This window comes from Phenylobacterium ferrooxidans (assembly GCF_042714595.1).
GTDB lineage: Bacteria > Pseudomonadota > Alphaproteobacteria > Caulobacterales > Caulobacteraceae > Phenylobacterium > Phenylobacterium ferrooxidans.
On the sequence record NZ_JAOTJD010000001.1, the window covers coordinates 223,987 to 277,909 of the forward strand.

At 67.9% G+C, this 53,923-nt stretch carries 57 protein-coding genes and 4 tRNA genes (2 of these 61 running past the window's edge); 17 read left to right on the top strand and 44 right to left on the bottom strand.

The window, feature by feature from the left end; translation table 11 throughout:
- On the bottom strand, window positions 1–47 hold the 5' end (the start) of the coding sequence (locus tag OCL97_RS01095; protein ID WP_377366933.1) for a YihY/virulence factor BrkB family protein. 916 nt of this gene lie to the left of the window's left edge; the window shows 47 of its 963 coding nt (coding positions 1–47); the start codon lies at window positions 45–47; the stop codon falls past the left edge of the window.
- 346 nt (window positions 48–393) lie between these two features.
- Between OCL97_RS01095 and OCL97_RS01100 the strand changes: the two genes are divergently transcribed.
- Complete coding sequence (locus OCL97_RS01100) at window positions 394–1,473, top strand: substrate-binding domain-containing protein (RefSeq protein ID WP_377366827.1); 1,080 nt, start codon at window positions 394–396, stop codon at window positions 1,471–1,473.
- 120 nt (window positions 1,474–1,593) lie between these two features.
- On the opposite strand, the gene OCL97_RS01105 is transcribed toward OCL97_RS01100, so the two are convergent.
- Window positions 1,594–2,727 carry a CaiB/BaiF CoA transferase family protein gene (locus OCL97_RS01105; RefSeq protein WP_377366829.1) on the bottom strand — a complete coding sequence of 378 codons (1,134 nt, stop codon included), beginning with the start codon at window positions 2,725–2,727 and terminating at the stop codon, window positions 1,594–1,596.
- 59 nt (window positions 2,728–2,786) lie between these two features.
- Window positions 2,787–3,563: an SDR family NAD(P)-dependent oxidoreductase gene (locus tag OCL97_RS01110; protein ID WP_377366831.1), complete on the bottom strand. Its 777-nt coding sequence runs from the start codon at window positions 3,561–3,563 to the stop codon at window positions 2,787–2,789.
- A gap of 134 nt (window positions 3,564–3,697) precedes the next feature.
- Between OCL97_RS01110 and OCL97_RS01115 the strand changes: the two genes are divergently transcribed.
- Window positions 3,698–5,020 carry a diguanylate cyclase domain-containing protein gene (locus OCL97_RS01115; RefSeq protein WP_377366935.1) on the top strand — a complete coding sequence of 441 codons (1,323 nt, stop codon included), beginning with the start codon at window positions 3,698–3,700 and terminating at the stop codon, window positions 5,018–5,020.
- A gap of 246 nt (window positions 5,021–5,266) precedes the next feature.
- Here OCL97_RS01115 and mfd read toward each other — a convergent pair whose 3' ends face one another.
- The 3 genes from mfd to OCL97_RS01130 form a co-directional block, all read right to left on the bottom strand.
- A complete protein-coding gene (mfd, locus tag OCL97_RS01120) occupies window positions 5,267–8,773 on the bottom strand; it encodes a transcription-repair coupling factor (RefSeq protein ID WP_377366833.1) in 3,507 nt (1,168 codons plus the stop codon).
- Window positions 8,763–9,053, bottom strand: a complete 291-nt coding sequence (locus tag OCL97_RS01125) for an FAD assembly factor SdhE (protein ID WP_304777895.1) — start codon at window positions 9,051–9,053, stop codon at window positions 8,763–8,765. Before OCL97_RS01125 ends, mfd begins: the two co-directional genes overlap by 11 nt.
- Before the next feature lie 106 nt (window positions 9,054–9,159).
- Window positions 9,160–9,780: a hypothetical protein gene (locus tag OCL97_RS01130; RefSeq protein ID WP_377366835.1), complete on the bottom strand. Its 621-nt coding sequence runs from the start codon at window positions 9,778–9,780 to the stop codon at window positions 9,160–9,162.
- A 77-nt stretch (window positions 9,781–9,857) separates the two neighbouring features.
- On the opposite strand from OCL97_RS01130, the gene recG reads away from it, so the two are divergent.
- A complete protein-coding gene (gene recG / locus OCL97_RS01135; RefSeq protein WP_377366837.1) occupies window positions 9,858–11,933 on the top strand; it encodes an ATP-dependent DNA helicase RecG in 2,076 nt (691 codons plus the stop codon).
- On the opposite strand, the gene OCL97_RS01140 is transcribed toward recG, so the two are convergent.
- Genes OCL97_RS01140 through kdsA form a run of 4 tightly spaced genes read right to left on the bottom strand, consistent with a single transcriptional unit; the run spans window position 11,934 to window position 16,445 of the window.
- A complete protein-coding gene (locus OCL97_RS01140; RefSeq protein WP_377366839.1) occupies window positions 11,934–13,118 on the bottom strand; it encodes a DUF3089 domain-containing protein in 1,185 nt (394 codons plus the stop codon). It lies immediately after the preceding gene.
- A gap of 3 nt (window positions 13,119–13,121) precedes the next feature.
- Window positions 13,122–14,120, bottom strand: a complete 999-nt coding sequence (rfaD, locus tag OCL97_RS01145; RefSeq protein ID WP_377366841.1) for an ADP-glyceromanno-heptose 6-epimerase — start codon at window positions 14,118–14,120, stop codon at window positions 13,122–13,124.
- The gene (gene rfaE2 / locus OCL97_RS01150) at window positions 14,117–15,577 is read right to left on the bottom strand and encodes a D-glycero-beta-D-manno-heptose 1-phosphate adenylyltransferase (RefSeq protein WP_377366843.1); all 1,461 of its coding nucleotides are present in this window, start codon (window positions 15,575–15,577) and stop codon (window positions 14,117–14,119) included. Before rfaE2 ends, rfaD begins: the two co-directional genes overlap by 4 nt.
- A gap of 16 nt (window positions 15,578–15,593) precedes the next feature.
- On the bottom strand, window positions 15,594–16,445 hold the full coding sequence (gene kdsA / locus OCL97_RS01155) for a 3-deoxy-8-phosphooctulonate synthase (RefSeq protein ID WP_377366845.1): 852 nt from the start codon (window positions 16,443–16,445) through the stop codon (window positions 15,594–15,596).
- A gap of 181 nt (window positions 16,446–16,626) precedes the next feature.
- Here kdsA and OCL97_RS01160 point away from each other — a divergent pair, with 181 nt between their 5' ends.
- Genes OCL97_RS01160 through OCL97_RS01175 form a run of 4 tightly spaced genes read left to right on the top strand, consistent with a single transcriptional unit; the run spans window position 16,627 to window position 20,243 of the window.
- Window positions 16,627–17,880, top strand: a complete 1,254-nt coding sequence (locus OCL97_RS01160) for a class I SAM-dependent methyltransferase (protein ID WP_377366847.1) — start codon at window positions 16,627–16,629, stop codon at window positions 17,878–17,880.
- A 43-nt stretch (window positions 17,881–17,923) separates the two neighbouring features.
- The gene (locus OCL97_RS01165) at window positions 17,924–18,922 is read left to right on the top strand and encodes a cysteine synthase A (protein ID WP_305336722.1); all 999 of its coding nucleotides are present in this window, start codon (window positions 17,924–17,926) and stop codon (window positions 18,920–18,922) included.
- Window positions 18,919–19,755 (top strand): 3-mercaptopyruvate sulfurtransferase, encoded by an 837-nt coding sequence (gene sseA / locus OCL97_RS01170; protein WP_377366849.1) that lies wholly within the window; start codon window positions 18,919–18,921, stop codon window positions 19,753–19,755. Before OCL97_RS01165 ends, sseA begins: the two co-directional genes overlap by 4 nt.
- Window positions 19,752–20,243 carry a GNAT family N-acetyltransferase gene (locus tag OCL97_RS01175; protein WP_377366851.1) on the top strand — a complete coding sequence of 164 codons (492 nt, stop codon included), beginning with the start codon at window positions 19,752–19,754 and terminating at the stop codon, window positions 20,241–20,243. The genes sseA and OCL97_RS01175 overlap by 4 nt, the downstream gene beginning before the upstream one ends.
- Here the strand turns inward: OCL97_RS01175 and OCL97_RS01180 are convergent.
- Together OCL97_RS01180 and OCL97_RS01185 are read right to left on the bottom strand one after the other, a co-directional pair.
- Complete coding sequence (locus OCL97_RS01180; RefSeq protein WP_377366853.1) at window positions 20,240–21,514, bottom strand: cytochrome P450; 1,275 nt, start codon at window positions 21,512–21,514, stop codon at window positions 20,240–20,242. The two genes, OCL97_RS01175 and OCL97_RS01180, sit on opposite strands and share 4 nt — an antisense overlap.
- 103 nt (window positions 21,515–21,617) lie before the next feature.
- Window positions 21,618–22,727, bottom strand: a complete 1,110-nt coding sequence (locus OCL97_RS01185; protein WP_377366855.1) for an amino acid ABC transporter substrate-binding protein — start codon at window positions 22,725–22,727, stop codon at window positions 21,618–21,620.
- A gap of 58 nt (window positions 22,728–22,785) precedes the next feature.
- Here OCL97_RS01185 and metC point away from each other — a divergent pair, with 58 nt between their 5' ends.
- Window positions 22,786–23,949 carry a cystathionine beta-lyase gene (gene metC / locus OCL97_RS01190; RefSeq protein ID WP_377366857.1) on the top strand — a complete coding sequence of 388 codons (1,164 nt, stop codon included), beginning with the start codon at window positions 22,786–22,788 and terminating at the stop codon, window positions 23,947–23,949.
- 3 nt (window positions 23,950–23,952) lie between these two features.
- On the opposite strand, the gene OCL97_RS01195 is transcribed toward metC, so the two are convergent.
- Window positions 23,953–24,029 (bottom strand) — tRNA-Arg (locus tag OCL97_RS01195).
- 219 nt (window positions 24,030–24,248) lie between these two features.
- Here OCL97_RS01195 and OCL97_RS01200 point away from each other — a divergent pair.
- A complete protein-coding gene (locus tag OCL97_RS01200; protein WP_377366859.1) occupies window positions 24,249–24,806 on the top strand; it encodes a hypothetical protein in 558 nt (185 codons plus the stop codon).
- An 18-nt stretch (window positions 24,807–24,824) separates the two neighbouring features.
- Here the strand turns inward: OCL97_RS01200 and OCL97_RS01205 are convergent, their stop codons facing one another.
- Together OCL97_RS01205 and OCL97_RS01210 are read right to left on the bottom strand one after the other, a co-directional pair.
- The gene (locus OCL97_RS01205; RefSeq protein WP_377366861.1) at window positions 24,825–25,130 is read right to left on the bottom strand and encodes an ETC complex I subunit; all 306 of its coding nucleotides are present in this window, start codon (window positions 25,128–25,130) and stop codon (window positions 24,825–24,827) included.
- A gap of 36 nt (window positions 25,131–25,166) precedes the next feature.
- Window positions 25,167–25,243 (bottom strand) — tRNA-Pro (locus tag OCL97_RS01210).
- Window positions 25,244–25,365: 122 nt separating this feature from the next.
- Here OCL97_RS01210 and OCL97_RS01215 point away from each other — a divergent pair.
- Window positions 25,366–25,524 (top strand): hypothetical protein, encoded by a 159-nt coding sequence (locus OCL97_RS01215; protein WP_377366863.1) that lies wholly within the window; start codon window positions 25,366–25,368, stop codon window positions 25,522–25,524.
- On the opposite strand, the gene OCL97_RS01220 is transcribed toward OCL97_RS01215, so the two are convergent.
- The 9 genes from OCL97_RS01220 to OCL97_RS01260 form a co-directional block, all read right to left on the bottom strand.
- The gene (locus OCL97_RS01220) at window positions 25,521–25,952 is read right to left on the bottom strand and encodes a PaaI family thioesterase (protein WP_377366865.1); all 432 of its coding nucleotides are present in this window, start codon (window positions 25,950–25,952) and stop codon (window positions 25,521–25,523) included. The two genes, OCL97_RS01215 and OCL97_RS01220, sit on opposite strands and share 4 nt — an antisense overlap.
- Window positions 25,949–26,740, bottom strand: a complete 792-nt coding sequence (locus OCL97_RS01225) for a glutaminyl-peptide cyclotransferase (protein ID WP_377366867.1) — start codon at window positions 26,738–26,740, stop codon at window positions 25,949–25,951. Before OCL97_RS01225 ends, OCL97_RS01220 begins: the two co-directional genes overlap by 4 nt.
- 67 nt (window positions 26,741–26,807) lie before the next feature.
- Window positions 26,808–27,443 carry a cold-shock protein gene (locus tag OCL97_RS01230; protein ID WP_377366869.1) on the bottom strand — a complete coding sequence of 212 codons (636 nt, stop codon included), beginning with the start codon at window positions 27,441–27,443 and terminating at the stop codon, window positions 26,808–26,810.
- A gap of 185 nt (window positions 27,444–27,628) precedes the next feature.
- Window positions 27,629–27,703, bottom strand: a tRNA-Glu gene (locus tag OCL97_RS01235).
- A 92-nt stretch (window positions 27,704–27,795) separates the two neighbouring features.
- Window positions 27,796–29,604 (bottom strand): single-stranded-DNA-specific exonuclease RecJ, encoded by a 1,809-nt coding sequence (gene recJ, locus OCL97_RS01240; protein ID WP_377366871.1) that lies wholly within the window; start codon window positions 29,602–29,604, stop codon window positions 27,796–27,798.
- A gap of 177 nt (window positions 29,605–29,781) precedes the next feature.
- Window positions 29,782–30,735 (bottom strand): class II fructose-bisphosphatase, encoded by a 954-nt coding sequence (glpX, locus tag OCL97_RS01245; protein ID WP_377366873.1) that lies wholly within the window; start codon window positions 30,733–30,735, stop codon window positions 29,782–29,784.
- Between the two features lie 51 nt (window positions 30,736–30,786).
- The gene (locus OCL97_RS01250) at window positions 30,787–32,076 is read right to left on the bottom strand and encodes a homoserine dehydrogenase (protein ID WP_377366875.1); all 1,290 of its coding nucleotides are present in this window, start codon (window positions 32,074–32,076) and stop codon (window positions 30,787–30,789) included.
- A complete protein-coding gene (locus OCL97_RS01255; protein ID WP_304778112.1) occupies window positions 32,073–33,293 on the bottom strand; it encodes an LL-diaminopimelate aminotransferase in 1,221 nt (406 codons plus the stop codon). Before OCL97_RS01255 ends, OCL97_RS01250 begins: the two co-directional genes overlap by 4 nt.
- A 109-nt stretch (window positions 33,294–33,402) precedes the next feature.
- Entirely contained in the window at window positions 33,403–33,840 is a 438-nt protein-coding gene (locus tag OCL97_RS01260) for a hypothetical protein (RefSeq protein WP_377366877.1), read from the bottom strand.
- A gap of 112 nt (window positions 33,841–33,952) precedes the next feature.
- On the opposite strand from OCL97_RS01260, the gene phaC reads away from it, so the two are divergent.
- Window positions 33,953–35,971, top strand: coding sequence for a class I poly(R)-hydroxyalkanoic acid synthase (gene phaC, locus OCL97_RS01265; protein ID WP_377366879.1), 2,019 nt, complete (start codon window positions 33,953–33,955; stop codon window positions 35,969–35,971).
- A complete protein-coding gene (locus tag OCL97_RS01270; protein WP_377366881.1) occupies window positions 35,972–36,223 on the top strand; it encodes a UvrB/UvrC motif-containing protein in 252 nt (83 codons plus the stop codon). It abuts the gene before it with no gap.
- 4 nt (window positions 36,224–36,227) lie between these two features.
- Here the strand turns inward: OCL97_RS01270 and OCL97_RS01275 are convergent, their stop codons facing one another.
- From OCL97_RS01275 to rplM, 5 genes are all read right to left on the bottom strand, one after another.
- Window positions 36,228–36,806: a histidine phosphatase family protein gene (locus tag OCL97_RS01275; RefSeq protein WP_377366883.1), complete on the bottom strand. Its 579-nt coding sequence runs from the start codon at window positions 36,804–36,806 to the stop codon at window positions 36,228–36,230.
- A gap of 38 nt (window positions 36,807–36,844) precedes the next feature.
- The gene (gene msrB, locus OCL97_RS01280; RefSeq protein ID WP_377366885.1) at window positions 36,845–37,333 is read right to left on the bottom strand and encodes a peptide-methionine (R)-S-oxide reductase MsrB; all 489 of its coding nucleotides are present in this window, start codon (window positions 37,331–37,333) and stop codon (window positions 36,845–36,847) included.
- A 46-nt stretch (window positions 37,334–37,379) separates the two neighbouring features.
- On the bottom strand, window positions 37,380–38,327 hold the full coding sequence (gene argC, locus OCL97_RS01285) for an N-acetyl-gamma-glutamyl-phosphate reductase (RefSeq protein ID WP_377366887.1): 948 nt from the start codon (window positions 38,325–38,327) through the stop codon (window positions 37,380–37,382).
- A 97-nt stretch (window positions 38,328–38,424) separates the two neighbouring features.
- The gene (gene rpsI, locus OCL97_RS01290) at window positions 38,425–38,895 is read right to left on the bottom strand and encodes a 30S ribosomal protein S9 (RefSeq protein WP_304778137.1); all 471 of its coding nucleotides are present in this window, start codon (window positions 38,893–38,895) and stop codon (window positions 38,425–38,427) included.
- A gap of 2 nt (window positions 38,896–38,897) precedes the next feature.
- Window positions 38,898–39,371, bottom strand: a complete 474-nt coding sequence (gene rplM / locus OCL97_RS01295; protein ID WP_304778140.1) for a 50S ribosomal protein L13 — start codon at window positions 39,369–39,371, stop codon at window positions 38,898–38,900.
- Window positions 39,372–39,601: 230 nt separating this feature from the next.
- Between rplM and OCL97_RS01300 the strand changes: the two genes are divergently transcribed.
- Window positions 39,602–41,011, top strand: coding sequence for an alkaline phosphatase PhoX (locus tag OCL97_RS01300; protein ID WP_377366890.1), 1,410 nt, complete (start codon window positions 39,602–39,604; stop codon window positions 41,009–41,011).
- On the opposite strand, the gene OCL97_RS01305 is transcribed toward OCL97_RS01300, so the two are convergent.
- Window positions 41,008–42,045 carry a COX15/CtaA family protein gene (locus OCL97_RS01305; protein ID WP_377366892.1) on the bottom strand — a complete coding sequence of 346 codons (1,038 nt, stop codon included), beginning with the start codon at window positions 42,043–42,045 and terminating at the stop codon, window positions 41,008–41,010. The genes OCL97_RS01300 and OCL97_RS01305 overlap by 4 nt on opposite strands.
- Window positions 42,046–42,191: 146 nt before the next feature.
- Here OCL97_RS01305 and OCL97_RS01310 point away from each other — a divergent pair, with 146 nt between their 5' ends.
- Together OCL97_RS01310 and OCL97_RS01315 are read left to right on the top strand one after the other, a co-directional pair.
- Window positions 42,192–42,440, top strand: coding sequence for a GlsB/YeaQ/YmgE family stress response membrane protein (locus OCL97_RS01310; protein WP_377366894.1), 249 nt, complete (start codon window positions 42,192–42,194; stop codon window positions 42,438–42,440).
- Between the two features lie 63 nt (window positions 42,441–42,503).
- Window positions 42,504–42,701 carry a DUF2842 domain-containing protein gene (locus tag OCL97_RS01315; protein ID WP_304778149.1) on the top strand — a complete coding sequence of 66 codons (198 nt, stop codon included), beginning with the start codon at window positions 42,504–42,506 and terminating at the stop codon, window positions 42,699–42,701.
- 51 nt (window positions 42,702–42,752) lie between these two features.
- On the opposite strand, the gene OCL97_RS01320 is transcribed toward OCL97_RS01315, so the two are convergent.
- Window positions 42,753–42,829, bottom strand: a tRNA-Pro gene (locus tag OCL97_RS01320).
- A gap of 82 nt (window positions 42,830–42,911) precedes the next feature.
- On the opposite strand from OCL97_RS01320, the gene OCL97_RS01325 reads away from it, so the two are divergent.
- Window positions 42,912–43,397 carry an SRPBCC family protein gene (locus OCL97_RS01325; protein ID WP_377366896.1) on the top strand — a complete coding sequence of 162 codons (486 nt, stop codon included), beginning with the start codon at window positions 42,912–42,914 and terminating at the stop codon, window positions 43,395–43,397.
- Here OCL97_RS01325 and OCL97_RS01330 read toward each other — a convergent pair.
- The 6 genes from OCL97_RS01330 to OCL97_RS01355 form a co-directional block, all read right to left on the bottom strand.
- Window positions 43,394–43,828, bottom strand: a complete 435-nt coding sequence (locus OCL97_RS01330) for a MerR family transcriptional regulator (protein WP_377366898.1) — start codon at window positions 43,826–43,828, stop codon at window positions 43,394–43,396. The genes OCL97_RS01325 and OCL97_RS01330 overlap by 4 nt on opposite strands.
- A 13-nt stretch (window positions 43,829–43,841) precedes the next feature.
- Window positions 43,842–44,144 carry an integration host factor subunit alpha gene (locus OCL97_RS01335; protein WP_293497622.1) on the bottom strand — a complete coding sequence of 101 codons (303 nt, stop codon included), beginning with the start codon at window positions 44,142–44,144 and terminating at the stop codon, window positions 43,842–43,844.
- Window positions 44,145–44,276: 132 nt separating this feature from the next.
- Window positions 44,277–45,257 (bottom strand): beta-ketoacyl-ACP synthase III, encoded by a 981-nt coding sequence (locus tag OCL97_RS01340; RefSeq protein WP_377366901.1) that lies wholly within the window; start codon window positions 45,255–45,257, stop codon window positions 44,277–44,279.
- On the bottom strand, window positions 45,250–46,314 hold the full coding sequence (gene plsX / locus OCL97_RS01345; RefSeq protein WP_377366903.1) for a phosphate acyltransferase PlsX: 1,065 nt from the start codon (window positions 46,312–46,314) through the stop codon (window positions 45,250–45,252). The genes OCL97_RS01340 and plsX overlap by 8 nt, the downstream gene beginning before the upstream one ends.
- 85 nt (window positions 46,315–46,399) lie before the next feature.
- Complete coding sequence (locus tag OCL97_RS01350) at window positions 46,400–46,930, bottom strand: YceD family protein (RefSeq protein ID WP_377366905.1); 531 nt, start codon at window positions 46,928–46,930, stop codon at window positions 46,400–46,402.
- Window positions 46,927–47,457 carry a ubiquinol-cytochrome C chaperone family protein gene (locus tag OCL97_RS01355; protein WP_377366907.1) on the bottom strand — a complete coding sequence of 177 codons (531 nt, stop codon included), beginning with the start codon at window positions 47,455–47,457 and terminating at the stop codon, window positions 46,927–46,929. The genes OCL97_RS01350 and OCL97_RS01355 overlap by 4 nt, the downstream gene beginning before the upstream one ends.
- A gap of 105 nt (window positions 47,458–47,562) precedes the next feature.
- Here OCL97_RS01355 and OCL97_RS01360 point away from each other — a divergent pair, with 105 nt between their 5' ends.
- Window positions 47,563–48,048 (top strand): outer membrane protein assembly factor BamE, encoded by a 486-nt coding sequence (locus tag OCL97_RS01360; RefSeq protein WP_377366909.1) that lies wholly within the window; start codon window positions 47,563–47,565, stop codon window positions 48,046–48,048.
- 74 nt (window positions 48,049–48,122) lie between these two features.
- On the opposite strand, the gene OCL97_RS01365 is transcribed toward OCL97_RS01360, so the two are convergent.
- The 7 genes from OCL97_RS01365 to OCL97_RS01395 all read right to left on the bottom strand — a co-directional run.
- Window positions 48,123–50,273 carry a sodium-translocating pyrophosphatase gene (locus OCL97_RS01365; protein WP_304778177.1) on the bottom strand — a complete coding sequence of 717 codons (2,151 nt, stop codon included), beginning with the start codon at window positions 50,271–50,273 and terminating at the stop codon, window positions 48,123–48,125.
- A gap of 212 nt (window positions 50,274–50,485) precedes the next feature.
- Entirely contained in the window at window positions 50,486–50,923 is a 438-nt protein-coding gene (locus tag OCL97_RS01370; RefSeq protein WP_377366911.1) for a hypothetical protein, read from the bottom strand.
- Window positions 50,924–51,013: 90 nt separating this feature from the next.
- Complete coding sequence (gene thiL / locus OCL97_RS01375) at window positions 51,014–51,955, bottom strand: thiamine-phosphate kinase (protein WP_377366913.1); 942 nt, start codon at window positions 51,953–51,955, stop codon at window positions 51,014–51,016.
- Window positions 51,939–52,400, bottom strand: a complete 462-nt coding sequence (nusB, locus tag OCL97_RS01380) for a transcription antitermination factor NusB (protein ID WP_304778186.1) — start codon at window positions 52,398–52,400, stop codon at window positions 51,939–51,941. The genes thiL and nusB overlap by 17 nt, the downstream gene beginning before the upstream one ends.
- Window positions 52,397–52,852 (bottom strand): 6,7-dimethyl-8-ribityllumazine synthase, encoded by a 456-nt coding sequence (gene ribH, locus OCL97_RS01385; RefSeq protein WP_304778189.1) that lies wholly within the window; start codon window positions 52,850–52,852, stop codon window positions 52,397–52,399. The genes nusB and ribH overlap by 4 nt, the downstream gene beginning before the upstream one ends.
- A 38-nt stretch (window positions 52,853–52,890) precedes the next feature.
- Window positions 52,891–53,481, bottom strand: coding sequence for a riboflavin synthase (locus OCL97_RS01390; protein WP_377366916.1), 591 nt, complete (start codon window positions 53,479–53,481; stop codon window positions 52,891–52,893).
- Window positions 53,482–53,923, bottom strand: the 3' portion of a protein-coding gene (locus OCL97_RS01395; RefSeq protein ID WP_377366918.1) for a RibD family protein. It continues 203 nt past the right edge of the window; the window shows 442 of its 645 coding nt (coding positions 204–645); the start codon falls outside the window, past its right edge; its stop codon occupies window positions 53,482–53,484.

The following is a 53,923-nucleotide window of genomic DNA, read 5'->3' on the forward strand; positions in this document are numbered from 1 at the left end:
TCCCAGTCGATGTCTCGCAAACGCTGAATCTGGCCCCGGATCGACATCGGGCGGAAGGTGATCAAGACCAGACGATTAGGCAAGCCGCGATCTGACGCGGCGCGGTAGGACCGATCAAGCCAAAGCGGCGCGCCACCTGGGGGAGTGGCGCGCCATCGATGGGCGTGTCGTACCATCGGGGCGGGCCGCCGCCCGAGGGACGGGAGTGGGCGACGACCAACCTGGGGACAGATTACCGAGCGGCCGCTGAACCCAGGCTGAACGGCGCTCGCGGAACATGTTCACTTGGGGACGGCGTCACGTCATTGTCGCATAAACTTCAAGAACGGGTGTTAGCTGGACCCGAGCCCCTGTGGCGCCGCCGCAAGCGGCGCCCTCCATCGGAGTTTCCTCATGAAGACCGCCATCTACCTCGCCGCCGGCGCGGCCCTCGCCCTGAGCGCCTGCAGCCCGAAGACCGACACCACCTCCGAGACCGCTGGCGACGGCGGCGGCGGAAACCGCGCCCAGGTCTGGGCCGCGGGCTCCTCCACGGTCTTCCCCTTCGCCACCCGCGTGGCCGAGAACGTCGCCCGGACCACCGGCGGCAAGCCCGCCCGAGTCGAATCGCTGGGCACCGGCGGTGGCTTCAAGCTGTTCTGCGGCGGCGCGAGCTCGCAATACCCCGACGTCGCCACCGCCTCGCGGCCGATCAAGAAGTCGGAATTCGAAAAGTGCGCCGCGGCCGGCGTCACCGACATCATCGAGATCAAGATTGGCTTCGACGGCATCGTCGTGGCCAATGACAAGAAGGGCCCCACCTTCGACCTGCACCGCGAGCAGCTCTACATGGCGCTCGCCGCCGAGGTGCCCAAGGGCGGCGCCTTCGCCCCGAACACCGCCAAGACCTGGGACGCCGTCGGCCCCGGCCTGCCCAAGGACGCGATCCTGGTCTATGGCCCGCCCCCCACCTCGGGCACCCGCGACGCCTTCAACGAACTGGCCCTCGAAAAGGGTGGCGAAAAGGACGCCACGCTGGCCGCGCTGAAGAAGTCCGATGAAGACAGCTTCAAGGCCAAGACCCACACCATCCGCTCCGACGGGCTCTGGGTCGACTCCGGCGAGAATGACAACGCCATCGTCCAGACCTTGCAGAAGACGCCGCATTCGATCGGCGTGTTCGGCTACTCGTTCCTCGAGAACAACATGGACAAGGTGAAGGCCGCCAAGATCGAGGGCGTGGCCCCGACCTTCGAGACCATCTCCAGCGGCGCCTATCCGCTGTCGCGCTCGATGTTCATCTATGTGAAGAAGGCCAGCATCGGCGTGACGCCGGGCCTGCGGGAATTCGTCGACGGCTTTGTCTCCGACGCGGCGACCGGCAAGGGCGGCTACCTGCAATCGCGCGGTCTGATCCCGCTGCCGGAAGCCGAGCACAAGGCTCAGCAGGCCTCGGTGAAGGCGCTGACGGTGATGACGGCTCCGGCGTCGTAAGACTTAACTCCGTCATCCCGGACGGCCGCCAGGCTGATCCGGGACCCAGGGGCCAGCGTACGGCCCCTGGGTTCTGGATCGTCGCCTCGTTGAGGCCGGGATGACGCCTGAGCTATCGCCCTACCCGTTCATCGCCCCGGTCGCCTTCAGCGCCTCGATCTCCGCGCCCGAGAAACCCCAGTCGGTGAGCGCCTCGGTGTCGTGGGCGCCGATGGCGGGCGGCGGGCCCTGGATGGCGCCGGGCGTGGCCGAGAAGCGTGGCGCGGGGGCCGGCTGGATGACGCCGGCGACCTCGACGAAGGTCTGACGGGCGACGTTATGGGGATGCTTGGGCGCCTCATCCAGGTCGAGGACCGGGGCGAAGCAGACGTCGGTGCCGCCCATGATGGCGGTCCACTCGTCCTGGGTTTTCTTGGCGATCACCTCGGCCAGCTTAGCGCGCAGGCTGTCCCACTCGCCGCGCTTCATCTGACCTGCGAAGGCAGGGTCGGTAATCCCTGTCTTTTCAAGCAACAAGGCGTAGAACTGCGGCTCAATCGAGCCGATCGAAATCCACTTGCCATCCGAGCATTGGTAAGTGTCGTAGAAGTGGGCGCCGCCATCCAGCATGTTGGCCCGGCGGTCGTTGGTCCACATGCCGCTGGCCTTCATGCCGTAGAACATCGCCATCAGGGAAGCCGACCCGTCGCTCATGGCGCAATCGATCACCTGGCCCTTGCCGGTCTCCCGGGCGCTGATGATCCCGGCCATCAGGCCGAAGGCGAGGTAGAGGGCCCCGCCCCCCATGTCCCCCACCAGGTTCAGCGGCGGGACGGGTTTATCCTTGGTCCCGATGGCGTGCAGAGCGCCGCTGATGGCGATGTAGTTCATGTCGTGGCCAGCGGCCTGGGCATAGGGGCCAGTCTGCCCCCAGCCGGTCATGCGGCCATAGACCAGCTTGGGATTGCGCTGGAGCGCCGCGTCGGGACCCAGGCCCAGGCGCTCCATCACCCCGGGACGGAAGCCCTCGAACACCGCGTCGGCGCCCTCCATCAACTTCAGGCAGGTCTCGATGGCCTCGGGGCTCTTCAGGTCCAGGCCGACCGACCGGCGGCCACGGGCGCTGACATTGGCCGGCGAGGCGCCGCCGGTCCCCTTGCGGTCGATGCGCACCACGTCCGCACCCAGGTCCGACAATAACATGCCGCAGAACGGGCCGGGCCCGATCCCTGCGAACTCGATGATCTTCAGTCCGGTCAGCGGTCCCTGGCGCATAGATACTCTCCCTAGATTTTGCGGCAGCTTAGCGCCAATGACGCGCGGTCAGCCAAGCCCTAGCCCCCGCCGGGCAGCGATTGGCCGTCGTCGATGGTGATCAGGGTTCCAGCGATGGCCCGAGCGGCGGGGCCGCACAGCATCATGAAGGCGGCGTCCAGGTCGTGAGCCTCCATCAGCCGGCGGCGCGGGAAGCCCTTGAGCTGCTTCTGGCCGCCCTCGGTGCTCCACCAGAAGGCGTTGATGTCGGTCTCGATATAGCCAGGCGCCAGGGCGTTGACCGCGATCCCGCGCCGCGACCACTCGCGGGCCAGGCTGCGGGTCAGCATCGCGACCGAGGCCTTGGAGGCGTTGTAGGCCGCCAGGCCCGGCAGGACCGTATGGCTGGCGATGGAGGCGATGTTGACGATGCGGGCCTGGCCGGCGTCGGCGGTCCCGTTGGCGAACATCAGCCGGGCGGCGGCCTGGGCCGCGAAGAACACCCCGCGCACATTGACGTCAAAGGTGCGGTCCCACTCCTCGACGGTGAGATCGAGCGCCAGCCCCTCCCCGCCGACCCCGGCGTTGTTCACCAGGATGGACACCGGTCCCAGGCCCGCCTCGATCTCGGCGAAGGCGGGCGCGATGGAAGCGGCGTCGGCGACGTCCAGGCGCAGGGCCATGGCGCGGCCGCCCGATCCAGCGATCTCACCGGCCAGGGTCTCCACCATGTCCAGCCGGCGGGCGGTCAGGGCGACGGACGCGCCGGCCCCGGCCAGCAGCCTGGCGAAGTGGGTTCCCAGCCCGCCGGACGCTCCGGTGATGATGGCCGTCTGGCCCGAAAGCGGCTTGTCCATGGCGATGCTCCACACCCATGACCTGCGCGTCCCTGTCGCGGTCGCGCGCCTCTGTATATTCTGCCTTCAGCCCGATTCCCGCCTATAAGCGGCAAGGTCGGCTGTCTTGTTGTTTCAAAGGTTGAGGAATGGCCCTGGGCGTCCATGCGCGAGTTCTGATCGTCGCGCGAGATGACGCCCTGGCGGGTCCGCTCGCCGAGGGGCTGGACCGGCTCGGCTGGCGCACCGTCACGGCGCGCGGCCCCTATGCCGCCATCGCCGCGCTCAGCGACCTGCAGGTGGAAGCCGCCATCGTCGATCTCGCCAGCGGCGGCCACGAGGCCCTGACCCTGGCCAAGCGCCTGAAGGCCGCCTGCGCCCCGCGCCGCCTGCCGGTGATCGCCATCGGCGCGCCGGGGCCGGAACTGGACGGCCTGAACTTCGACCTCACCCTGACGGCGCCGGTGCACCCGGCCCAGGTGGTGCTGCGCCTGGAGACCCTGGTGCGCATGGCCATCGCCGAGGAGGAGTTCGAGCTGCGGCTAGAGACCTTCAGCGAGCGCGGCCGGCGGCTCGAGACGCCCGATCCCGACCCCACGCCCTTCCGGGTGCTGGCCATCGGCGAACCGGCGCCGCAGTTCCTGGCCCTGTCCAACGCCCTGACCGGTTCCGGCGCCGAGGTGGTGGGCGCCTTCACGGCCTATACGGCCTTCGACTACCTGCACGAGCGGCCCTTCGACGCCGTGGTGCTGTGGGCCGGGGACAACAGCCAGGAGGCGCTGTCCATCGCCGCGGGCATGCGCCGCAACACCCGCCTCTATCACACGCCCGCCCTGCTCTACATGAAGCAGGAGAGCTATGTGACCATGTCGGAGGCCTATCATCGCGGCATCTCTGACGTGGCCTCGCCCGAGACGCCGGAGACCGAGACCGCCAAGCGGGTGATTGAGCTGGCGCGCTCCTACCGCCGCCAGACCACCATTCGCAAGGCGCTGGAAAAGGCGCGCGCCTCGGGCCTGATGGACCCGGCGACGGGCCTGTTCACCCGGGACCTGTTCGCCACCCATCTCGGCCGCCTGGCCCAGGCCTCGCGGCTGCGCAACCGGCCGCTGTCGGTGTGCGTGCTCAAGGTTTCCGAGAGCCACGATGTCGGCGCCGCCCGGCACGGGGGCTGGCTGGACCGCGCCATCCCGCAGATCGGCTCGATGATCGGCCGCCTGGTGCGGGTGGAGGATACGGCTGCACGCCTCGGGCCCGAGGTGTTCGCCCTGGCCCTGCCCGCGACGCCCCAGGTCTCGGCCCGGGCGGCCGGAGAGCGCATCGCCGCCGTCATCGGCTGCACAGCCTTCGAGGCCGGAGAAGGTAAGGCCCCCTTCGTGGTGGAGTTCGACATCGGCGTCGCCGAGGTCAGCCTAGCGGCGGGCGTCGGCAAGGCGCTGGAGGAAGCCGCGGCGCGGGCGGTGGAGCGGGCGGGCTAACCCACCTCGCGAGCCGTCAGTTATCCATCCACGCGACGTCGCAGGTCCCGTCCTCCCGCATCTTCTTCAGGACAGCATGGAGGAGAGCGCCTTGGGCGACTTCCGCGCACTTGCCAGGATCGCTCTCATGATAGGTGTGTCTGTACGGAGAGCCGGCGCTTTGGCAGCCGGACAACCCAAGCACCGCAACAAGAATCACTGACCTGTTCGACAGATTGGGAGATCGCGTCATGCCAAGTGACCTCCCTACGTCGCGGCCGCAGCCCCGGCCAGCTTGGCCAGCTCACTCAGAACCCGCTCAGCCGCGTTGAGCCGCTGTTCGGGGGTTTCCCACTCGCCGCGCACCACGACCTTGTTGTCGGGGCGGACCTTCCAGGCGACCTGGTTCTTGGTGACGAAGGCCATCAGCCCCATGGGGTTGGGGAAGTCCTCGTTGCGGAAGGTGACCACGGCGCCCTTAGGCCCCACGTCGATCTTGGCGACATTGGCCTCGCGGCAGAGGCCCTTGATGGCCACCACCTTCAGCAGCTGGCCGGCTTCCGGCGGCAGGGGGCCGAAGCGGTCGATCATCTCGGCGGCCAGGGCCTCGCGGTCACCGGACTTCTCGGCGTCGGACAGGCGGCGATAGAGCGACAGGCGCACGTGAAGGTCGGGGACATAGTCCTCGGGGATCAGCACGGCGGCGCCAGTGTTGATCTGCGGCGACCAGCCCCGGTCGGCGGCGCCCTCGCCCTTGCCGGCCAGTTCCTTCAGGTCATTGACCGCGTCCTCCAGCATCTGCTGGTACAGCTCGACGCCGATCTCGCGGATGTGGCCCGACTGTTCCTCGCCCAGCAGGTTGCCGCCGCCGCGCTGGTCCAGGTCATGGCTGGCCAGCTGGAAGCCGGCGCCCAGGCTGTCGAGGGACTGCAGCACCTTCAGGCGGCGCTCGGCCGAGATGGTGATCTGCTTCTCGGCCGGCGTGGTCATGTAGGCGTAGGCGCGCGCCTTGGCCCGGCCGACCCGGCCGCGCAGCTGGTAGAGCTGGGCCAGGCCGAACATGTCGGCGCGGTGAATGATCAGTGTGTTGGCGGTGGGAATATCCAGGCCGCTCTCGACGATCGTGGTCGACAGCAGCACATCGTATTGCCCCTCGTAGAAGGCGCTCATCACGTCTTCCAGCTGGGTCGGCGCCATCTGGCCATGGCCGACGACGTAGCGGACCTCCGGCACCTGCTCGCGCAGGAAGCGTTCCAGCTCGGTCAGGTCGGAGATGCGCGGGACCACGTAATAGGCCTGGCCGCCACGGTACTTCTCCCGCAGCAGGGCCTCGCGGATGACGATGGGGTCGAAGGGGGTGACGTAGGTGCGCACCGCCAGACGGTCCACCGGCGGGGTGGCGATAATCGACATCTCCCGGATGCCGCTGAGCGACATTTGGAGGGTTCGAGGGATCGGCGTGGCGGTCAGCGTCAGCATGTGCACGTCGGCGCGAAGCTCCTTGAGCTTCTCCTTGTGCTTGACCCCGAAGTGCTGCTCCTCGTCGACGATCACCAGGCCGAGGTTCTTGAAGCCCACCTGCTTGGACAGCACCGCGTGGGTGCCGACGATGATCTCCACCTCGCCGTTCTTGAGCGCCTCGCGGGTCTCGGCGGCTTCCTTGGGCGGCACCAGGCGCGACAGGCGGGTGACCTTGATGGGCCAGCCCTGGAAGCGTTCGGTGAAGGTCTTGTAGTGCTGGCGGGCCAGCAGGGTGGTGGGGGCGACGATGGCCACCTGCTGGCCGCTCATGGCCACCACGAAGGCGGCGCGAAGGGCCACCTCAGTCTTGCCGAAGCCGACGTCCCCGCAGATCAGGCGATCCATCGGCTTGCCGGCGCTGAGATCCTCGAGAATGTCGCCGATGGCCGAGAGCTGGTCGTCGGTCTCCTCATAGGGGAAGCGGGCGCAGAATTCGTCGAACACCCCATGCGGCGGATCGACCGGATCGGTGGTGCGCGTGGCGCGGGCCGCGGCGATCTGGATCAGGCCGATGGCCATGTCGCGCAGGCGTTCCTTGGCCTTGGCCTTGCGCGCCTGCCAGGCCGCGCCGCCCAAGCGGTCGAGCTGGACGCCGTCGCCCTCCGAGCCGTAGCGGGTCAGCAGGTCGATGTTCTCCACCGGCAGGTAGAGCTTGGCCTCGGCGCCGTATTGCAGCTCCAGGCAGTCGTGCGGCGCGCCCTGGACCGACAGGGTCTTCAGGCCCTCATAGCGCCCGATGCCGTGGTCGATGTGGACCACGAGGTCGCCGGGGCTGAGCGACGAGGCCTCGGCCAGGAAATTGGACGCCCGGCGCTTGCGGCGCGGCCGGGCCAGGCGGTCGCCCAGGATGTCGGTTTCGGAGATGACCGCCAGGGTGTCAGTCTCGAAACCGCTCTCCAGCGGCAGGACGACCCGTTGCGGGAACTTCGGATTGGCGGCCTTGGCGGCGTCCCAATAGGGCGCCTGGCTGACGTTTTTCAGGCCGTGGTCGGCCAGCATGACGCCGAGACGCTCTGACGAGCCCTCCGACCAGGAGGCGAACAGCACACGTTTCCCCGACGCAGCTAAAGCTTGCGCGTGGGCTGCAGTGGCCTCGAACAGGTTCACCGAGTCCTGCTGGCGCTCGGCGATGAAGGTGCGGCCCTGGCGGGCGCCCATGTCCACCACCAGTTCGCCCCCGGCCTCCTGGAAGGCGGAGAACTGGCGGGTGGCGCGTTCGGCCAGGCGCGCGCGCCATTCCTCGGCGGTGAGATAGAGGCGGTCGGGCTCCAGAGGGTGGTAGTGGACCTTGCGGTCGGCCTGGGCGCGGGCGTCGTAGGCGTCGGCGATCATGGCCAGGCGCTCGTCGCGGGCCTGGCTGGCCAGGTGGTCGACGCCGATCAGGGCCGAACCCGGCAGATAGTCGAACAGGGTGGTCATCGACGGATAGAACAGGGGCAGCCAGTGCTCCATGCCCGCCCGTCGGCCGCCGCCGCTGACCGTCTCATAGAGCGGGTCCCCGCCGGGGGCCCCGAAGGCCTCCACATAGCCGCGGCGGAAGCGCGAGATGGAGTCCTTGTCCAGCAGGGCCTCGCTGACCGGCAGGAGGCTGACCTCCTTGAGCTGGCGGGTGGAGCGCTGGGTGTCGGGGTCGAAGCCGCGGATGGATTCCAGGGTGTCGCCGAACAGGTCCAGGCGGACCGGCTCCTCGGCGTTGGGCGGGAAGACGTCGATCACGCCACCACGGATGGCGAACTCGCCGCGCTCGGAGACCGTCGAGGCCCGCGCATAGCCGTTGACCGCGAAGTAGCGCTCCAGGTCGGAGATCTCGACCACATTGCCGGTGCGGGCCGAATAGGCCGCGCCCTGGACCACGTCCTTGGGCGGTACGCGCTGCATGAGGGCAGGCGTGGTGGTGACCAGCAGGGTCGGCTTCTTGGCGTCCAGGCCGTGGGCGAGGCGCGCGAGCGTGGTCATCCTCTGGGCCGCGACGCCCGGCGACGGGCCGGTGCGGTCATAGGGCAGGCAGTCCCAGGACGGGAACTGCAGCACCTCGATGCCCTGGGCGAAGAACCTGAACGCGTCGATGAAGGCCGAGAGCCGCGAGCCGTCGCGGGCCACGAAGACCGACAGGCCGCCCCGGGCGCGCACGATGTCGGCCATGATCAGGGCGTCGAAACCCTCGGGCGCGCCGATCAGGTCGAGGCGGCCGGGGTCGGTGGCGATACGGCGGTGGTCCGCCGCGCTGGGCGCGCGCGAACCGTCAGCCGCCATGTTCGTCACCACGGATCTCATGAACCTTGAACCGGAAGGCCTTGATCTGGTTCAGCAGCGAGCCGTCGAATTCCGCCGGAATGTCCGCCCGCTCCATGATCCACTCGTAGAGGTCGTGGTCCGGCTGCTCGAGCAGCACCTCGAAGAGGTCGAGGTCCTGCGGCGACAGTTCGTGGGCATGGGTGTCCGCGAACGGCCCCAGAATGAGGTCCGCTTCCCTGAAGCCCCTGTGCCACGCACGGAACTTCAGTTTTCGCAGGCGGGTATCGTCAATCGACATGTGGACGGGCCGATATAGGGCGGCCCGTCCCCGGACGCCAGCGTTCAGAGCGTGACAGCCTGAAGTGGATGCTGGTTCAGGCGCCCGTCACGCTCCGGCTCTGTCGTCAGTCGCCGCCGTACCAGGAGAAAGACAGGTTCTTGAAGGGCGTGCCGCCGATCGACAGGCCGGTGCGCAGGACCGTCTCCTGGGTTCCTGGACCGCCGGCGCGAGCCCGCTTCAGGGCCGCCATGTCGATGGTCCCATCGAACTGGACCTGGCCGAGGCTGACGTCGGTCCCGGTGAACTGGAGGTTCCCGCCGCCGATCTTGTAGCTGGTGGGCAGGACCCGGATGGTCTTGGTGTAGATGGGCTGGCCCAGCTCGTTCTCGCCCTTCTGGGTGGTGACATCGACGAAGTCGAACATGATGGGACCCCAGGGCCCGCCCTGCTCACCGGCCTCCCACCTGTTGAAGTCGTCCTCCGGACCGAAGGTGATGTTTTCCAGCCGGAAGTCGCCGACCTTCACCTCGGTGTTGGGGATGTAGTAGCCGAACAGGTCATCGCCCTTCACGTGGCTGAAGCCGGCCGGCGCTGCGGCCGGGGCGGCGGCCGGAGTCCCGACGGGGGCTTCGACGGGCGGGACGAAGCCCGAGTCGGAAGTCGCCTTCTGCCCGCTGGCGCTCGATGACTGGTTGCACCCAGCCAGCAAGCCGGCCAGGGCCACGGCGGTCCACAGATTGCGCATGGATATCTTCCCCCAAAGGTCGGCGGGAGATCATCATGGGTCGCGGCGGGCGTCCAGCTTCACGCTATGATCGCCCCATGCGGCCCGAGATTCTGTTTCCCCTCTACGCCCCGGTGACCACGCTGAAGGGCGTGGGCTCACGGGTGGCGCCCCTGCTGGAGAAGCTGGCCGGCCCTATCGTGCGCGACGTGCTGTTCTTGGCGCCCCACTCGCTGGTGCGCCGCCGCCCCGCCACGGTGAACACCGCCATCGAGGGCGAGGTTCAGACCTTCACCGTTGAGATCGACGAGCATCAGAAGCCGCGCAGCCCGCAACAGCCGTGGAAGATCCGCGCCTTCGACGGCTCGGGCTTCCTGACCCTGGTCTATTTCGGCAGCTTCGGACACGCCGTCGCCGAGAAGAACCCGGTGGGCGCCAAGCGGATCGTCTCGGGCAAGGTCGAGCGGTTCGGCTCGGAGTGGCAGATCAGCCATCCGGACTATCTGGTGGCGCCCGACAGGGCCGACGAGATTCCGGAGGTGGAGACCGTCTATCCGGCCACCGCCGGCCTGCCCGCCCGCACGGTGCGCAAGCTGGCTCTCCAGGCCCTGACCCACGCCGCCGACCTGCCCGAGTGGCAGGACCCCGCCTGGATGGCCAAGGGCGGCTTTCCCACCTGGCGCGAGGCCCTTGCGCGGATGCACGCCCCGGCCAGCGAGGGCGACCTCCTGCCAACGGCGGCCCATCTGCGCCGCCTGGCCTATGACGAACTGCTGGCCCACCAACTGGCCATGGCCCAGCGCAAGGCCGACCGCCGCGCCGAACCCGCCGACAGGATCGCGCCGGGACCCAAGGCGGCCGCCATCGTCGCCGACCTGCCCTTCACGCTGACCGGCGCCCAGGAGCGCGCCCTGGCCGACGTGCGCCACGACTTCGCCCAGGGCGAACGCATGAGCCGGCTGCTGCAGGGGGACGTCGGCTCAGGCAAGACCGTGGTGGCGATGCTGGCCATGGCCGATGTCGCTGCGGCCGGTGGCCAGTGCGCCCTGATGGCGCCGACCGAAATCCTGGCCCGCCAGCACTATGAGACCCTGTCAGGCCCCCTCGCCGCCCATGGGATCACCTGTGTGCTGTTGACGGGTCGCGACAAGGGCGCGGCGCGGGCCGAGAAGCTGCGCGCCATCGCCAGCGGCGCGGCCCAGGTCGCGGTGGGCACCCACGCGCTCTTCCAGGCGGAGGTTCATTTCCAGGGGCTGCAGCTCGCCGTCGTCGACGAGCAGCACCGGTTCGGCGTGGCCCAGCGCCAGCTGCTGCAGGCCAAGGGGCGGTCGGTCCACCTGCTGGCCATGTCGGCGACGCCGATCCCCCGCACCCTGGAACTCACCGTCTATGGCGACCTCGACGTCAGCCGCATCGATGAGAAGCCGCCCGGCCGCACACCAGTGGCCACCCGCGCGGCGCCCATGACCCGGGTGGACGAGGTGGAGGCCCGTCTGCGCGAGGCGGTCGCCGGCGGCGCCCAGGCCTTCTGGATCTGCCCGCTGGTTTCGGAGTCGGAGCTGGTGGACCTGAAGGCCGCCGAGCAGCGGGCCATCGAACTGCGCGCCACGATCGGCGACGGCGTCGGCCTGGTGCATGGCAAGATGACCGGGCCGGAAAAGGACGCCGTCATGGCCGACTTCGCCGACAACCGGATCAAGGTGCTGGTGGCCACGACGGTGGTGGAGGTGGGCGTCAACGTCCCCAACGCTACCATCATGGTCATCGAACAGGCCGAGCGCTTCGGACTGGCCCAACTGCACCAGCTGCGCGGCCGAGTCGGGCGTGGGCGGCGCGAAAGCTCGTGCGTGCTGCTCTACGATCCGCCGCTGTCGGAGACCGCCCAGAAGCGCCTGGATATCCTGCGGCGCACCGACGACGGCTTCCTGATCGCCGAGACCGACCTGGAGCTGCGGGGCGGCGGCGACGCGCTCGGCCTGCGCCAGAGCGGCTTCCCGGACTATGTGTTCGCCGATCCCTTCGCCCATCGGGACCTGATCGCAGCGGCCGGCGACGACGCGCGGCTGATCATCGGCCGTGACCCGGAGCTGACCAGCGAGCGCGGCAAGGCGCTGCGGGTCCTGCAGGAGCTGTTCGATTGGCGGGCCAGTTCGCCGCTGAAGGACGCGGGTTAGCTACCGGTCGATCCGATGTACCCGTGACACCTTCACCGCCCGCACCTCGGTGATGGGCGGAGCCGGCCGCACGAAGCTCGGGCTGGAGGTCAGGGCCGCCACCCGCCGCTTCGCGTCGGCCTCGAGGTCGCCGTAGAAGAGGTTGTAGCCAGGGACCTTGCGCTTGTCGGCCCAGGAGCCGGCGCTCTTCAGCATCTTGGGCTTGGGCCGTGACACCCGCAGGATGCCGTCCTCGCACCTGGCGGAGACCTGGCGGGTCAGGAAGGCGGGCCGCGCGCCCCACTCCAGACCGGTGGCGTTGGCCGCCCCCAGGTTCAGCTTGGCGGGCGCAGGGGCGTTGGAGACGGCGCCGAGCAGCGGATTGAAGCACAGCGGCGTACGGCCCGAGATGTGCTCCAGCTCGCCGTTCGCGTCCCAGATCAGGGAGCGGTCCTTCAAGGCCTGGACCCGCTCGACGTCATGCTCGAAGGCCGAGGCCCAGGCGGCGAGGCAGCCGGCCTGCCGTGGTCCGGCGCAGGGCGTCAGCGGCGGGGCGTCGGCGGAAACCACGGTCTCGATGAGGTAGGCCGCCGCCAGCCGTGCCCGGACCGAAGGGTCGCGGATGACTTCGTCGGCGATCAGGCGCGAGGCCAGGGTGCCGCCCTGTTCCACACCCACGATGATGAAGGGCCGGCCCTTGTTGTCGGCGGCGAGGTACTGGCGGAAAGCGGCGGCCACGTCGGCATAGGCGAAACGGCGGGCGTCGCGGGCGTCCTCGCGCAGGGTCAGCAGGGTGTAGAGGCTGGCCTGGCGGTAGCGTGGGGCGAACAGGCGGCCGACGCGGACGAAGGGCCCGGCATAGTTCGGCGCCACGACACGCCGGAAGAACTTGTCGGCCTGGACGTCGTCGATGGGGCTGTTCCAGTGGGGACCGCCGTCATAGCTGGTGGGCCCAACGAAGAAGACGTCGGCGGCTGGATCGGCCGTGGTCCAGACCTCGGGGTGGGCGGGCAACAGGGCCCAGGCGGCGCGGCGCGTGTAGTCGGGCGCTGTTGGCGGCCGGTAGGTCTGGAACGGCTCCTTGGGATCCAGGGCGTTGCTGGCGATGTCGTCGCGCCAGACGAAGGCGGCCATGATCACAAGGGCCAGAACCACGACGACCGCCGCGCTCACCGTCCGCTTGAAGCCCTTGGGACGCTCCGCCATCGCCTACCTGTAGGGATCGGGCTGGGACAGGTAGTTGCGGACATAGTCGGTGATGCCATCCTCCAGCGCCGTCATCGGCTGGTTGAAGCCGGCGGCCTTGAGCCGGTCCATCTTGGCCTCGGTAAAGTACTGGTACTTGTCGCGGATGGCGGGCGGCATGGGGGTGTATTCGATCTGGGCCGGCTTTCCGGCGGCGGCGAACACCGCCTTGGCCATGTCCTCAAAGGTCCGCGCGGTTCCGGAGCCAAGGTTGTAGACCCCGTTCACCTGTTCGGATGCGTTGAGCCAGGCCACCACGTCGGCGACGTCGCGGACATAGACGAAGTCGCGGGTCTGGCCGCCGTCGGCGATGCCCTCGCGATAGGACTTGAAGAGCTGCACCGACTGGCCGCCGGCGACCTTGGGCCAGATCTGCGAGGCCACCGACTTCATCGAGTGCTTATGCTCCTCGTTGGGGCCGTAGACGTTGAAGAACTTCAGCCCCACCCATTGCGGCGGCGCGTAGTCGCGAGCCGCCTGCCGCGCGGCGAAGAGATCAAACAGCGCCTTGGACCAGCCGTAGGCGTTCAGCGGCCGCAGGGCGGCCAGGGACTGAAGATCATCCTTGTCGTCGAAGGCGGTCGCATCGCCGTAGGTGGCCGCCGAGGAGGCGTAGATGAACCGCCGCTGGCGGTCGGCGCACCAGCGGAACAGGTCGCGGCTGAGCGTGAAGTTGTTGTGGATGATCTTGTCGGCGTCGGGCTCGGTGGTCGACGAAATGGCGCCCATGTGAACGACGATCTCGATGTCGCGCCAGCGCTTCTCCAGCCAGTCGAACATGTCTTCGGGGGCCACGAAGTCGCCGATCGGATGCTTGGCGATGTTGCGCCACTTGCCGAGCTCGGCTTCCTGAAGCCAGTCGCAGACCACCACGTCCAGGGTGGGGTCCTCCGCCAGCTTGGCGACGATGTTGGAGCCGATGAAGCCGGCCCCGCCGGTGACGAAGGCGATACGACGGGTCATGTCGGCTCCTTGGCGGTCATGCGGGCGATGGCGGCGGTGGTGGAATAGCCGTCCACGATCTGGGCCAGGCGCACCTCCCCGCCCCAGGACTTCACCAGGTCGCCGCCCACCACCTGGTCCTCCGAATAGTCGGAGCCCTTGATGAGGATTTCAGGCTTGGCGGCCTCGATCAGCTTGATCGGCGTGTCCTCATCGAAGGGGACCACCAGGTCCACGGCGCCGAGGCCCGCCAGCACCATGGCCCGGCCCTCCAGGTCGTTGACCGGTCGCCCCTCCCCCTTCAGCGCCTTCACCGAGCGATCGGAGTTGAGCCCCACCACCAGCCGGTCGCACCAGGATCTGGCCTGGTTGAGATAGGTGACGTGGCCACGGTGCAGGATGTCGAAGCATCCGTTGGTGAAGCCCACCCGCAGCCCCTTGGCGCGCCAGCGGGCGATCTCGTCGGCCATCCGCTGGGGCGTGACGATCTTGCCCTCGGCGGGCGCCATGTGGGCCGTCAGCGAGGCCTCGATCAGTTCCTCGGGCAGGACGGTGGCGGTGCCCGCCTTGCCCACGGCGACGCCAGAGGCGAGCATGGCGAACTCGATGGCCTGGTCCATCGGCGTCCCGGCGGCCAGGGCCAGGCCAAGCGCCGCGATGGTGGTGTCGCCGGCGCCCGAGGCGTCGAAGACATCGCGGGGCACACCGGGGAAGTGGCGAACGGGCTGGCCGCGCACGGCGAGCGAGATGCCCTTGGCCGCCCGCGTCACCAGGATGGCCTTGGCCTCGCAGAGGCTGAGGGCGTGGGCCAGCGCGGCCTCGATCTCGGGATTGGTGCTGGTGGGCAGGCCGGTGGCGTAGGCGAGCTCGCCGGCGTTGGGCTTGATCACGTCGACCTCGCCGTAGCGCAGGAAGCTGCGGGCCTTGGAGTCGACGATCACCAGGCCGCCCGCCTCCCGACAGGCGGCGATCACCGCGTCGGTGACAACGCCCTTGCCATAGTCGGAGATCAGCACGACGCCGGCGCCGGCGGCGAGGTCGCGCACCGTACGCACCAGGCGCTGCTCGACCTCGCCCACCGCCGGGATGCTGGCCTCCAGGTCGACCCGCAGCAGCTGCTGCCCGCCCGAGACGAAGCGGGTCTTGAGCGTGGTGGGGCGGCCCGGATCGGTGACCAGGAAGCCCTCGATGCCAGTCTTGTCGCCGATCAGACGCAGGGCCTCGTGGCCCTCGCTGTCGCCGCCCACCAGGCCGACCAGAGCGACATCCCCCCCCAGGGCCGCGACGTTGCGCGCGACGTTGCCGGCCCCGCCCAGCATCACCAGCTCCCGATCACGGGCCAGGACCGGGATCGGCGCCTCGGGAGAGACCCGGGTCACCTCGCCATAGACGAAGCGGTCCACCATCAGGTCGCCGACGCAGACGATGCGGGCGCCCGACAGACGGGTCAGCAGTTGCTGGAGGGTCGAGAGGTCCATGCGGCTGTTTATGGCACTAGGCGCGGGCGGTATGAACGGCCTTCAGGCTGCGAAGCAGGCCCTCGGCGCTGTCCAGCGGCAGGGTGCTGGGCCCATCGCAGAGCGCCGCGTCGGGATTCGGGTGGAACTCCAGGAAGACGCCGTCGGCGCCGGCGGCGATGGCGGCCTTGGCGATGATCGGGACCCCCTCACGCCGGCCGCCGGTCGAGGCGCCCTGGGTGCGCGGATCCGCGCCCGGGAGCTGGACGGCATGGGTCGCGTCGATGGTGACCGGCACGCCGAGCTTCTGCATCTCCCCGATGCCCAGCATGTCCACCACCAGGTTGTTGTAGCCAAAGGTGGTGCCGCGCTCGCAGAGCACGCTGATCTGCGCGCCGCCCAGGGCCTCGCGCACCTTGTCGACCATCTGCTTGGTGTCCCACGGGGCCATGTTCTGGGACTTCTTCTGGTGCAGCCACCCACCCCGGCTGTGCGCCGCCCGCGCCGCTGCGACCACCAGGTCGGTCTGGCGACCAAGGAAGGCTGGCATCTGGACGATATCGGCGACCTCGGCCACCGGCTCTGCCTGGCTGACCTCATGCAGGTCGGTGCAGATCGGAACGTCGAACTCGTCCTTGATCGCCTGCAAGATCTCGAGGCCCTTTTCGAGACCGGGGCCGCGGTAGCTATGGATCGACGAGCGGTTGGCCTTGTCGAAGCTCGCCTTGAACACATAGGGCAGGCCTAGATCGCGGCAGATGGCCTTCAACTGGCGAGCCGTGACGCGAGCCAGCTCCAGGTCTTCCAGGACATTCAGACCAGCGATCACGAACAGCGGCTGGCCATCGCCAATCGAGATGTTCCACTTGTTCAGGGTCAGAACGGCCATGGGCGGACTCCGGATCAGTCGGGGATTTGCGCCTAAGTGGCGCGCGGGGCGCCTCTTCACAAGCTGGAATTCGTCGCCTGCATCCGGGGCCGGAACGCGGCCGTAGGTTCAGCAAGGGTTCTCGAATTTTCCCGACGCCAAACCAGTGTTAGTATCCAGTGAGAGATCGGGAGTTGCAGCCATGACCCTGGCGCACGAATCGTCCCTGACCGCCCTTGCGGCCTCGCCGCGCGCCTTCCGCCGCCTCCCCGCCTTGGCCGATGTCCCCGCGATCTTCCGCAACGCCCTGCGGATGATGGCGCACAACTGGATGGCGGGGGAACTCACCTTCGTCACGCCCAAAGGCCACGAGCTGCGGCTGGAGGGCGAGCCGGGTCCCACGGCCCGCATCATCGTTCGCGACTTCCGCTTCATCCGCCGCGCCCTGGCGGCAGGCGATATCGGCTTCGCGGAGGGCTATGCGGCCGGAGAATGGGATACGCCGGACCTGACAGCGGTGCTGAGCGTCTTCTCGCTGAACTTCGAGAACCTGCGCCGGGTGACCCAGGGCAATCCCATGGTGGGCGTTTTCAACGTCCTGAGCCATGCCCTGAACGGCAATTCTCGCAGGGGATCCAAGCGGAACATCCACGCCCACTACGATCTGGGCAATGACTTCTACGCGCGCTGGCTGGACCCCAGCATGACCTACTCCTCGGCCAGGTTCGCCCATCCCGGCCAGGGCCTGGAGGCCGCCCAGGCCAACAAGTACCGGGCGCTGGCCGAACGGATGGACCTGAAGGCCGGACAGACCGTGCTGGAGATCGGCTGCGGCTGGGGCGGCTTCGCCGAATACGCGGCCAGGGAGGTCGGGGCCAAGGTCACCGGCATCACCATCTCCAAGGCGCAGCACGACTTCGCCGCAAAGCGCATGTTCGACCAGGGCCTGAGCGACCGCGCCGAGATCAAGCTGATCGATTACCGCGACGTGGGCGGGACCTTTGATCGGGTGGCCTCCATCGAGATGTTCGAGGCCGTGGGCGAGCGCTACTGGCCCACCTATTTCAACAAGATCGATCAGGTCCTGGCCCCGGGCGGCCGCGCCGGTCTGCAGATCATCACCATCCAGGAAGAGCTGTTCGAGGACTATCGCCGCCACGCAGACTTCATCCAGAAGTACATCTTCCCCGGCGGGATGCTGCCGTCGGAGAGCAAGCTCAAGGCCGAGACGGACCGGGCGGGCCTCACCTGGACGGGAATTGCCCGCTTCGGCCAGGACTATGCTGACACCCTGGCCCAATGGGCAGAACGGTTCGACGCCCGTTGGGACGACATCAAGGGCGCCGGTTTCGATGAGAAGTTCCGCAAGATCTGGCGCTTCTATCTCAGCTATTGCGACGCGGGTTTCCGCACCGGTCGCACCGATGTGGTGCAGCTTGGCCTCTCAAAGGCCTGATCGCCCCCTGTTCGGACGCCCGATGGCCCCTTAAGTAGCGGGCATGACCGTCGCACACAGCGTCCTGGACGCCATCGGAAACACGCCGCTCATTCGCCTGGCTCGCGCCAGCGAGGCCACGGGCTGCGAAATCCTCGGCAAGGCCGAGTTCATGAACCCCGGCCAGTCCGTGAAGGACCGGGCGGCGCTTCACATCATCCGCGACGCGGAACGAAGCGGCCTTTTGAAACCGGGCGGTCGGATCGTGGAGGGGACGGCCGGCAACACCGGCATCGGCCTCGCCATGGTCGCCGGGGCCAGCGGCTACAAGACCACGATCGTCATCCCGCGCACCCAGAGCCAGGAGAAGAAGGACGCCATCCGCCTCCTGGGCGCGCAATTGGTGGAGGTGGACGCGGTCCCCTACTCCAATCCCGACAACTATGTCCGCTATTCTGGACGGTTGGCCGAAGAACTTAATGCGAAGGAGCCGGCCGGCGCGATCTGGGCCAACCAGTTCGACAATGTCGCCAACCGCCTGGCCCACGTCGAGACCACGGGTCCTGAGATCTGGGAGCAGACGGACGGCAAGGTGGACGCCTTCATCTGCGCCGTGGGCTCCGGCGGAACCCTGGCGGGGGTGGCCGAGGCGCTGCGGGCGAGGAATCCCAAGGTGGCCATCGGCCTGGCCGACCCGCACGGCGCGGCGCTCTATAGCTACTTCACCGACGGCGAACTCAAGTCGGAGGGGACCTCGATCAGCGAGGGCATCGGCCAGGGTCGGATCACCGCCAATCTGGAGGGCCTGAAGATCGACCATGCCTACCGCATCGGCGACGAGGAGATGCTGCTGGCCATCTACGACATGGTCGAGCACGAGGGGCTGGTGATGGGCGGCTCCACCGGCATCAACGTCGCCGGCGCCATTCGCATGGCCAAGGACCTGGGCCCCGGCCACACCATCGTGACCATCCTGTGCGACCAGGGCTCGCGCTATCAGAGCAAGATCTACAATCCCGAGTTCCTGAAGGAGCGGGGCCTGCCTGTCCCCGGCTGGCTATGACCGACCCCCTGGTTTCCACGGACTGGCTGGCGTCCCGCCTGGGCGAAGCACAGGTGGTGGACGCCACCTGGTTCATGCCGGGCGAGGGCCGCGAAGGTCATGCCGAGTATCTGGCCGCCCACATCCCGGGGGCCGTCTTTTTCGACATCGACGCCATCGCCGACAAGACCGTGGACCTCCCCCACATGCTGCCGACGGCGGAGGCTTTCGCCGAGATGGCCGGGAAGCTCGGCCTGTCACGGGACGCCACAGTCGTGGTCTATGACAGCTTCGGCATCCGCTCGTCCGCCCGGGTCTGGTGGACCCTGCGGGTGATGGGCTTCGACAAGGTCTTTGTGCTGGATGGCGGCTTCAAGACATGGCTGGCCGAGGGCCGCCCCACCGAGGCTGACCCCGCCACCCTGCCCCCAACGGCACTCTCGCCCAGCCTGAACGCCCGGCTGGTGCGCGACGTGGCGGCGGTGAAGAACCTGCTTGAATCGAAGGCCGCCCAGCTGGTGGACGCCCGCGGCGCGGCGCGCTTCCGCGGCGAGGCGCCGGAGCCTCGCGCCGGGCTACGATCGGGCCACATGCCGGGCGCCCGCAATACGCCCTTCGACAGCCTTCTGAATGCGGACGGCACGATGAAGCCGGCCGACCAGCTGAGGCCGCTGTTCGCCGCCGCCAAGGTCGACCTCGGCGCCCCCATCGTCACCACCTGCGGCTCGGGCGTGACCGCCTCGGTGGTCGCCCTGGCCCTGGCCCGTCTCGGCCGCGCGGACGTGGCCGTCTATGACGGCTCCTGGACCGAATGGGGCGGCCGCAGCGACACCGCCGTGGTGACCGGTCCTTGAGGGTCCGCCTGGCGACCTGGGACGACATCCCAGCCCTGCCGCAGATCGAACGTTCGGCGGGCGAGGCGTTTCGCGGCACCGATCAGGCCTGGATCGCAGACGACATCGTCGCCGAGGCCGACGCCTATCCGCCGCTGATCGAGGCCGGCGGGGTCTGGGTCGCCGAGGAGGACGAGGTCGTGGCGGGCTTCATTTCCACGCAGCCCGTGGCGGGCGCCTTCCACATCCTGGAGCTCGCCGTCGGCCACGACCACCAGCGCAAGGGCATAGGCCGCGCCCTCATGGACGCCGCCTTGGCCGAGGCCCGGCGGGCCGGCTACCGCACCGCGACCCTGACCACCTTCCGCGGCATTCCCTGGAACGCGCCGTTCTATGCGCGCCTGGGCTTTGAGCTCCTGGACGCGCCGCCGACGGTGCTGGCCGCCATCCTCGCCGAGGAGGCGGCCCGCGGCCTGACTGACCGCTGCGCGATGCGCCTCGCCCTCTAGTTTCGCGTCGGGATGATCACCGGCAGGGTCTCGTAGCCCTTCACGAACACCGAGTGGGTCCGCTGGGGTTCGCCCACCACCTCGACGGTGGGGAAGCGGGCCAGGATCTCCTCCCAGATGATCTGCAGCTGCAGCTCGGCCAGGCGGTTGCCGACGCAGCGGTGGACGCCGAACCCGAAGGACAGGTGCTGGCGGGGCCGCTCCCGGTCGATGATGTAGTTATCGGGATTGGCGATGACCTCGTCGTCGCGGTTGCCCGAGACGTACCACATGGCCACCCGGTCCCCCTTGCGGATGGTCTTGCCGCCGATCTCGTGGTCCTGCGTCGCCGTGCGCGCCATGTGGGCCAGGGGCGTCTGCCAGCGGATGGTCTCGGAGACCATCGACGGGATCAAGGACGGGTTCTCCCGCAGCTTGCGGTATTGGGCCGGGTTCTGGTTCAGGGCGAAGATCGAGCCGGAGATGGTGTTCCGGGTGGTGTCGTTGCCGCCGATGATCAGCAGGGTGACGTTGCCGTGGTACTCGTGCTCGTCCATGTCCCGCGTGGCCGGGTTGTGGGCCAGCATGGAGATCATGTCGAACTTCGGCTCGGTGTCCTTGATCCGGTCGGCCCACAGGCCGTCGAAGGCGTCAAAGCACTTGGTGAGCTCGCTGCGCTTCTGCTCCCAGCTCTCGCAGACTCCGTGGCCGGGCGGATTGGTCATCATGTCCGACCAGTAGGTCAGGTCGCGGCGGCGTTCGAAGGGGAAGTCGAAGAGGGTGGCCAGCGTCATGGCCGTCAGCTCCTTCGAGACCAGGTCCACCCAGTCGAAGGTCTCGCCGATGGGCAGGCCATCCAGGATGGCGCCAGCCCGCTCGCGGATCACCGGCGCCATCTGGGCCAGGTTGTGCGGCGCCACGGCCGGGCTGACCGCCTTGCGCTGCACATCGTGCTTGGGCGGATCCATGCCGATGAAGCTGGGCCGAGTCGGCCGGCCGGCCGATTCGGCCTTGGACTCCAGGCTCTGCAGGACGATGCCGTCGGCCGAGGAGAACACCTGATGATTGGTGTCGATGGCCATGATGTCGTTGTACTTGGTGACCGACCAATAGGGCCCGTACTCGCTGTTTTCCGTGTAGTGCACCGGGCTTTCGCGGCGCAGGCGCTCAAATTGGGCCCACATGGTGTCGCTGGTGAACAGCTCCGGCTGGGCGGGATTGAGCTGATCCAGCGGCAGAGCCGCGGCCTGCTGGCGGGCCTCCTGGCGGATATCGACGGAACCGTCGCTCATGGTCGTCCTCCCTGGCAGGCGGACTCTCGAGGGTCCGCTCAGATGTCGTTGAACAGATGACGCCGAACCGAACGCTGTATTGCAAGGGGGAACTGCCCCAGCGTCAGCGAACCGGCGGCGGATAGTGGAGGCCGGGCTGCGGCGCGTTCCACAGGGCGTTGAGGCCGCGCTCCAGCTTGAGCGGCGAGCCCTGGCCCAGATTGCGGCGGAACACCTCGTCATAGGCGCCGACCTGTCGGATCGCCTGGAAGGCCCAGTCAGCCTTCAGGCCAAGCAACGGACCAAGGTTCCCCTGGGCGCCCAGCAGGCGGCGGACGCGGGGGTCCTGGGAAGCGTCCCGCGCTTCGGCGACGTTGTCGGCTGTCAGCTTCAGCTCCTCCCCCAGCATCAGGGCATAGACGCTCCAGCGCACGATATCGGTCCAGGCCGGGTCGTCCTGACGCACCACGGGTCCCAACGGCTCCTTGGAGATCACCGTGGGCAGGACGACGTGGGCGTTGGGGTTGTTCATCAGCGATCGCGCCGAGGCCAGGGCCGAGACGTCGGCGGTGTAAGCGTCGCAGCCCTCGCCCTGATAGGTCTCCCTGGCCTGCGCCTCGGACACCGAAACGACAGCGCTGTATTTCAGGCCCCGGATCTTGAAGTAGTCGGCCATGTTCTGTTCGCTGGCGGTGCCGGCCTGGACACAGATCCGCGCGCCGTTCAGCTCGTCGGCGCTGGCGAGCCCGAGCGCCTTGGGGGCGAGGAACCCCTGGCCGTCGAAATAGGTGACCGCCGGAAAGTCGAGCGCGCCCGCATCCCTGCCGAAGGTCCAGGAGGTGTTGCGCGACAGAATGTCGATCTTGCCCGACGATAAGGCCGCGAAACGGTCCTGGGCGGGGATCGCGGTGAACCGGACCGCCTTGGCGTCCCCCAGCACCGCGGCTGCGACCGCGCGGCAGATGTCCACATCAAAGCCGCGCCAGGTCCCCTTGTCGTCTGGGAAGGCGAAGCCCGCGAGGCCCGCGTTGACGCCGCAGGCGAGGTAGCCACGCGCTCGAACGGCCGCGAGGGTCGGGCTGGCCTTGGCCTGCAGGACCTGGGTCGCCGGGTCGGCGGCGGCCGTGGTCACAGGCTGCGGTTTGGGCGCATCGCCAGCGTCGCCGCACGCGGCGAGCCACAGCAGGAGTCCAACGGCGGCGGTTCGGCGTAGCGCCTTGATCACAGACCTCACCAAGGTTCTAAGGAGTGCGGGCATTGTCGCCCCTGTTCGTTCCGAGCCGTCAAGCCGCATGGCCGAAGAAACCCGCCTGATCCGCGCCGGCGCCGCGCCAAAGTCGCTGGCCAAGACCGTGGGGCCGCCGATCCAGAAGGGCTCCACCGTCCTCCTGCCCAACGCCGAGGCCCTCTACGACGACGACAGCTTCATCACCTATGGCCGCCAGGGCCTCTCGGCCCACGACGCCCTGCGCGACGCGCTCGCCGAAATGGAGGGGGCCGCCTGCGTCTGCCTCTACCCCTCCGGCCTCGCGGCGCTGACCGGCGCCATGCTGGCGGTGCTGAGGGCCGGCGACGAAGTTCTGGTCGTGGACAACATCTATAAGCCCACCCGGCGCTTCTGCGATCATGTGCTGCGGCGTTTCGGCGTGGCGGTCCGCTATTTCGATCCGCGCCAGAGCCCAGAGGATCTGGTGGGGGGCGCCAGCGACGCCGTGCGGCTGATCGTCATGGAGAGCCCCGGGTCTCTCTCCTTCGAGATGCAGGACCTAGCCGCCATCTCCAGCCTGGCCCGCGCACGGGGCATCCTGACCCTTGCCGACAACACCTGGGGCGCCGGCTACCTGATCAAGCCCCTGGCCCACGGCGTGGACATCAGCGTCCAGGCCCTGACGAAGTATGTCGGCGGCCATTCCGATGTCTTCATGGGTTCGGCGGCGGCGACCGATCCGGCCTTGGTAGGCCAGCTGGAGAACGGCATCGTCCACCTCGGCTGGGCCGTGGCGCCCGAGGACGCCTACCAGATGCTGCGCGGCCTGCGCACCCTGCCCACCCGGTTGGCGAAACAGGGGGAAAGCAGCCTGACCATCGCCGCCTGGCTGCGCGATCAGCCGGAGGTGGCCGGGGTCCTGCACCCCGCCCTGCCCGGCTGTCCGGACCACGAGCTATGGAGGCGCGACTATAGCGGCGCCTGCGGCCTGTTCAGCTTCGTCTTCAGGCCTGCCCCCGAGGTGGCGGTGAACGCCTTCCTGGACGCCCTCGACCTGTTTGGCCTGGGCTTCTCCTGGGGCGGCTTCGAGAGCCTGGCCATCTCCTGCGATCCCCAGCTCGGCACGCGGAAGTTCCGCCATGACTACGGCGGCCCCTTGATGCGCCTGCACGTCGGGTTGGAGAACGCCGACGACCTGATGGCCGACCTGACGAGGGGCCTGGAGGCCTTCCGCGCCGCGGGCGGCTAGCCCTGGCGCGCCCTGCAGGACTCGAACCTGCAACCGCCTGCTTAGAAGGCAGGTGCTCTATCCAGTTGAGCTAAGGGCGCTTCGTTGGTGCGGAGTAGCCGATAGGGCCTTGAGCGCCTGTCCGCAAGCGGGCCGGGCAGGCCTTGGCGGGCGGCGTCTGAAAAACACCACAAAGCGCAGGAACCAAAAGCAGTTAATTCAGCTTAACCAATCACCGTGAGTACAAGACGCAGTGATTGTAGCTCTCAGATCTCCGCGCGTCGTGGAATCTCACGCCTTCAACAAGGTGGAGCTACACTATGAAACCCTATATTCACGTCATTGCAGCGCTTGCGCTCGGAACACTGGCAACCGGCTGCGCCACCCAACAAACCGCCCGTCTCGATGCGGCGCAAACCTTGGCCGCAGCGCCGGATGTTCCGCAGAACGCGAGCATGGAAACCGGCCTGACTTCGCTTCGGTATGGCGACCTCTACACGGCGACGAACCTGCTCGAACGCGCCGTCGCCGCCCGTCCCTCCCTGCGCAACCGGTTCAACCTGGCCGTGGGCTACGAGAACACCGCCCGTCGCCGGGAAGCCGCCGAGATCTATCGTGGGCTCGTGCGGGATGGCCAGTATGCCCATCTCGACGGAACGTTGAGCGGCGACGGTCCCAGCGCCCCGCGGCGCCGGTTCAATGTGGCGGACGAAGCCCAACAGCGCCTCGCCCTGATCGAGAACAGCAATGCGCCTCAGCGCACGATCGTCACCGCACGGTCGGCTGAAGAAGCGGCGATTCCCGCCTCGGCCACGGTGCCTTCGCCCAGCGCAGCCATCTCAGACGCCGGAGCCGCGCGCCTCGACGGGATTCCCTGAACCCTGGAGCGCCCTGGGCTAGTGAGTCCAGGGCTGCTTGCGGTTGAAGGCGAAGTTGTCGGCGTAGGCTTTCACGATGCGCTTGGCCGGCTTGGGATCGAACAGCTGGAAAGGGATGGCGTGGGCCTGCGCGTAGGCGACCGCGTCTTCCGAGGTGTCGAAGGACAGGCGAATCTGACCGTCGGTGTCGCGGGTCTGGGTCCAGCCCATCAGCGGATCTGAGGCCCAGGCTTCCTCGGGCGCGAACTCGAGCAGCCAATCCTTGGTCTTGGCCTTGCCAGACTGCATGGCGTTCTTGGCCGGACGATAGATGCGCGCGAGCATGACAGATCCCTGGCGATAGGTCGTTTTGGCCGGTGCTGGTCGGGGCGAGAGGATTCGAACCTCCGACCCTCTGGTCCCAAACCAGATGCGCTACCAGGCTGCGCTACACCCCGAAAAGCACCGGAGGGCGTGGGATATAAGGCTTTGGCTGTTCCCGCAAACGATAGGAGGCCGCAGGGCTCGATCCCTCGACCTTTGCCGCCTTCGTCTGTTAGGTTTTGGACGGGGAGCCGGCATGCCGAGATCAAAAACAAAGTCGAAACGCACCCGGCGTGGCGAGATGCGCAAGCGCGCCCAGTTCTTCGACCGCCACGCCGAACACATCCGTCTGGCGCTGATCGGCGGCGTGGCGATCCTCGTCGCCATCCTTATGGCCAAGGTCGTCCTGGGCTAACGCGCCCGCCGGTGCATCAGCTTGAACACCCCTGAGGCGCGGACCACATCGTGGCCGCCGACATAGGCCCGGCCCTCCACGAAGGCCACATCGCGGGTGGCGCGGGTGACACGGGCGTCCCCCATCACCCATTCCCCGATCCGGGCCATGTGCAGGAAGTCCACCGACAGGTGGATGGTCACCGACCGGGTCTGGGTCTCGCGCCACACGGCGGCGGCCAGCAGACCGTCCAGGAAGGCGGTGAGCATGCCGCCATGCACCAGGCCCAGCCCATTGGCGTGCCGCTGCTCGGCGAAGAAGGCTTGCTGGGTCAGGCCCTCCTGCTGCTCGGCGCGATGATAATAGGGGCCGTTGATGGTGGAGAAGTCACCGCGCCCCTGGGACTTGATGAAGCCCTCCGGGGGCGTGATCTCGGCCGGCGCGGTCATCGGGAGTCCTTCAGCGGCTTCAGGTCGATTTGGTACAGGTTGGGCCAGTACTTTCCGGTGACGAACAGACGGTCACCCTTCTGGTCATAGGCTATGCCGTTGGCGACGGCGTTCGGGTCCCGGTAGGACAGGGTCTCGGGCAGGCCGGTCAGGTCGATCCAACCCTTCACCGCGCCCGTCGCGGGATCGATGCGGGCGATGCGGTTGGTCTCCCAGATGTTGGCGAGGATCTCGCCCTTCACCCATTCCAGCTCATTGAGCCTGAGCACCGGCCGGCCCTCGGCGGTCACCTTGATCCGCCGGGTCTCGCGCAGGGTCTTAGGGTCGAGAAACCTCAGGAACGCCGTGCCGTCGCTCATGATCAGGGACTTGCCGTCCTGGGTCAGGCCCCAGCCCTCCCCCGGATAGCTGAAGCTGCCCTTGCGGGCGAAGGTCTTCAGGTCCCACCGGTAGCCCGTCTCGTGCCGCCAGGTGAGGCTCACGATTTCGGAGCCGAAGTTGACGGCGCCCTCGCCGAACTGGTCCGGATCGATGCCGGCCGATTGCAGGACGACGCCGTCCTTCAGCCGGACCTTGCGGATCGTGGATCGGCCCAGCCAGCCGGTGCTCTCGAACATGAAGCCGTCGAGATAGAAAAGGCCCTGGGTGAAGGCCCGGGGGTCGTGGGGATAGGTGGCGCGCACCTCATAGCCCTGGACCGGCAGGACCGCGGCGGCGGGGCTGCCCACCATGACAGCGGCGAAGGCCATCGCCGCCAGCCATAGCGGCCTGAAGGACAAAGACGACAAGCCGGCCTCCCTGACTAGGACAGTGACTTATCCTTTGGGGGAGGCTTGCGGCCTAGGCAAGGCGGGCTCAGGCCATGCCGATGGATTCCAGTTCCGCCACCACCAGGCCCTTGGGCCCCTCGGCGAAGCGGACCATGACGTCGTCCCCCGGCTGCAGGTCCTCGATGCCCGAGCGGCGCAGGGTTTCGATATGGACGAAAATGTCGCCGGGCTCTCCGTCCCGCACCACGAAGCCATAGCCCTTGGCGCGGTTGAACCACTTGACCTTGGCGCGCTCCAGGGGGCCTCGCGCCTCCGGCGCCGGACGTGAACTACGGGCGGGGAAACCGCTCGCCTGCCGGTCGAAGCCTCCGTTGTGGCGAGCGAAGCTGTCGCGGTCGCGTCGGAAGCCGTGATCCTCACGCGGCCGACGCTCGGCGGGCGGCGGCGCGGAGCTCTCGTCGAGGTCCACCACTTCCGACACCTGCCAGCCCTTGGGACGGCGGATGACGTCGCAAACAATGATGGCGCCTTCCAGGGCGTTCTCACGCCCCGAGTTCCTCAACGATGTCACATGCAGAAGAACATCTTTCAGGTCGGTCTGGCCCGGATCGTCAGGGACGATGAAGCCATAGCCCTTACCTGCGTCGAACCACTTGATCCGCCCACTGATCCGCACAGCATCCTCGTGCGAATCTACACTCTCGAATTCGTAACCAGACATTTGCCCCTCTGGCCCGATCTCCCAATCCCTACGGATACTGGCCAGTCATAACACTGTTCTCGTAACAGGAGAGCCGTCAATGGGGGTTTTTCAGCCAAATGCACGCATTTGGTGTGTTTCTCGCGCTTTGCGCGATGGATTGGCGCCGAGCCTATGTCGGCTGCCCTTCTAAGGGCGAATTCGCGTGGCAGTCCCTAGGGGAGTCGAACCCCTCTCTCCAGGTTGAAAACCTGGCGTCCTAACCGATAGACGAAGGGACCGCAGCGGCGAAGGGCGGCTCTATATCTGCGTTCCTGGGGGTGTGCAAGCGCACTGACCACGACTTGTCGCAGTTCACCACAATGGCTGCGCTTCACCCCACCCGACGCAGGTCGGCGACGTCCTCGATCTCCAGCTCGACGCTGGATCGGCCTTGCCAATCATCGGGCTTCAAGCGACCGACGATATGCAATCCGCCGCCCTCGGCCAGCAGGCGCGCGCCGATCTCCGTGCCCTCGGAACGCCAGGCCACGGCCTTCAACTTGCCGCCGGTGCGGTCGGTCAGGGTGACCCGCACATGCCCCCCCTTGAGCGCCATGGCCCGCTCCACGCGGACATCGGAGAGGGCGAAGACCGGCTCAGGGTTGCCGGGGCCGAAAGGGGCCATCCGCTGGAAGCTCTCATACAGCGCCCGGTCGGCGCCGCCGGTGGTGATCAGGGCGTCGATGTCGAGGCCGTCCTCCGCCGCGGCGACCTCGCTTTCGTCGGCGAGGCGCTCGCAGAGAAAGGCCCGCAGCTCGGGAATCGTGTCGGGCTTGACGCTGAGGCCCGCGGCCATGGCGTGGCCACCCCCAGCGATCAGCAGGCCCTCCTCATAGGCGGCCTGGACGGCCCGGCCGAGGTTCACCCCGGGCTGGGAACGGCCCGAGCCCTTGCCGACATTCGCCGCCCGGTCGACGCCGATCACCATCACCGGCTTGCGATAGCGCTCCCGCAGGCGCCCGGCGACGATGCCGATGACCCCAGGGTGCCAGTCGTCGGCCGACACGAGCAGCACCGGCAGGTCGGCCTGATTGCTCTCGCGCTCGATGATCTGGACGGCCTGCTCCAGCACCTCGCGCTCGACTTCCTTGCGCGAGGCGTTCAGGGCGTCGAGTTCGGCGGCCAGGTCGGCGGCCTCGCGGGGGTCGTCGGTGGACAGCAGGCGCGCGCCCAGGTCGGCGCGGCCGATGCGGCCGCCCGCGTTGATGCGGGGCCCCAGCACGAAGCCCACGTGGAAGGCCGTGGCCGGCCCCTGGCTCTTGGCCACGTCCAGCAGCGCCTTGAGGCCAGGGTTGCGCCAGCCGGACATCACCTTCAGGCCCTGGGAGGCCAGGGCACGGTTGAAGCCCACCAGCTGGGTGACGTCGCAGATGGCGCCCATGCAGGCCAGGTCCAGCCATTGGCGGATATCGGGCTCGGGACGCTCGGTCGTGAACAGGCCCTGGCGGCGCGCCTCGCGGTTCAGGGCGGCCATCAGGACGAAGGTGACCCCGGCCGCGGCCAGCACCCCCTGCCCCGACCCGCAGCCTGGCCTGTTGGGGTTCACCAAGGCCGTGGCGGGGGGAACTTCATCGCCGCGCATCAGGTGGTGGTCGATCACCACCACCTCCAGCCCGATCTCGACGGCGTAGGTCACCGCCTCCATGGCCGCGGCGCCGCAGTCGACGGTGATCACCAGCTCGACGCCCTCGTCCTTCAGGCGGCGGAAGGCCGCGGGCGAAGGGCCGTAACCCTCGGTGATGCGATCGGGGACGTAGATGCGCAGGGGCGCACCCATCGCCCGGGTCCAGCGCACCAGCTGGGCGGCGCTGGAGGCCCCGTCCACGTCATAGTCGGCGAACACCGCCATGGGGCGGCCCTTGGAGACGGCGTCCACCAGGATGGTGGCGGCCTTGTCCATGTCCATGAAGCTGGACGGGTCGGGGAACAGGGCCTTGAGGGTCGGATTGAGGTAGTGCTCGCCCAGGCCGTCCTGCACGCCACGCGAGGCCAGGGCCCGCGCCAGGGGCTCAGGCAGGCCGAGCGCCATCTCATGGCGGCGCACGGTCTCGGGATCGGCGGCTCGCTCGCGCCACAGCCGGCCGCTGAGCGACTTGGTGACGCCCAGATAGCCGGGCGCCGACGTCGCGCCGTCAGGCATCCGATCCTCCCCCAGGCCGCAGGCCGATGTGGGGGAGGTGTCGCGCGTCGATCGACGCGTGACGGAGGGGGATCGACGTAGTCGACACCTTCAGCCTCGAAACAAGAGTCAAAGTCCCCCTCAGTCGGCTGCGCCGACAGCTCCCCCAGAAGGGGAGCATCTGAGAACCCTCAGCCATCACACCGGCCGTTTCATCCGCACTTCGCGCACCGTCTGGGTGGCGGAGTTCATGACGATGGTGTGGGTGTGGACGAAGCCGTCCTCATAGTGGACGCCGTCCAGTAGGGCGCCGTTGGTGACACCGGTGGCGGCGAAGATCGCGTCGGCGCGGACCATCTCGTGCAGATCGTATTTGCGGTCGAAATCGGTGATGCCGATCCGCATGGCGCGGGCCTTCTCGTCGGCGTTGCGGAACACCAGTCGGCCCTGGAACTGACCGCCGACACACTTCAGCGCCGCACAGGCCAGCACGCCCTCCGGCGCCCCGCCCTGGCCAAGATAGAGGTCCACGCCGGTGGAGGGGTCGGCGGTGTTCATCACGCCCGCCACGTCGCCGTCGGTGATCAGGTAGATGCGCGCACCCACCGAGCGGACGCTGGCGATGATCTCGGCGTGGCGCGGACGGTCCAGGATGCACACTGTGATCTCGCTGGGGTCGACGCCCTTGGCCTCGGCCAGATCCTCGACGTTCTGGGCCGGGGTCTTGTCGAGATCGATGATGCCGGCCGGATAGCCGGGTCCGCAGGCGATCTTGTCCATATAGGTGTCGGGCGCGTTCAGCAGGGTGCCCTTGGGCGCCCAGGCCATGACCGCCAGCGCATTGGCCATCGCCTTGGCGGTCAGGGTCGTGCCCTCCAGGGGGTCCAGGGCGATGTCGATCTTGGGGCCCTTCCCCCTGCCAACCTTCTCGCCGATGTAGAGCATGGGGGCTTCGTCCCGCTCGCCCTCGCCGATCACGATCTCGCCGTCGATATCCAGGTCGTTCAGGGCCGTGCGCATGGCGTCCACCGCCGCCTGGTCCGCCGCCATCTCGTCGCCCCGGCCCACCAGTTTCCAGGCGGCGATGGCGGCGATCTCGGTCACGCGAACAGCGTCGATCACCAGACCGCGATCGAGGATTTCGGAACTCATGGACACGTCTCCTGCCGGAATCCGGCATAGCCGGCGACTATCTTGAGATTCTCAGATGCGCGCGATGCGCAAGAGGCGCGGTCTCTCCAGCACTGAAGGCAGATTGGCGATGCGGTCGATGGCCGCCGTGAGCACCGACTCCGCCACCGCGTGGGTGGTCAGCACGATGGGAACACCGTCGGCGTTCTCCACCGGCTTTTGCAGGAAGCTCTCGATGGAGACGCCGGCCTCGGCCAGGGTCTCGGACACCGCGGCGATGACCCCAGGCTCATCCTTCACCAGGAAGCGCAGATAGGCCCGCCCCATGCTCTTGGAGGGGTCCACGGGAGTGAAGGGCTTCAACTCCCCGGCCGGCCGCTGGAAAACCGGACGCACAGCGCCGGTCATGACGTCGGCGATGTCGGCGGCCACGGCGGCGGCGGTGGGACCTGCGCCCGCGCCAGGGCCCTGGATATAGATGGTGCCGATCCGAGTCCCCTCGATGAAGAGCGCGTTCAGCGCCCCGCCGGCCTGGGCCAGGGGGTGATTGATCGGCGCCAGGGATGGATGCACGCGGACCAGGACGCCGTCCGACGATCGGTCAGCCGAGGCCACCAGCTTGACCCGGTAGCCCAGGTCGCGGGCCAGCTTGATGTCCAGCAGCTCGATGCCGTCGATGCCCTCGATCTCGGCCGCCGCATAGGTCGGCGCACAGCCGAAGGCCAGGGCCGCGAGGATGGAGATCTTGTGGGCCGCGTCGAAGCCGCCGACATCCATGGTGGGATCGGACTCGGCGTAGCCCAGACGCTGGGCCTCGGCCAGGACATCGGCGAAGGCGCGGCCGCCGGAGTCCATCTCGGTCAGGATGTAGTTGCAGGTGCCGTTGAGGATGCCGGCCACCGACTTGATGTCGTCGCCGACCATGGCCTCGCGCAGCATCTTCACCGCCGGCGTGCCGCCCATGACGGCGGCCTCGAACAGCAGCGGCACGCCCTTGGACTCGGCCAGCAGGGCCAGTTCCGCGCCGTGCTCGGCGATCAGGGCCTTGTTGGCGGTGACCACCGGCTTGCCGGCGTTGAGCGCGGCTTCCACCGCGGCCTTCGCCGGACCGTCCGAGCCGCCGATCAGTTCCACGAACAGGTCATTGTCCGGCGAGGCGGCCAGGGCCACCGGGTCATCGAACCACGGCAGGTTCGAGATGTCGAAAGGCCGGGGCCGCGAGCGCGAGCGCGCCGAGACTCCGGTGATCACCGCTTGCCCGCCGGCCGGGGCGAACCCCGGCCGGTCGGAGAGGAAGTTCAGCAGGCCGGCCCCGACGGTGCCCAGGCCAGCGACGCCGATGCGCCAGACGTCTTTGGTCATTGGGCCGCCAGGGTGTTGTGGGCCCGGCCGAGGATCTCTTCGGAATTGGCCAGGAACTTCTTCACGTTGCGCGCGGCCTGCCGGATGCGGTGTTCGTTCTCCACCAGGCCGATGCGGACATAACCCTCCCCGTACTCGCCGAAGGCCACGCCGGGAGCGACGGCGATGCCGGCCTCCTCGATCAGCAGCTTGGCGAACAGCATGGAGCCGGCGTCCTTGTACTGCTCGGGCAGCGGCGCCCAGGCGAACATCGAGGCGGGCGGCGCGGGGATGTCCCAGCCGGCGCGCTTCATGGAGGTTACCAGCGTATCACGACGGCTCTTGTATATGGCCCGGATCTCGTCGACGCAGTCCTGCGGCCCGTTCAGCGCCGCGGCCGCCGCCACCTGGATCGGGGTATAGGCCCCGTAGTCCAGATAGGATTTCACGCGGGCCAGAGCCGCGCACATCCGCTCATTGCCCACCACCATGCCCACGCGCCAGCCGGCCATGGCGTAGGTCTTGGACAGCGAGTTGACCTCGACGGCGATGTCCTTGGCCCCGTCCACCTGCAGGATGGAGGGCGGCGGGTTGTCGTCGAAGTAGATCTCGGAATAGGCGATGTCGGATAGCACCAGCAGGTCGTGCTTCTTCGCCAGCGCCACGGCCTCCTTGTAGAAGTCCAGGTCCACCCACTGGGCCGTCGGATTGGACGGATAGGACAGGATGAGCACGCTGGGGGCCGGGCTGGAGTGGCGCATGGCGGCGCTGACGCCCGACAGGTACTCCTCCGGCGACGGGGCCGGCACGTGGCGGATCACGCCACCGGCCATGATGAAGCCGTAGGCGTGGATCGGGTAGGCCGGGTTGGGGCAGAGAATCACATCGCCCGGGGCGGTGAGCGCCTGGGCCAGGTTGGCGAAGCCTTCCTTCGACCCCAGGGTGGCGATCACCTCGGTGTCGGGGTTCAGGGTCACGCCGAAGCGCTTCTTGTAGTAGCCGGCCATGGCGCGGCGCAGGCCGACAATGCCCTTTGAAGCGGAATAGCGCCCCGCCTTGGGGTCTCGAGCGGTCTCGATCAGCTTGTCGACGATGTGCTTGGGCGTCGGCATGTCGGGATTGCCCATGCCGAAGTCGATGATGTCCACGCCCTGGCCGCGCAGGCGGGCCTTGATGCGGTTCACTTCCTCGAAGACGTAGGGCGGAAGGCGTCGGATACGGTGGAATTCAGGGGTCATTTTGAGCTCGGGCCGCGGGCCTCGCGGCGGTAGGGAGCTGAGGTCGCGCGAGGCGGGTCCCGTTGCGGGGCTTCGCCAGGCAGGTTCAAGGTCGTCAGCCTCCGCGGGCCTATCTGGGCGGCGGAGGCGGTGTAGCTCGCGCCCGCTGGGCCTTGGCGAAGGCTTCGGTGGCCGCGGTGGTGGATTCGGGGCCGGTCGTTTCGGGGCCTGCCATATCGCGCGCACGGCCGGCGAAGGCCTCGGTGCCGGTCAGGGTCCAGGTGCCGGGCGCGGTCTCGCGGGCCAGGTCGACGCCCGCCATCTCGAGCTCGGCCGCCGCGCGGCCAAAGGCCGGCAGGGGGCGCACGTCGCTGGGAACCGAAGGAATGTCGGCGAAGATCGGATAGTCGCGGCTCGCCCGCGCCTTGGCGGCCACCTCGGCGGCGATCGGCGAGGCAGGGTCCACAGACGCGGTCACGAAGGGGTTGGAGATCGCGCATCCGCCGAGCATCGCGGCGGCGCAGGCGCAGACAAGCAGGCTCGTCCGCAAAGGTTCCAAGCGACTCATCACGAAAAGTCTAGGCGACGCGTTCATCTTGGCGCTGGTCTTATGCCATGATTGCTTCGGGCGAAAGAGCGCGAGCGCCAAGCCTGCAAGACAAACCTGGGAGAAGACGGTCATGAGCAAACAGCCGACCAAGACCAAGGCCGTGAAGGCCAAGGCGTCGGACAAGGCCAAGACCGGCTCCGGCAAGGCCAAGACCAAGGCCGTCAAGGCCGCCGAACCCAAGGCCAAGCCGTCCAAGCCTGCCCCCGAAGCGCCGCGCGTCGAGCCCCCCAGGCCCGAATCCCCCCGCGCCCAGCCTAGCCCTGCGGCCGCCGCGGCCTTCGGCGCCACCATCGACTTCCCGCAGGCCCAGCTCAGCCCCGAGCAGCGCGACATGATGGAGAAGCTGTCGGCGAACCTGGCCCGCGCGGCTCTCACCGCCCAGGGCGCCATCGCCGAAGCCGCCCTGCGTCAGGCCGAGCGCCCCGCCGCCCTGCAGCCCGACCCATTCCACGTGGCGCCTGCCCTCACCGACGTCATGGGCCGGCTGGCGTCACAGCCTGACCGCCTGGTCCGGGCTCAGGCCGACCTGTTCCAACGCTATCTGGAGCTCTGGCAATCGGCGGCGCGCCGGGCTTCGGGCGAGACCGTCGAACCTACCGTCGCGCCGGCCAAGGGCGACAAGCGGTTCATGGACCCGGAATGGAGCGACAACCCGGTCTTCGACGTGATCAAGCAGTCCTATCTGGTCACATCCAACTGGCTCAACGCCCTGGTGTCCGAGGTCGACGGCGTTGATCCCATGGCCAAGCGGCGGGTCGAGTTCTTCATGAAGATGCTCACCGACGCCTTCTCCCCCTCCAACTTCCTGGTCTCCAACCCGGCGGCCCTGCGCGAGGCCATGTCGACGCAAGGCCAGAGCCTGCTGCAGGGCATGGAGAACTTCGCCGCCGACCTCACCCGCGGCGGCGGGACCCTGGCCATCAGCCAGACCGACTACGACATGTTCAAGATCGGCGAGAACGTCGCCACCGCCCCGGGCAAGGTGGTCTTCCAGAACGAGGTGCTGCAGCTGCTGCAGTTCACCCCCACCACGGAGACCGTGTTCGACATCCCGCTGGTGATCTTCCCGCCCTGGATCAACAAGTTCTACATCCTGGACCTGCGCCCCGAAAACTCGATGATCCGCTGGCTCACCGACCAGGGGATCACCGTCTTCGTGGCCTCCTGGGTCAATCCCGACGTGGAGTTGGCCGCCAAGACCTTCGAAGACTACATGCAGCAGGGCATCTATGAGGGCACCGCGGCGGCCATGAAACAGGCCGGCGTCGATCAGGTGAACACGGTCGGCTACTGCATCGGCGGCACCCTGCTCTCCTCCACCCTGGCCCATATGGCCGCCAAGGGGGACAAGCGGATCGCCTCGGCCACCTTCTTCGCCGCCCAACAGGACTTCGCCGAGGCCGGCGACCTGCTGCTGTTCACCAACGAGGACTGGCTGGGGGATCTGGAGAAGCAGATGGACGCCGCTGGCGGCGTGCTGTCGGGCCAGGCCATGGCCGAGACCTTCAACTCCCTGCGGGCCAACGACCTGATCTGGTCGTTCTTCGTGAACAACTACCTGATGGGCAAGGAGCCCAAGCCCTTCGACCTGCTGTTCTGGAACTCCGACCAGACCCGCATGCCCAAGGCCCTTCACCTGTTCTACCTGCGCAAGTTCTACGGTGAGAACGCCTTGGCCAAGGGCGAGCTGGTAATGGACAACATCAAGCTCGACCTGTCGAAGGTGAAGACCCCGGTCTACGTGCAGTCGTCCAAGGAAGACCATATCGCCCCGGCGCGCTCGGTCTATCGCGGCGCCAAGCTGTTCGGCGGACCGGTGACATTCACCCTGGCGGGCTCGGGCCACATCGCCGGCGTGATCAACGCACCCGTCGCCAACAAGTACCAGCATTGGACTAACAGCGACCTGCCGGCTTCCGTCGAGCAATGGATGGAGGCCGCCAAGGAAACCCCTGGCTCCTGGTGGCCGCACTGGGCGGAGTGGCTGAAGGCGAAGTCAGGCGGGCAGGTCCCGGCCCGCGACCCCGCCAAGGGCCCCTTCAAGCCGCTGGAAGACGCGCCCGGCTCCTATGTGAAGGTGAAGTCCTAGGTGGCCAAGACCATCGCCGAGCTGCAGCGTGAGATGGCCCAGGCGATGGACCACGAGGAGTACGAACTGGCCGCGAAGCTGCGCGACCAGATCGCGGCCCTGACCCCCGGCTCGGCGATCAGGGTCCAACAGCCGGGCCAGATGGGCCTCGGCGCCGACACCCAGGCCGTGCGGCCGCCCGAAGGCTGGAAACCGCCTCCCAAGCCCGACCTGATGACCCGGAACACCAAGCCCCGAGGCGGGCGGAAGTAGCCGGTCAGTCAGGAACGTTTCGCCAGCCAGCGAGCAGGCTGAACCCATCCTTGTCGATCTCGATCCAGCAGCCCCCGCCGGCATGCTGGGGTTTTTCGGCGGCGCCAATGGCGACATCCTGCAGGTGGGCCATCAGCAGTTCGCCCACTCCGCCGTGGGCCACCACCACGATATCGCCCCGGGTCGGCTCGTCGCGGGCCAGGCGCTGCATGGCGTTGACGATGCGGTCCTGGGCATGGCGGGCGGTTTCCCAACCGCGCACGCTCTCATCGGGCTTGCCGAAGAACTCGGCGACGACCTCCCAGAACTCGGGCGGGGCGATGTAGCCGGTGGCTGAGCGGTCGTTCTCGCCAAGGTCCGGGTCGATCCGGTGTGGAACGCCGAGGCGACCGGCGATGATGGCGCCGCCATCCAGGGCCTTCTGCTCGTCGCTGGACCAGACCGCCGTGACGCTGCCGCCGGCCAGGGTGTCGGCGAACAGGCCCGCGCGGCGGCGGCCCACCTCCGTCAACGGCCAGTGGGGCACGGGGACGGCAGGGTCGATGACCACCTGCGGGTGGGTCAGGTAATATATGCGCGGCATGGCGACTCGTCGGAACGGGCCGCCAGCCTAGCCCGCCGTCAGCCCGGCACAAACTTCAGCGCGACGCCGTTGTTGCAATAGCGCAGGCCCGTGGGGCGTGGGCCGTCGTTGAAGACGTGGCCCTGGTGGCCCAGGCATTGGGCGCAGTTGTACTCGGTGCGCAGCATGCCGAGGGAATAGTCCGGCCTCTTGATCAGAGCGCCGCCGATGGAAGTGAAGAATGAGGGCCATCCGGTGCCGCTCTCGAACTTCGCCGTGCTCTTGAACAGCGGCCAGTTGCACCCCGCGCAGACGAACGTCCCCTTGCGGTGTTCCTTGAGCAAGGGGCTGGTCCCCGGCCGCTCGGTGCCCTCGTGACGCAGCACCCGGTAGCTGTCGGCCGGCAGACGGGCCTTCCACTGGGCGTCGGTGAGCTTCTTCCACTTGGGATCGGGCGCGGGCGCCGCCAAAGCGGAGCCGGCGGGCGCGAGCGCCAGGGCGACGGCGGAGGTGGTGAGGAAGCGGCGGCGGTCCAGGGTCTGGGTCATGTCAGGTCATACGTGGCGGCGCGTGCGAAGGTTTCACCCTGCCGACCTAGAGCCCCGCCGCCTCGTCGAGGCCCAGCATCAGGTTCATGTTCTGCACGCAGGCGCCCGAGGCGCCCTTGCCCAGGTTGTCCAGCAGGGCCACCAGCCGCGCGTGGCCCTCGGCCTCGTTGCCGAACACGAACAGCTTCATGCGGTTGCCGCCGTTCAGGCCCTCGGGATCCAGGGTCTTTATTCCCTGGGCCTCCTCAAGGCTGGCGACCTCGACGAACTGCTGGCCCTGGTAGCGTTCGGCCAGCACCGCCTGGATCGCCGCCAGGGTCGGCTTCTTCGGCAAGGACCAGAGGTGCAGCGGAATCTCCACGATCATGCCCTGATGGTAGCGGCCCACCGCCGGGGTGAAGATCGGCTTGTGGGTCAGTCCGCCACGTTCAGCGATCTCGGGGACGTGCTTGTGGGAAAGCCCCGTCGCGTAGATCCGATAGGCGACCGTGGTGTAGTCGGCAGCGCTCTTGTCCTCGAACTCGGCGATCATCTGCCGTCCGCCGCCGGAATAGCCGGACACCGCATTGATGGTCACCGGCTGCTCGGCCGGCAGCAGGCCGGCGTCCACGAGGGGCCGGATCAGGGCGATGGAGCCGGTCGAGTAGCAGCCGGGATTCGACACGCGCTTGGAGGCCGCGATGGCCTCCCGCTGGCCGATAATGGCCTCCGGGAAGCCATAGGCCCAGCCCGGCGCGACCCGATGGGCCGTCGAAGGGTCGACAATCTTGACCGCGGGATTGTGGATCAACCCGACCGCTTCCTTGGCCGCGTCGTCGGGCAGGCACAGAATCACCACGTCGGCGCCGTTCAACAGCTCGGCGCGGGCGGCCGGGTCCTTGCGCTTGGCAGGATCGATGGAGATCAGCTGCAGATCGCTGCGGCCCTCAAGCCGCTCGCGGATCTGCAGGCCCGTGGTGCCCGCCTCGCCGTCGATGAATACCGTGTGGGTCATGTCGCTGATCCAAGCAAAAACCAATTCCAGATAGCAGAAGGGGCGCCCCGGTTTCCCGAAGCGCCCCTTTGCAAAACGCGAGTGAACGCGCGCGGGTTTAGCGCTTCGAGAACTGGAAGCTGCGTCGCGCCTTCGCCTTGCCGTACTTCTTCCGCTCGACCACGCGGCTGTCGCGGGTGAGGAAGCCGTGCGGCTTCAGCACCGGGCGCAGGCCCGGCTCATAATAGGTCAGGGCCTTGGACAGGCCGTGACGGATCGCGCCGGCCTGGCCCGAGAGGCCCGAGCCCACGACCGAGACGACGACGTCGAACTGGCCTTCACGGTCGGTGACCTGGAAGGGCTGGGCGAGCATCATGCGCAGCACCGGACGGGCGAAATAGATTTCCTGGTCGCGGCCGTTGATGGTGATCTTGCCCTTGCCCGGCTTGATCCAGACCTTGGCGATCGCGTTCTTGCGCTTGCCGGTGGCATAGGCGCGGCCGAACTTGTCGATCTTCTGCACGGCCGGCTCGGCGGCCGGTTGCGAGGAGAGGCTTTGCAGGGCCTCGAAGCCTTGGGACTCGGACATGCTTAGGCGCTCCGCACGTTCTTGGCGTTCATCTCTTTGAACGCGATGGTCTCGGGGGTCTGCGCTTCGTGCGGGTGCTCAGGCGAATTGTAGAGCCGCAGATGGGTCAGTTGGGCGCGCGCCAGGGGGCTTTCCTTGGGCAGCATGCGCTCCACGGCCTTTTCCAGGACGCGTTCCGGGAACTTGCCGTCAAGCACCTGGCCGGCGCTGCGCTGCTTGATGCCGCCGGGGTGACCGGTGTGGCGGTAGTAGATCTTGTCGGTCAGCTTCTTGCCGGTGAACTTCACCTTGTGGGCGTTGATCACGACGACGTAGTCGCCGCAATCGACGTGCGGGGTGTAGTCGGGGCGGTGCTTGCCGCGAAGACGCATGGCGATGAACGAGGCGAGACGGCCGACGACGGCGTTCTCGGCATCGATCACGATCCACTTCTTCGTGACGTCGGCGGGCTTCAAAGAAGCCGTCGTCTTCATCATGGGAACGGGTCCGTAATTGGCGTGGGACCGGAAGATCCCGACGAAAGAGGCGCGCTGATACGTCGGCTGGACCGGCCTGTCAACAACTTCGCGAACGCGCGCGGCGGAAATCCTTATGCCATAAGGGTTTGGAGAGATGGGTACCTGAATACCGCTTCAAACGGCCGTCACGGGACTATGCTCGAAGCACGCTCGACGGCGCCGTGACGGCGCCAAGCCCCGGATGCCCCATGTTCACCTCCCGACGCCAGCTTATCCGCGCCACCGCGGCCACCCTCGCCTTCTCAGGCTTCTCGCGATTCGCCTCGGCCCAGGACGGCGCGGCGGACACCGCGACCTATAGAAGTGAGGTCGCCGGCTATGGGCCGCTGAAGCGTGATCCAGCCGGCGTCTTCGATCTGCCCGAAGGCTTTTCCTACACCGTGGTGTCCAGGGCCGGGGACCCGATGAGCGACGGACTGGTCACGCCGTCCAAGATGGACGGCATGGGCTGCTTCGCCCTCGACAACGACCGGGTGGCTCTGGTGCGCAACCATGAGATCAAGCCCAGCGACCTGGAGATCACCGCCTTCGGCCCGGGCCGCGCCCTGGCCTCCAAGGTAAAGCCCGACCGGGTCTATGACCGGACCGACGATGGCCTGCCCATGGGCGGCGGCGCGACCACCCTGGTCTACGACCTGCGCAAGCGCGCCCTGGAGCGGTCGCACCTCAGCCTGGCCGGGACCTCCACCAACTGCGCCGGCGGAATCACGCCCTGGGGCTCCTGGCTGTCCTGCGAGGAGACGACCCAGAACGCGGGCAAGGACCATGGCTGGGTCTTCGAGGTGCCGTCGCGCAGCAGGGGCCTGGTCGAACCCGCCCCGATCAAGGCCATGGGCCGCTTCCGCCACGAGGCGACGGCCATCGATCCGCGCACCGGCGTGGTCTACCTGACCGAGGACATGGGGGACGGCTTTGGCCTCTTCTACCGCTACCTGCCCAACGACCGGACCAAGCTGCTGGCCGGCGGCAAACTCCAGGCCCTTTGCCTGCCCGAGGGCGTCGACGCCGACCCCCGTAACTGGGAGGCCGCCTACTGGAAGCAGGGCGACTCCCGCCCTGTGCGCTGGGTCGACCTGGACGGGGTCGACAATCCCCACGAGGACCTGCGTTACCGCGGCCACACCAAGGGCGCGGCCTGGTTCGCCCGGGGCGAGGGCATCTATTACGGCCAGGGAGAGATCTACTTCACCTGCACGAGCGGCGGGCCGGCGCGGGGCGGCCAGATCATGCGCTACGTCCCCAGCCCCCTGGAGGGCCAGGCCGGCGAAGCCGCCCAGCCCGGCCAGTTGCAGCTCTTCATCGAACCCACCGACACAAGCGTGATGCAGATGGCTGACAACATCGCCGTCTCGCCCTGGGGCCATCTGTTCGTCTGCGAAGACAGGATCAAAGGCGTCAACTTCCTGCGCGCCGTCACGCCTCAGGGCAAGATCTACACCCTGGGCCGCAACGCCGCGGCCATTGGCGAGGGCGCCGCAACCAACGCCGAGCTGGCCGGGGTCTGCTTCTCTCCGGACGGCACCACGATGTTCGTAAACATCTACTGGCCGGGCCTGACCCTCGCCATCACCGGCCCCTGGTCCAGCTTCCGAAGCTAGGGCCTGCGGACCCGCCAGGCGAAGGCGGTGGCGATGGCCAGCAGCAGGGCCGCGGTGACCTGGTGCAGCAGGGCCAGCCAGAGCGGCGTGCCGGCCATCAGGGTGGCGATCCCCAACGCGGCCTGGACCAGGACCGCGCCACCCAGCGCCAGGGCCAGGACCTTGGCGCCCGCCGGCAGGAAGTTCGAGCGCTGCGCAGCGACCGCCGCCACCAGGGCCAGGATCACCAGCAGGTAGGCCAGCAACCGGTGATGCAGCTGCACCGCCGCCTGACTGTGGGCCACGGTCGCCCATAGGGTGGCGCCCGCGTAGTCCGTCGGGAACAGGGCGCCGTTCATCAGCGGCCAGTCATTGTAGACGAAGCCCGCATCGGTGCCGGCCACCAGGGCGCCCAGCAGGATCTGCACGAAGATGAGCCCGGCCAGCCCCAAGGCGTGCCGGTTCCAGGCGCTGGGGACGGTCTGCCGGGGGGCGCCTGTCCAGGCGTCGAGCGCCGTCCAGATCAGGCCCGCCAACAGCGCGAAGGCCAGGCCCAGATGAACCGTCAGCCGCTCGGGCGCGACCGACACCAGTTGAGACTGCGAAAGGCCGCTTGAGACCATCCACCACCCGATGGCGCCCTGCAGGCCTCCAAGGGCGAACAGGACCAGGCAGCGCCAGATGAGCCGCTTGGGAAGCTGGCGACGGATCAGGAAATAGGCGAAGGGGATGGCGAAGGCCGCGCCCACCAGTCGGCCCAGGAGCCGGTGGCCCCACTCCCACCAATAGATGGCTTTGAAGGCCTCCAGGCTCATGCCCTTGTTCAGCTGCTGGTACTGCGGGATTTCGCGGTAGCGGGCGAACTCTTCGTTCCAGTCGCCGGCCGACATCGGCGGCAGGGCGCCCGTGACCGGTTTCCATTCGGTGATGGAAAGGCCGGAGTCAGTGAGCCGCGTGGCGCCCCCCACCACCACCATGACCAGGACCAGCAGGGCGACGGCGAAGAGCCAGAGGGCGACCGGCCGCGACCGGTCCGAGCGAAGGAAAGACGTCATGAGGGTGACTGAGAACCTTTCGGGGCGTTCCTGGGCGACCCGCTACCTGAGAAGCTCTCTGGCGTCCACGCTTGCACGCGACTTGCACGCACCTTGTGAACCGGGGATGGTCCGGCACAGCCAGACAGGGGCGTTGAGGCGGATTTATGGACGGCGTCGGCCTCTATGCTGAGATCCTGATCGGGATGCTGGCCGGGTGGTTCGCCGCCCTGGCGCTGGGCCGCCGCCACAGCCTGTTCACCTACATGGCCGTGGGCCTGGTCGGGGCCGTCCTGGGGCACGCCATCGCCGGGGGGCTGGACATCCATCTCGTGGGGGTCTGGGGCAGCCTGATCGCCGCCACCGTCGGCTCGATCCTGTTCCTGGCGCCCTTCGCCATCTTCCGCCGGCGCTAAGCGCAATCCGGGCGAAGTTGGATCGGAGTGGAACGCGCTCCAGCTCGGCCCTATACCGGCGCCATGAGCGCACGCGTCCGGAAGTTTGTTGGCGGTATCGGCATCCTGATTTTCCTCGCCGCCTATATCTGGGCGGTGACGGCCATCGCCGAACACCTCCCCGATCAGGTCTTCATCCAGACGCTGTTTTACGCCGTGGCCGGCATCGGCTGGGGCGTGCCCATCCTGCCGCTGCTGTCCTGGATGAACCGGGGGAAGTAGCCCCAAACGAAAAGGGCGCCCTCTTGCGAGAGCGCCCCTTCGGCCTTCCGATGGTCGGAGCGACAGGATTCGAACCTGCGACCCCTTGACCCCCAGTCAAGTGCGCTACCAGGCTGCGCCACGCTCCGACATCGGCAAGGCGGCCCTTCTAACCTCTTGCGGCCTCTGGGCAAGCTGAATTTCGGGAGCGGGCGAACATAGGAGCCGGCCGTGGCGCAGCATGTCGAACCCGTAGAACTGACGGTCACCGTCGCGGCCCTTCCCGACCGGGCCTTCGACCTGTTCCAAGCGCGCTTCGGAGACTGGTGGCCGAGCGACTACACCTTCAATGGCGCGGACGGCGGGGCGCCGGCCTTCATTGGGATCGGCGGGGCCGAGGGTGAACTTTGCACCGAGCTCGGCCCTCATGGGTTTCGCGTCGACTGGGGCCGCACCCTCACCTTCCATGCGGGCGCGCATCTGGTCTTTCTCTGGCAGATCGCGCCTGACTCCACCCCCCAGCCCAATCCGGACCTCGCCAGCATCGTTGAGGTGCGGTTCGCACCGGCGGGCGCCGCCACAGCCGTCACCCTCACGCACCGCGCATTCGAACGGCATGGCGAGGGTGCGGAGGACTATCGGGCAGAGATGGTGAGCGAGTACGGCTGGCCGCTGCTGCTGGAGCGGTATCGCGCGTTCGTCGCGGCCAATCCCTAGCGCTTCAGCAGTGCGTCGAGACGCCGCTTGGCCGCCTGGAGGTCGTCGAGCGCAAAGACCAGGCGTTCGCGGTCTTCGGCGCCCAGGCGGGCGCTGGAGAGGCCCAGGACGGGCCCGTCGTCTCGCGCAGGCGCGGCGGGCGCTGGCGGCGGCGCGCCCTCCCCGTTGGCGGCCGACAGCAGGCGCTTGAGGCCCTGTTCCTTGTGCAGGCGCTGGACACCCTTGATGGTGTAGCCATCCTCGTGCAGCAGGGTCTTGACCCCCCGCAGCATCGAGATGTCCTGCGGGCGGTAGAACCTGCGCCCGCCCGCCCGCTTCATGGGGCGGATGAAGGAGAACTTTGTCTCCCAGAACCTGAGCACGTGCTGGGGCACGCCCAGCTCGTCGGCCGCTTCCGAAATGGTGCGAAAGGCGTCCGGGCCCTTGGCCACGGGGGGCCTCTCGCTACTTTCCGAGGGCGCGGTCTACTCGCGCCTTCATGACCTGCGAAGCACGGAAACCAATCACGCGCCGAGGTTCGATCGCGGCGGGTTCGCCGGTCTTGGGGTTGCGGCCCATGCGGGCCCGCTTGGCGCGCACCTGAAATACGCCAAAGCCGGAAAGCTTGACCTGTTCGCCGCGCTCCAGAGCCTGGGCGGCCAGTTCGAGCGTACGCTCGACAAGTTCGGAACAATCCTGGCGGGTCAGGCCCACCTCCTCGTGAACCGCCTCGCACAGGTCGGCCCGCGTTACTGTCGCGCCCTTCATCCTCGCCCCTGCCCCTACTGAACCACTGCGACGGGCCGCAATCGCGGGAACGTCGGATAACCGTCATGGCCTGATTGTCGCATCAGGTCAAAGACTTCAAGGCGTAACCGGGCACGGACCCGAAGCTTTCGCCTAGAGACGTACGACGCAGGCGCCCCAGGTCAGGCCGCCGCCCATGGCCTCCATCAGCAGCAACTGGCCGGGCTTGATGCGTCCGTCGCAAATGCCTTCATAAAGCGCCAGCGGGATCGAGGCCGCCGAGGTGTTGGCATGCTTGGCCACCGTGGAGATGACCTTTTTCTCGTCGATCCCCAGCCGCTTGGCGACACCTTCCAGGATGCGTTGGTTGGCCTGGTGGGGAATGAACCAGTCGACATCGGCCACATTGACGCCGGCGTCCGCGGCGGCGGCCACCACAGCCTCGGAGATGTTCACCACGGCGTGGCGGAACACCTGGTTGCCCTGCATGCGCAGGTGGCCGATCTGGCCGTTGGTGGAAACCCCGCCGTCCACGTAGAGCAGGTCCTGTTTCGTCCCATCGGCGCGGAGCGCAAAGCCCAGCAGGCCGCGGTCGGCGGTGGTCCCGTCGCCCTCGCCCGGCTCCAGCACCACGGCGCCGGCCCCGTCGCCGAACAGCACGCAGGTGCCACGGTCGGTCCAGTCCATCAGCCGGGTCATGGTCTCGGCCCCGATCACCAGGGCGCACTTGGACCGGTTGCGGGCCACGAACCCGTCGGCGGTGGACAGGGCGTAGACGAAGCCCGAGCAGACCGCCTGGACATCGAAGGCGATGCCGATGGGGCAGCCCAGCTTGCGCTGCACGATCGTCGCCACGGCGGGGAAGGTCAGGTCCGGCGTGGTGGTGCCGACGATGATCAGGTCGACGTCGGCGGGGGTCTTGCCCGCCGCGGCCAGGGCCTTCTTCGCGGCTTCCACCGCCAGATCGGACACGGGTTGGTCCGGCGCGGCGCGATGGCGCTGGCGGATGCCCGTGCGTTCGATGATCCACTCATCACTGGTGTCGACCGTCTTGGAGAGGTCGGCATTGGTGACGATCTCGTCGGGCAGATAACCCCCGACCCCGGTCACGACGCTACGCAGGACTTTAGTCAACGGTTGCAGCTCCATCGGCGGCCGGAGCGCTCGACTCGGCCACAGCGGCGGTGAGCCGCGTCATATTCTTTTCGACCTCGCTGGCGAAGTCGCTTTGCGAAAGGCTGGCAGCCATGCGGATGGCGTCGGCGAAGTCCTGGGCCTTGGCGCCCCCGTGCGACTTCACCACCACACCGTTGAGGCCAAGAAGTGGCGCCGCGCGGGGCGGGTTCAATTTCTGGCCGAACCTGCGCAGGCCGGACCGGGCCAGCAAGGCCCCCGCGGTGGTGATCAGCGAACTGGTGAGGGCGGCGCGGAGCTCGGCTTCCACATAGCGCCCGGTGCCCTCAGCGGCCTTCAGCATGATGTTGCCGGTGAAGCCGTCGGTGACTGCGACGTCGACCGTGTTCTTCGACAGATCGTCGCCCTCGATGAACCCGCGATAGTCCAGGTCGAACTTGCCGGAACGCAGGATGGCATGCGCCTGGCGAACCTCCTCGTGGCCCTTCACGTCCTCGGATCCGACGTTGATCAGCCCGACCGTCGGCTTGGCGACGCCGTGGAAGGCGCGATGGAAGGCCTCGCCCATGATGGCGAACTCCACCAGGCGTTCGGCGTCGCAGTCAATATTGGCGCCCACGTCGAGCACCGTGGTCAGGCCCTTGCCGCCGGGCCAGCTGGCCACCAGGCAGGGCCGGTCGACATCCACGCTCATCCGCAGGATCAGCTTGGAGATGGCCATCAGGCCGCCGGTGTTGCCGGAAGAGACAGCGGCGACCGCCTCACCCGTCTTCACCGCCTCGACGGCGTTCCACATCGAACTGCCCTTGCCTCGCCGCAGGGCGGTGGCGGGCTTCTCGTCAGAGGCGATGACCTTGTCGGTATGGCGGACCTCGACCAGGGCCTTCAGCGCTGGGTGACGGGCGAGCTCTGACGCCAGCGCCGTCTCGTCGCCGTGCGCCAGGAACCTCGTGCCGGCCGGCATGGCCTTGGCGGCGAGCGCGAGAGCGGGGACGGTCACGGAAGGTCCGTGGTCGCCGCCCATCGCATCGATTGAAATGACCAGGGATCGGGTCAAGAGATTGCGTTCAGCCCCCTATTGCGACCGCGCCCGGACGATACAGCCCAGGCATGGCGATGCAAACTGCGCGAGGACCGCGCGATCATTCGCCCTCCCCCTTGAGCTTCTTCAGGGCGGCGAAGGGCGACAGGTCGGTGGTGTCCGGGGCGTATTCAAACACCGCCCCGGGCTTACGGGGAAAGGGATCGATCTCCAGCGCCAGCTGTTCGATCAGATAGGCTGAGAGGTCGATCTCCTCATCGGCCAGCACATCCGGCGGATCGGGTTCGTCGGGGTCGAATTCCAGTTCAACCGTGGCGGCTTCCGACTCAGGGGGGGCATGCGGGCTGCCGGCCGGGACCACCCGGAACTCGATGTCGGCGGTGAGCGGCTGTTCGAAGGCGTCCAGGCTGACACCGCAGATCTGCTCCACCACGGCGTCAAGCTGGCCCAGAATCTCGGCGCCATCCAGCCAGGCATGGACGGTGATGTCGGCGGTGAGGGCCGACAGGCTCTCCAGGCCGATCTCCTTGGCGATCAGGGCGCGGGTCTCGGCGTCGGGCTCCAGGCGGACCTTCACCGGGCCCTTGGATAGTTCCTGAAGGCGAATCGTCTGGCTCCAGGCGCGTTTCATGCGGGGTTCCAGTCGACGTTCCCGGCCAACATCGCGTCCAGGGGCTGATCGGCGAGGCGCGCGCGCTGGGCCAGCACATAGGCGGCCAGCTTCGGAGCGGCGGGAGATTCGGCCTCGGCATAGACGGTGCGGACCAGCAGTGCCTCCAGGGCCGCCGTGTCGGGCAGCGATTCGAAGGCGGCCTCATACGACTTCACCCGCCCGTAGAAGGCTTCGCCCAGCTTGCGCATCTTCTTGCCTACCGAGAGGTCGCCCACCCCCATCTCGCGCAAGGCGTCGTCGAGCGAGGAAACATAGGTGTCGAACAGGGCCTGGGCCGTGTCGCTGGCCTGCGCGCCCTGCCGCTTCAGGCGGTCCAGCACCAGGAAGACATGCAGGCTGTAGATCTCGAAGCGTCCCTCGACGGTGTCGGGGGCGGCATAGACCTCGTAAAGCGCCGGCGTCCGCGACTGATCGACCACGCAGGCGTACAGCGCGCGCCCGGCGGTTCGGGCGGGCTTGGGGCGGAACAGACGGTCCAGAAGCATCTTGGCCTCGATTTCGCCCGAAGGGGCCTTTAAGGGCGGCATTGCAGTAAGGGGCCGCGAGCGATAGGTCAAAGCCCAGGAAAATTGAACGGGTCTGATCCGCACATGTTTCGCAGTGTCGCCTTCGCCGCAATCGCCGCCGGTCTCATGGCCACGGCCGCCTGTGCGCCGATCACCACCTATTCGGGGTTCCAGGCCATCGACGCCAATCCCAAGGACGTGAAGGTGGGGACCGACACCAAGTCCGTCGTCCGCGGCCGGCTGGGCTCCCCCTCGGCGACCTCCACCTTCGACCCGAACGTCTGGTTCTATATCGACCAGGTCAAGGAGACCGTGGCGTTCCGCATGCCCAAGACCACGCGGCGGGACGTGACCGCCATCGCCTTCAACAAGGATAGCGAAGTGGTGGAGAGCGTCAGCCAGTACAGCCTGAAGGACGGCAAGGTCATCGCCTTCAACGACCGCGAAACCCCCACGCGGGGCCGCGAGCTGACCATCTTGGAGCAGCTGATCGGCACCGTCGGACGCGGCACCATGCTGCCCAACGACGACGAGGGCGTCCCCGGCAGCCGCCCTGGCGACCGCCGCTAAACCTACCCCCTTCACCAAATGAAAAACGCCCCGGAGATCGCTCTCCGGGGCGTCTTCATATGCGTGTCAGTCGATTATTGCTGCGCGAGGACCGCCAGCAGCAGCAAGGCCACGATGTTGGTGATCTTGATCATCGGGTTCACCGCGGGACCTGAGGTGTCCTTGTAGGGGTCGCCGACGGTGTCGCCGGTCACGGCGGCCTTGTGAGCCTCCGAACCCTTGCCGTGCAGGACGCCGTCAGAGTCGGTGAAGCCTTCCTCGATCACCTTCTTGGCGTTGTCCCACGCGCCGCCGCCCGAGGTCATCGAGATGGCGACGAACAGGCCGGTGACGATCACGCCCATCAGCATCGCGCCGACGCAGGCGAAGGCGTCGACCTTTCCGGCGATCGCATTGATCACGAAGAACAGCACGATCGGCGAGGCCACCGGCAGCAGCGACGGCACGATCATCTCGCGAATCGCCGCCTTGGTGAGGATGTCGACGGCGCGGCCGTATTCCGGCTTCACCTCACCGGTCATGATCCCCGGGTTCTCGCGGAACTGACGACGGACCTCGACCACGACCGACTGGGCGGCGCGGCCCACGGCGGTCATCGACATGCCGCCGAACAGGAAGGGCAACAGGCCCCCGAACAGCAGGCCGACCACGACGTAGGGGTTGGACAGATCGAAGGCCACCGCCCCCAGGCCGTCGAAGAACGAGCCCGGCGTCGCATTGGCCGCGAAGTACTTCAGGTCTTCCGTATAGGCCGCGAACAGCACCAGGGCGCCGAGACCGGCCGAGCCGATCGCATAGCCCTTGGTGACCGCCTTGGTGGTGTTGCCGACGGCGTCGAGGGCGTCGGTGGTGACGCGCACTTCCGGAGGAAGACCGGCCATTTCGGCGATGCCGCCGGCGTTGTCGGTGACCGGACCAAAGGCGTCCAGGGCGACAACGAAGCCCGCCAGGGACAGCATGGCGGTCGTGGCGATGGCGATGCCGAACAGGCCCGCCAGGTTATAGGTGACGATGATGCCCACGATGATCACCAGGGCGGGGGCCGCGGTGGCCTCCAGGCTCATGGCCAGACCCTGGATGACGTTGGTCCCGTGGCCGGAGACCGAAGCCTGAGCCACCGACTTCACGGGGCGGAAGTTGGTGCCAGTGTAGTACTCGGTGATCATCACGATGAGCGCGGTGATCACCAGGCCCGCCATGGAGCAGTAGAACAGCGACATCGAGTCGAAGGTCTTCTCCAGCGGGGTGCCGGCGTTGACGGTCAGGGGTTCGGTGACCAGGGCGGGGATTAGGAACCAGAGCGCGATGGCCGAGAGCACGCCGGTGACGATGAGGCCCTGGTAGAGGGCGCCCATGATCGAGCCGGACTTGCCCAGACGGACGGCGAAGGTGCCGATGATCGAGGTGATGATGCAAACGCCGCAGATGGCCAGCGGCAACAGCATGATGCTGGGCAGCAGGGCCGAGCCGCCGAAGAAGATGGCGGCCAGGACCATGGTGGCGACCGTGGTCACCGCATAGGTCTCGAACAGGTCGGCGGCCATACCGGCGCAGTCGCCGACATTGTCGCCCACGTTGTCAGCGATGGTGGCGGCGTTGCGGGGGTCATCTTCCGGAATGCCGGCTTCAACCTTGCCCACCATGTCGCCGCCGACGTCGGCGCCCTTGGTGAAGATCCCGCCGCCCAGGCGGGCGAAGATGGAGATCAGCGAGGCGCCGAAGCCCAGCGACACCAGGCCGTCGATCACGTGCCGATCGGCCGGGGCCAGGCCCTGGACCTGGGTCAGGTAGCCATAGTATCCGGCGACGCCGATCAGGGCGAAGCCCGCGACCAGCAGGCCGGTGATGGCGCCTGAGGTGAAGGCGAGCTTCAGGCCCTTGGCCAGGCTCTCGGAAGCGGCCTGGGCCGTGCGGACGTTGGCGCGAACCGAGATCAGCATGCCGGCGAAGCCGGCGGCGCCCGAAAGCACCGCGCCGATCAGGAACCCGGCCGCCGAATAGCCGCCGATCAGGAAGTACAGGGCGATCAGGACGACGACGCCCACGATCGCGATGGCGGTGTACTGGCGCTTCAGATAGGCCTGCGCGCCCTCCTGAATGGCGGCGGCGATCTCCTGCATCTTCGCGTTCCCGGGCGATTCCCGGAGCAGCGCGGCCGTCTGGACGATGCCGTAAAGCACCGCCAGGACGCCGGCGGCGATCACCAGCTCAAGCGTAAAACTCATTATCTGAAAGCCCCTTTTGCAATTGTGCGGAGGGGGGACGACGCCAGCCTTAGGCGCGCGCGTCGGTATGTTCCCGGCCCCATGGTGTTTCCCCAGTGGAGCGCCTTTGGCGACGCCCCTTTTATTTGAGAGCGTGAAGGTGCCAAAACTGGCGCCCGTAAGCAACGCCTGTTGGCTATTCGGTCCCTAGGGCCGCATTCGCCGCGCCGAAGTCACCTCAGAGTGGGCAGGCCGGTGCGCTTCTTGGGCGATTGGGAGAGGACGGCGACGCCCTTGACCTCCTTGGCCCCGCCGATGGCGATGGCTTCGCGCAGCAGGACGGCCTTCACCTTGGCCTCGTCGATCTTGGTGTAGTCGGTGGCCAGGGTGAAGAACGGCGAGCGGTGCGCGGCCCGCACCAGCGCGTCGCGGAAATATGGCTCCTTGGTTCGCAGCTTGCTGGTATTGGCCATGGCGGAGAGCTGGATGCGCACGGAAGCGAAGACGTAGTTGACCAGCAGGCCGCGCACGATGATGGGCAGCGCCACGGGCGCCAGGTCCACGTACTGGCCGTCCGTCGCCGCCGCCGCGGGCTTCTTCGGCGCCGAAGCTCGCGCCGGTGCGGCGATGAGCGCGAGAGGCGCAAGGGCGATGAGGGCGCGACGGTCCATCCCGTCACCCTGACAGGATATGGTTTCCGGAAGCTTGCGGGGCGTGACAGCTGACGTGAAGACATGGTCTGGCGGCCGATATGCGCCAGGTCAGGCGTGGGTCCAGCCGCCCACGCCGGGGGCGATGACCTCATCGCCCACCCGGACCTCTATCCCCTCGCCCTCCACCATCTCTCCGATGACGGTCAGGCCGCTCAGGTCCGGATGGTCGGCTGGCGCGGCGCAGACGATCTCATAGTCATCGCCCCCCGTGGCCAGCCGCAGCAGGGCGGCGGCCTGATCGTCCTGCGTGGAAAGCCAGGCGCGGGCGGGCTTGGAGAGGGGCATTCGCTCCAGGTCGAGCCTCAGACCCAGGCCGCTGGCCTGGGCGATGTGGCCGGCGTCGGCCACCAGCCCGTCGGAGACATCGGCGGCGGCGCTGGCGTGCGCGCGGAGTGGTCCTCGCAGGTCCAGGCGCGGATTGGGCAGGCGGTGCGCCTCCGCCAGCCAGCGGCGATCCAGTTCACCCCATCCTGGGCCCCAGTCCAGCCAGCCGTCGCCGATCGGTCCGCTCACCATCAGCAGGTCGCCGGCCTTGGCGCCGCCCCGACGGATCATGGTCCCGCTCGGAACCCAGCCCAGCAGAGTCATGGAGACCACCAGGGGTCCAGGTGTGGAGACCGTGTCGCCTCCCAGCAGGATGACGTCATAGGCCAGGCCGTCCTCATCCAGCCCCCGGGCGAACGCCTGGCGCTGGTCCCAGCCAAAACCGGGCGGCCAGGCGGTCATCAGGAAATAGCCGTAGGGTTCGGCGCCCTTGGCCGCCAGGTCGGAAAGATTAGAGCGGAGAAGTTTGCGCGCCACGATGTCGGGCGGGTCATCGGGCCGGAAATGCACCCCGGCCACCAGAGCGTCCTTGGTCACCACCAGGTCGAAGTCCGGCCGCGAGGGAATCGCCGCAGCGTCGTCCAGCAGATCGAGGGCCTCGGCCGCGCCGCGGGTCAGCGGCCGGAACAGCCGGGCGATCTGTTCGAATTCATCCGGCGCGGACATCCTGGGCCACCTTGTCCAGGGCGCCGTTGACGAACCCGGGCTCCGGTCCTTCGAAGAACGACTTGGCCAACTCGACATACTCGTCGATCACCACCTCGACCGGCACATCGTCGCGGTGGGACAACTCATAGGCGCCCGAGCGTAGAATGGCGCGCACGGTGGCGTCCAACCGGTCCAGCTTCCAGCCGGTGGCCAGGCGCTTGACCACGGCGGCGTCGATCTCACGCTGGCTCTGCACCACGCCGCGCACCAGTTCGGCGAAGAACAGCTCGTCGGCGGCGGCCAGGGGGTCACCCTCCCCGTCACCCTCGATGCCGCGATCAAAGCGGTGGTCGGTGAATTCCCGGATCACCGCCTCGACGCCGACGCCGGAGACTTCCATCTGGTACAGGGCCTGGACGGCGGCGAGGCGCGCGACCGAGCGGGCCTGCTTGGGCTTGCTCATCGGACGCCCATGAGCTGGCTCTTCAGCGAGATCATGGTCAGGGCCGCGCGGGCCGCGCCGCCGCCCTTGTCGCCCTCGCTGGCCTTGGCGCGGGCCCAGGCCTGGTCCTCGTCCTCGACCGTCAGAATGCCGTTGCCGATGGCCAGGCGCTTGCCGACCGTCAGGTCCATGATGCCGCGGGCCGACTCGTTGGAGACGATCTCGAAATGATAGGTCTCGCCGCGGATCACCGTGCCCAGCGCCACATAGCCGTCATAGCGCACGCCGGTGGCGCCGCCTTCCTCGGCAAGCGCGATGGCGCCGGGGATCTCCAGGGCGCCGGGCACCGTCACCACGTCATACTCCGCGCCCTGCGAGGTGATGGCGTCCGCCGCCCCCTGCAGCAAGGCGTCGGCCAGGTCGGAATAGAAGCGCGCCTCGACGACGAGGATGCGGATTTTGTCTTCGAGCATGGGTTCTTTCCGGACGGCCACCTACTTGGCCGCCCCCTTTAGGCTGTTTCGCGCCAGCGGGCGAGATACCGGGCCAGCATGTCGATCTCGAGATTGACGCGGGAGCCGACGTTCAGGGTCCCCAGGGTGGTCACGTCCCACGTGTGGGGGATCAGGTTCACCCCGAACACGTCGTCCTCGACCTCGTTCACGGTCAGCGACACACCCTCGATGGTGATGGAGCCCTTGGGGGCGATGAAGCGATGCAGGGGCCTGGGAACCCGGACCTGAACCCGGTGCGATCCGCCCTCGCTCTCGATGGAGATCACCTCGCCGACGCCGTCGACATGGCCCGAGACGATGTGGCCGCCCAGTTCGTCGCCCACCCGGGCGGCGCGCTCCAGGTTGACCGGACGGCCCTCCTCCCAGTCCGAGAGAGTGGTGAGGGCCAGGGTCTCGCCGGAAACCTCCACGGCGAACCAGCCGTCGGCCTTCTCCACCACGGTCAGGCAGCAGCCGGCATGGCTGATCGAGGCGCCGATATCGACGGTCGAGAGATCAAACTTCGTCTCGATCTCGAACCTGCGGTCGCGGTTGGTGTCGCGGACGGCGCGGACGCGGCCCACATCGGTGACGATGCCGGTGAACATTCAGATCCTCTCGTAGCGTTCCCACACATCGGGACCCAGCAGCTGAAGATCAACCCGCTTAAGCCTGGGCGCATCGGAAAGCGCCTGGATGGCCAGGGCGCCGATTCCCGGCCGCCCCTCTCCGCCGATGATGATGGGCGCCCGGAACCACTCCAATCGGTCCACCAGGCCGCAGCGCAGGAAGCTGGCCGCCACCTGTCCACCGCCTTCGACGAACAGACGATCCAGACCCTCGGCGGCCAGGGCCCGGACCACATCGTGCAGTTCGGGCCGCTCGTCGCCAACCGCATGGACCTGCAGAACCCGGACGCCGGCGTCGATCAGGCGAGCTTCCGGGGGTGTGGTGGAAATCAGATAGGTGGGGATATCGCGGGCCGTGGTGATCAGCTTGCAGCCGTCCGCCAGGCGTTGGCGGCTGTCCAGCACCACCCGGGCCGGCTGC

Excerpts from the sequence above, each read along its gene's own strand:
- OCL97_RS01100 (WP_377366827.1), top strand. The coding sequence starts at position 394 with ATGAAGACCGCCATCTACCTCGCCGCCGGCGCGGCCCTCGCCCTGAGC.
- OCL97_RS01105 (WP_377366829.1), bottom strand. The coding sequence starts at position 2,727 with ATGCGCCAGGGACCGCTGACCGGACTGAAGATCATCGAGTTCGCAGGG.
- OCL97_RS01110 (WP_377366831.1), bottom strand. The coding sequence starts at position 3,563 with ATGGACAAGCCGCTTTCGGGCCAGACGGCCATCATCACCGGAGCGTCC.
- mfd (WP_377366833.1), bottom strand. The coding sequence starts at position 8,773 with ATGGCGGCTGACGGTTCGCGCGCGCCCAGCGCGGCGGACCACCGCCGT.
- OCL97_RS01125 (WP_304777895.1), bottom strand. The coding sequence starts at position 9,053 with ATGTCGATTGACGATACCCGCCTGCGAAAACTGAAGTTCCGTGCGTGG.
- OCL97_RS01130 (WP_377366835.1), bottom strand. The coding sequence starts at position 9,780 with ATGCGCAATCTGTGGACCGCCGTGGCCCTGGCCGGCTTGCTGGCTGGG.
- recG (WP_377366837.1), top strand. The coding sequence starts at position 9,858 with ATGCGGCCCGAGATTCTGTTTCCCCTCTACGCCCCGGTGACCACGCTG.
- OCL97_RS01140 (WP_377366839.1), bottom strand. The coding sequence starts at position 13,118 with ATGGCGGAGCGTCCCAAGGGCTTCAAGCGGACGGTGAGCGCGGCGGTC.
- rfaD (WP_377366841.1), bottom strand. The coding sequence starts at position 14,120 with ATGACCCGTCGTATCGCCTTCGTCACCGGCGGGGCCGGCTTCATCGGC.
- rfaE2 (WP_377366843.1), bottom strand. The coding sequence starts at position 15,577 with ATGGACCTCTCGACCCTCCAGCAACTGCTGACCCGTCTGTCGGGCGCC.
- kdsA (WP_377366845.1), bottom strand. The coding sequence starts at position 16,445 with ATGGCCGTTCTGACCCTGAACAAGTGGAACATCTCGATTGGCGATGGC.
- OCL97_RS01160 (WP_377366847.1), top strand. The coding sequence starts at position 16,627 with ATGACCCTGGCGCACGAATCGTCCCTGACCGCCCTTGCGGCCTCGCCG.
- OCL97_RS01165 (WP_305336722.1), top strand. The coding sequence starts at position 17,924 with ATGACCGTCGCACACAGCGTCCTGGACGCCATCGGAAACACGCCGCTC.
- sseA (WP_377366849.1), top strand. The coding sequence starts at position 18,919 with ATGACCGACCCCCTGGTTTCCACGGACTGGCTGGCGTCCCGCCTGGGC.
- OCL97_RS01180 (WP_377366853.1), bottom strand. The coding sequence starts at position 21,514 with ATGAGCGACGGTTCCGTCGATATCCGCCAGGAGGCCCGCCAGCAGGCC.
- metC (WP_377366857.1), top strand. The coding sequence starts at position 22,786 with ATGGCCGAAGAAACCCGCCTGATCCGCGCCGGCGCCGCGCCAAAGTCG.
- OCL97_RS01200 (WP_377366859.1), top strand. The coding sequence starts at position 24,249 with ATGAAACCCTATATTCACGTCATTGCAGCGCTTGCGCTCGGAACACTG.
- OCL97_RS01205 (WP_377366861.1), bottom strand. The coding sequence starts at position 25,130 with ATGCTCGCGCGCATCTATCGTCCGGCCAAGAACGCCATGCAGTCTGGC.
- OCL97_RS01215 (WP_377366863.1), top strand. The coding sequence starts at position 25,366 with ATGCCGAGATCAAAAACAAAGTCGAAACGCACCCGGCGTGGCGAGATG.
- OCL97_RS01220 (WP_377366865.1), bottom strand. The coding sequence starts at position 25,952 with ATGACCGCGCCGGCCGAGATCACGCCCCCGGAGGGCTTCATCAAGTCC.
- OCL97_RS01230 (WP_377366869.1), bottom strand. The coding sequence starts at position 27,443 with ATGTCTGGTTACGAATTCGAGAGTGTAGATTCGCACGAGGATGCTGTG.
- recJ (WP_377366871.1), bottom strand. The coding sequence starts at position 29,604 with ATGCCTGACGGCGCGACGTCGGCGCCCGGCTATCTGGGCGTCACCAAG.
- glpX (WP_377366873.1), bottom strand. The coding sequence starts at position 30,735 with ATGAGTTCCGAAATCCTCGATCGCGGTCTGGTGATCGACGCTGTTCGC.
- OCL97_RS01250 (WP_377366875.1), bottom strand. The coding sequence starts at position 32,076 with ATGACCAAAGACGTCTGGCGCATCGGCGTCGCTGGCCTGGGCACCGTC.
- OCL97_RS01255 (WP_304778112.1), bottom strand. The coding sequence starts at position 33,293 with ATGACCCCTGAATTCCACCGTATCCGACGCCTTCCGCCCTACGTCTTC.
- OCL97_RS01260 (WP_377366877.1), bottom strand. The coding sequence starts at position 33,840 with ATGAGTCGCTTGGAACCTTTGCGGACGAGCCTGCTTGTCTGCGCCTGC.
- phaC (WP_377366879.1), top strand. The coding sequence starts at position 33,953 with ATGAGCAAACAGCCGACCAAGACCAAGGCCGTGAAGGCCAAGGCGTCG.
- OCL97_RS01275 (WP_377366883.1), bottom strand. The coding sequence starts at position 36,806 with ATGCCGCGCATATATTACCTGACCCACCCGCAGGTGGTCATCGACCCT.
- msrB (WP_377366885.1), bottom strand. The coding sequence starts at position 37,333 with ATGACCCAGACCCTGGACCGCCGCCGCTTCCTCACCACCTCCGCCGTC.
- argC (WP_377366887.1), bottom strand. The coding sequence starts at position 38,327 with ATGACCCACACGGTATTCATCGACGGCGAGGCGGGCACCACGGGCCTG.
- rpsI (WP_304778137.1), bottom strand. The coding sequence starts at position 38,895 with ATGTCCGAGTCCCAAGGCTTCGAGGCCCTGCAAAGCCTCTCCTCGCAA.
- rplM (WP_304778140.1), bottom strand. The coding sequence starts at position 39,371 with ATGATGAAGACGACGGCTTCTTTGAAGCCCGCCGACGTCACGAAGAAG.
- OCL97_RS01300 (WP_377366890.1), top strand. The coding sequence starts at position 39,602 with ATGTTCACCTCCCGACGCCAGCTTATCCGCGCCACCGCGGCCACCCTC.
- OCL97_RS01305 (WP_377366892.1), bottom strand. The coding sequence starts at position 42,045 with ATGACGTCTTTCCTTCGCTCGGACCGGTCGCGGCCGGTCGCCCTCTGG.
- OCL97_RS01310 (WP_377366894.1), top strand. The coding sequence starts at position 42,192 with ATGGACGGCGTCGGCCTCTATGCTGAGATCCTGATCGGGATGCTGGCC.
- OCL97_RS01315 (WP_304778149.1), top strand. The coding sequence starts at position 42,504 with ATGAGCGCACGCGTCCGGAAGTTTGTTGGCGGTATCGGCATCCTGATT.
- OCL97_RS01335 (WP_293497622.1), bottom strand. The coding sequence starts at position 44,144 with ATGAAGGGCGCGACAGTAACGCGGGCCGACCTGTGCGAGGCGGTTCAC.
- OCL97_RS01350 (WP_377366905.1), bottom strand. The coding sequence starts at position 46,930 with ATGAAACGCGCCTGGAGCCAGACGATTCGCCTTCAGGAACTATCCAAG.
- OCL97_RS01355 (WP_377366907.1), bottom strand. The coding sequence starts at position 47,457 with ATGCTTCTGGACCGTCTGTTCCGCCCCAAGCCCGCCCGAACCGCCGGG.
- OCL97_RS01360 (WP_377366909.1), top strand. The coding sequence starts at position 47,563 with ATGTTTCGCAGTGTCGCCTTCGCCGCAATCGCCGCCGGTCTCATGGCC.
- OCL97_RS01365 (WP_304778177.1), bottom strand. The coding sequence starts at position 50,273 with ATGAGTTTTACGCTTGAGCTGGTGATCGCCGCCGGCGTCCTGGCGGTG.
- OCL97_RS01370 (WP_377366911.1), bottom strand. The coding sequence starts at position 50,923 with ATGGACCGTCGCGCCCTCATCGCCCTTGCGCCTCTCGCGCTCATCGCC.
- thiL (WP_377366913.1), bottom strand. The coding sequence starts at position 51,955 with ATGTCCGCGCCGGATGAATTCGAACAGATCGCCCGGCTGTTCCGGCCG.
- nusB (WP_304778186.1), bottom strand. The coding sequence starts at position 52,400 with ATGAGCAAGCCCAAGCAGGCCCGCTCGGTCGCGCGCCTCGCCGCCGTC.
- ribH (WP_304778189.1), bottom strand. The coding sequence starts at position 52,852 with ATGCTCGAAGACAAAATCCGCATCCTCGTCGTCGAGGCGCGCTTCTAT.
- OCL97_RS01390 (WP_377366916.1), bottom strand. The coding sequence starts at position 53,481 with ATGTTCACCGGCATCGTCACCGATGTGGGCCGCGTCCGCGCCGTCCGC.